Source organism: Pseudoalteromonas sp. L23 (genome assembly GCF_021728455.1).
Classification (GTDB): Bacteria; Pseudomonadota; Gammaproteobacteria; order Enterobacterales; family Alteromonadaceae; genus Pseudoalteromonas.
This window is the reverse complement of the sequence record NZ_JAKKCW010000019.1, coordinates 1-57,671: the sequence shown is the minus strand read 5'-3', so window position 1 is coordinate 57,671 and position 57,671 is coordinate 1. Positions and strand designations below refer to the sequence as shown.

Here is a 57,671-nt window from a genome sequence, read left to right as displayed (position 1 = left end):
TAACTCCGCTAGCGGCGACGTTGGTAATTGAGTCGGCTGGCAAACACTTAGATGCAGTACAATTTCATCTTCAAGCCATTTTGCCGCTGTTAAATTTAGCGTTGTGGCGGTTAAGGCGCTTTTGAGTAATGTTGTTAGACCAGAGGGAATTGTCAGTGCTTGTCCATGCAAAAGCCGCTTGCCCGTTCGAGATACGAGCCAATTGATTGGAAAGTTAAAGCTAACGGCGTGGTATTGTGTCGGAAGGTGAAATACATGTTTTTGATTTGCTTCAAGATAGATTAACTTCGTTAGATCAGCACGCTGTAAAGACTGTTCAGTCAACCACCAACCACTTCCTTCAGTGATAAGGATTAAACTACCATAGTTTTCAGGCATCATCGCCGCAGTTTGCGCAGTGCGATGGTAAATAATGCCATCGAGCTTTACTTGCGAGATGCTACTGGAGATGAGTGGTACTTCGTTGTGTAATTCACCGTCAGATACATGGTCATAAAATCCTTGATGTAATAATTGGCTGTAGAGGTCTAGTACAATACTCATTAAAAACAAAAGTGGCGGCTCAAACGAACCACCACTGTACTTGTTTTTTCAATAAACCCCAAACGAAATGAGATTTATTTGTAATAAAGCCAATTAGTAGCTTGCAACAAGCGTTACGCCAGAGAAGCTAGAGTAGCCACGCAATTTGATGTAATAGGTTGCACCTTGACCTGAACTTAAACTACAAGACTCGTTATTACCATTTAAGAACGGACGACAGTCATAGGTTGATGTCGTAGGTGCTGCACCTTTACGAACATACAAGTCTGCATCGCCAGAGCCGCCAGAGCTCGCAACTGTCAAGGTTACATTTGCTGGAACATCAATGGTGTATAGTAACTCTTGGCCAGATGAACCGGCAAGACCACTTACTGGAATGCCATTTTCTAAGCAGTTGCTACCACAGCCACCAGGATCTGATGAGTAAGTGCCAGTGAGCGTTGCATTTGCATACGCAGAGTACCCATTTAGCATCACATACCAATCACCAGCAGTCGGATTAGTGAAATCGCATGATTCATTGTTACCGTTTTTATAAGGGCGACAAGCGTAACTATTCAGCGTTGGCTGTGTGCCTTGCTGTACATACAGGTCGGCATCACCAGTACCACCAGCAAGTGAGAAGTTCAGCGCGCTAGCGCCTGCTGGAACAACCAACTTATAGAAAGTTTGCTGACCAGATGCACCAGATGCACTGACGCCTTGGCCGTTAACTAGCTCTGTGATTGGATCTGGGTCCGGATCCGGATCAGTGCCATCAGCTAGCGTATAAAGTAGCTCGTTAGGTGAACCGCTTTGTGGGTTAGAGACTTTACCTTTTGATGAGCGTTGGCTCAGCAAGCTATCAATTTGTGATGGGCTTAGACTTGGGTTTTCATCCAAATATAGCGCAACAGCACCCGCAACGTGTGGCGCGGCCATCGAAGTACCACTGATGGTGTTGGTTGATGTATCTGAGTTATACCAAGCTGAGGTGATGCTTGACCCCGGTGCATAAATATCTAGACAGTTCCCATAGTTTGAGAAGCTAGAGCGGGCATCGCTGCTTGTGGTTGAACCCACAGTGATTGCATCGGCTGCACGTGCAGGTGAGTAATTACAAGCATTGCTATTGTCATTACCCGCCGCAACAACAAAGCTAACGCCTGAGGCAACTGCGTTATTTACTGCGTCATCAACCGCTTGAGAAACGCCACCACCCAAACTCATGTTAGCAACGGATGGGCCTGATGCATTGTTTTTAACCCAATCGATACCAGAGATAACGCCTGAATATGAACCCGAGCCGTTACAACCCAATACTCTTACCCCAACAATGTTGACGTTTTTTGCTACCCCATATTCACCGCCACCAATTGTGCCCGCAACATGGGTACCATGGCCATTACAGTCTGTTGCATCATTGTCATTATCAACAAAGTCATAACCATGTGATGCACGGTTACCAAATTCATTGTGACTAATGCGAACACCGGTATCGATAACATAGGCCGTTACGCCAGTACCATCAAAATCATAATGGTAGTTTGAGTTTAGCGGTAGATTACGTTGATCGACACGATCTAGACCCCAAGTAGGGTTAGCTTGGTCGCCGCTTGCTGTGATAGCGGGGGTCACTGTAACCATTTGGTCTTGTTCGATATAGTCAATATTAGGGTTATTAAGAAGCCCTTTTAGTTGTTTTGCAGATGCATTAATGACCACACCATTTAGTACACCACCAAATTCTTTTGTAATGCTTACGTTATGTTTGTTTTCTAACGCTTTTGCCTGCTTATTAGCGAAGGCCGCAATTGCTTTGCTGTTTTGAACGTTAAGGACTGAAGGGGTGCTAAATACAACGATGTATTGATCTTTAATTGCTTTGTTTGATTCTACGCTAAGTATTTTAGCGGCTTGTGCGTTGACTGAAGTCAAACCCGCTAATACTGCAAAACTAATAGCACTTAATTTACGCATTTTGTTGTTCCTTGCATGTTGTTTTGTTTAATTGTGTTTACCAATCTCAAGGTTATGAACTTATCTAGCTGCTGTAGACGCGTTATTCACTAAATTTCAACGCTTGGTTGCGTTTGTTTTGTGATAGTGAACAACGCCAACTAAATTAAAATTGCACATAATTTCGACTGGTTACACTAGGATAGAAGTAAAGCTTAAAAAATAAACAAAAAATACAAAAAAAATTTACAATGCGTATTTTAATGCATAGATTAGCTGACCAGATAAGCGAGAGGTTTTCTCCTGATTTTTATATTTTACCAATAAATACATGTGGTTAATTTTTATTTTAGGGAGAGGTAACACTACAAGGAAAGGGGAATAAATAGGCTGTAAAAATTCCAAATGAGTATAGGGTATGTGATTTTTGTTAATTTATCTTTACATTTAGGTTCGGTTTTTGACTTTTGAATTGTTAACAAGGACAAAACCAACCAAGGTGAAAACCATGCTTATTATTAAACCTGGTTGATACAGCTTTAGCTTCTCTTTGATCCTCATTTTCTATGCCGATTTGTTGAATATCGCAACTTTAAAGCCACTAAACCATCCCAAGTTAAGCCCTTTTTGCAGTAACTGCATCACCATTGCTGTGCCTTGTGCTAAATCATCACTTTGCTCGGCCGCGTATTCACAAACAAAACTAAACGGCAGTGCATTCTTCATGCTTTGTAGACAAGCAAATTCTGCTTCCGTTAACGAGTGATACCCAGTGCGCATATCGCGCTCTCTGGCGAGTATCCAGTAGTTTGGTTTTGTGGATACTTCAGGGACAGGTGTACTGTTCTTTAACGCTTGCCAGCTGTCGACCGCATTATGTGTAAATCCCAATAAGTGAACGCTGGGGTGAAAAGTAAACTGCAAGTTTGGAAATTGTGCTGCTGCAATTTTTTGTAGGTGCACAAGTCCCAATTGAGGCGCATCTTCTGCGTCAAATGCACTGAGTAATGTACGTTCAAATTGTGCGATTTCAGTGAGAATAGGGTAGAGCTTAAATGGCTCAAATTGACTTAAATATTCAGGAAGCGCGTCGCCAAACTGGCGCAATGAGGTCGAACGTGAAGGAAAGTGCTCTAGATAGCCCGAGAACATCTCATCAAACAGGGCATCACCCAAATAAAAGCCAAGCATTTCGTGATCTTGTTCTAACACTTTTTTTAATCTGATGTGGTAAGCGTTAGTGTATATTTGCGCACGTTGTGCGACATTCAGGCCACTTTGATATTCAATTTCAGCCATTAATTGGCTGTCATCGCCTTTTAGCATTGCAATAAAGGCGTGTTGCAGCGCGGCGAGATCAGCCATATGTTCTCCAACTGCTAGGGGCTATTCCTTTGGCCAAGTTCAGCTCTTGTAACAATCCCGCGAGCTCAGGAAAGTTATCATCACGCTCAATCATGGTGTTAATGGGAGATCTGTTCTGAGTATATTGTCGATATAAACTCCATACCTCTTCGCAAATTGGTTGGTCGTGCGTATCAACAATATGGGTCCCAAAATCGCTATGGCCGGCCAAGTGGATTTGCGCGATTGCTTGTGTTGGTATGGCGTTTAGGTAAGTCATTGGGTCGAATTGATGATTGCGCGAGCTTACATATACATTATTGATGTCGAGTAATAACTGGCATCCGGTACGCTGGTGTAATTCGCTCAAAAACGCCCACTCTGTCAGCTCAGATTGTTTGTAGTTTAAATAACTTGAGACATTTTCAAAAATCATTGGACGCTCAAGGTAATCTTGTACTTGATTGATTCTTGCGGTGAGATGTATCAGCGCTTCTTCAGTGTAGGGAAGTGGCAATAAATCATGGCTATTAAATTCGCCTAAGCTGCTAAAGCAGAGGTGATCTGACACCCATTCGGGTTCAACCCGTGCGATGGTGCGTTTAAGTTGCGCAAGGTAATTCATATCTAGGGGCGAAGTACTGCCTATCGACATCGATACTCCGTGCATCACAATGGGGTAGTGCTCTTTAATCTGCGAGAGGTAATACCAAGGCTTGCCGCCGTCGACAAAGTAATTCTCAGAGATAATCTCAAACCAATCTACTTGTGGCTGAGTGTCGATAATAGCGTCAAAATAACACGTGCGTAGGCCAAGACCAAAGCCCAGAAAGGGTACTGACATAATTGCGCTCTTTTAATGCATTGTGCGTGTTTATCTATTGCAATAATAATCTTGATAGATAAACACGCGCCGAGGTTAAAGCTTATTAGCTTTCTGCTTTGCCACCAATGTCAGCACAGGCCTTTGCTGGCATGCTGACAAATCCAGTCCCTTTGCAAGAAGCGTGTCCCGCACAAGCATTACTTGCGGTTTTACAATCGTTATGGCCTCCGCAAACGTTGACATCGTGGCAGTGCACAAGGTCGGCCTTTGCGACACTGCCAACCCAAGTGTCTTTTTGATTGCCACCGACATCACTACACGCTTTGCTCGGCATGGCAACAAAGCCAGTGCCTTTGCAAGAAGCTTGTCCTGAGCAGGCATTACTCGCTGTTTTACAATCGTTATGTCCACCACAAACATTGACATCATAACAATGCACTAAATCTGTTTCAGCTGTCGCAGCTTGTGCGCTTGTAGAATTGTTCTCTGTGCTATTACAACCGACCAAACCCGCTACCATCATCGCCATTGCAGCGCCCGTTAATGCTTTCATGTTTTTAATCCTCTTTGTTATCTATTAACGTGCTTAGCTTCGGCCAAGGGGCTGCTTATCTTTCAAGTTTGTTTTTGCAGCAGTTTGATTGCCATTTATACAAGGCAGAGCCAGCGTAGCATAGTTGTTCTATGTAAGTCTGGCGATAACACAGTAGAAATGCCAATCAAGCGCTGCCCTTCGGGTTCACCTGAGTGTGCTTCGTTCTTTGTTGCTCAACTTTAGCTTAGCCCACTATGCGGCAAGTCGAGCGCCGCGATCAAAACTCACTCAGGAGAACAAAAATCAAACAGCAAAGGTAAGCAGCCCCTGGGATTATCGAAACGCAGTCACGTTATAAAAGACCTAGTAACCGCAAGATCCATTTCAGTGTAGAAGAAAAAATGGGGGATAAAGTTAAATCTTACGAAAATAGGAAGGCGTTAATCCCGTCCATCGCTTAAATGCACGGCGAAAATTAGTGATGTCGCTAAACTGTAAAGCGGTTGCAATTTGTTCATTGGAATAGCCTTGCTCAGTCACATAAAACATGGCTTGTTGACGATGCAGTCTGTCTTTTTCGTTAATAAAAGTAGTCTGATGCAGCTTGAGTTTGCGTTTAAAAGTTGCAGCGCTCATGCCCATCATTTCGGCGATTTGCTCACTATGATATTTAGGATATTTTAACTGTAAGCGGTGCAGCTGGGCGAGAAATCCACGCTGTGGTGAGGGCAAGGCTTTTAACTGCCGAGCCACTAAATAAGGAAAAGTGCCAATTTGTTGCTGAGCTAAAGCTTGGTTACTCATTACAACGGCAAAATCACTGTGATCAAAGCTGTAAGCTAGGTGTATATGGCTCAGGTATTGCGCGACTTGTTTTGGCTTTGTATACGGAAACTGCAATGTTAATGTGGTTTCTGGGCTGCGCCACTTAAGGTAGCCACAACAAAGGCTTGCCATTGTTTCACATAAAAATCGCGTGACCGCAGGCTTACCTTCTGCAATGGCGGGTGAAAACAGTAAATGGCAGCTTGTTTCTGTCTGGAGTTTTCTAATGTGGTAAAAAGGCAGTATATCCAAACCTTTAAGCAGTAGAACTTTGAGCAATTGTTGTATGTTGTGGCAATTAAATAACAGCTCGGCATGGTGACTGATTAGCGTATTAAGTAGGTATTGGCCGTAAATAAAACTGACTTCCTGACAGCTCGCCTGACTGACAAGGTTGCTTACTATTGTTTCAAACTGCTCATAACTAATGAAGGTTGGGTTAGCGTGCAGATCGGTATAAAACAACTTACTGCCTTTCAAAATGACGTCTGCATGTACACCGCGCTGGGAAGCCAACTCCACTAAAGGGAGTGCAAAATAGCGACTCGCAAGCTGTTTTGTTTGGCACTCAAAGTAGGACATTAAGCCGCAGCTACCTTGGCCTGATTCAGCTCGTTCACAAGCGCTGCTATCAGAGATTCAAATTCACAGTGTTTGTCATTAACTTCGATACAGCTCCATCTCACTGCACTATATTGCGGCTGGTTTTCACCATCATCATAGTTGGCATGGCGAGCGATAAATTCGGCCGCACGATTGGCAAAAGCTTGGGCCTGGACATGGTTGCTGTGTGGGTGAACGACCACAAATTTATCCGCTGCAAAGCGACATAGCAGATCACTCTCTCGCATGCTTAAAGAGAGCATATCGGCAATATCGCGTAGTAACTGATTACTTTTTTGCATACCATGCTGGCGAGCGTAAGCGGCAAAATCACATATATCGAATAGCGTTAAGCAAAATGGGCTATTGCCATTGGCAAGGCGAGATTGTTCGTGGCGAACTTGATTTTGCATATACTCTACGCTGTAGAGGCCGGTGACAAAGTCGGTCATGCTGTGGTCACGATAAAAACGCTCTTTTTTCATCAAGGTTTGATTGAATATGCTTTGTTCTTTATACCAGTAATAGGCTGAAATACTCATCAGCACCATGCCAAAGCAAGCAGGGATCGCTTCAAAACTGGTTAAATAATGGGGCGTGAACACCACCATCTCATCTAAAAAATCCCACAGCATAGAAACATACATGGCACTCAACCCTGCAAACAGTAGGTTAGTGACGAGTCCTTTTGGTCGAGTGAGCAAGGTCACCGCTATCCAAATCAGTGTCATCAGCGTGAGGCCACCTTCACCAACGCTATCGAGCCAATTGACGTCCGACAGTGGTCGCAATACAGAGGTATAGGCTGTGATGGTAATGGCAACCAGTGTAAGTACCACCAGTAGCAACCACCGCGATTGATGCAGTAAAAAAGGCTGAAGTTTCATGTTTGTCGTCTAGTCAAAATTTAAAGCGATATAGTAAAAACTTGCGCTTGGTGCTGATAGGGTCAATTTAGCTCAGTAAAGGCGATGTTTTTATGACAAAAACCGCAACATTTTTGCATAACAGCAGCTAGCAAACCGATTGTTATTCAGAGTTCAGGTTAAATATCGTTGCCAAAATTCTAAGGGCTGGGGGGGTCATATCGGCTCAAATTTACGCGTTCGGCTGGCATAAACGCCCTGTTATAGGCTGCAGCGCACTCAAGTGAAATAAAAGCGTCACGTTTTCGCACTAGGGTAGCCGCGACGTTTTAGCGGGGCGCTAAAATTCTACTCAACCTGTGCGAGCAAATAATGAAAAAAAATCTACCGACTAGCTTTACACTTTCTGCCGTTGCGATGATCTGCGCTGGACTGACGTTAAGCTCAGCTGCAAATGCTAACACCCTAACAGGGCAAGTCAGTTCCGTATCGAAAAAGAGCCACTTTCAAGGGGCTAAAGTGGTGATCAAAGAATTAGACAGAACCCTTATCTCTGAGCGAGATGGTCGCTTTACCGCAACGAATGTCCCAGCGGGTAATTATACGCTTGAGATAAGTTATCTTGGCGCTGAAACCGTGACTAAAAGCATCACAATTACTGATAACCAAGTCACCGATGTTCAAGTACAGCTTGGTTCTCAAACGGGCCAAATGGACGATATTATTGTTGTAGGGCAAAGAGCTGGACAAGCAGGTGCATTAAACCGACAAAAAAATGCTCTGTCACTTAAGTCGATCGTCAGCGCGGATTCCATCGGTCAGTTGCCGGATCAAAACGCAGCAGAAGCACTGCAACGTCTGCCTGGACTTTCTATTCAACGAGATCAAGGTGAAGGCCGTTTTGTGGCAATTCGTGGGATCGACCCAAATCTCAACAACGTCACCATCAATGGTGCAAATGTACCTTCTCCTGAAGCCGGCGTGCGCTCGGTGGCGATGGATGTCATCCCAAGTGAGTTAGTGCAAAGCCTAGAGGTGAGCAAAACGGTCACACCGGATATGGACGCATCAGCGGTGGGTGGTAGCATCGAAGTAAAAAGCCTCAGTGCTTTTGACCGAGAAGGGCAGAGCTACAGCGTGACGTTACAAGCGTCACACAATGAACAGGTGAGCGAGACCAGTCCAAAAGCGTCGTTTAGCTTCACCGATATTTATGCCGCAGGCAAAGAGTTGGAAGTTGGGGTTGCAACGGCGGTATCTTGGTTTGAGCGTGAGTTTGGTTCTCATAATATGGAAACCGATGGCGGCTGGATGGAACTAGAAATGGACGATGTGAACTCAGAAGAAGAAGTGAGCTTTTTTGGTGCGGAGGAAATGGAGCTGCGCCACTATCGTATTACGCGAGAGCGTTTAGGGGCGGCACTGAATCTTGATGTGCATCACAAAGGGTTTAACAAATACTACTTACGCACGCTCTACAGCAAGTTTTCTGACGATGAATTTCGTCAACGCAATGAGTACAAGTTTGACAAAGGCGATGTATTTGCCGATGAGCTAAGCCAAAATGCGGCCTATTTCTCAGGTGCAGAAATGGATAGAGATACCAAAGACAGATATGAAGAGCAAAGCATTTTATCTGTGGTTTTGGGCGGCGAAAACTTAGTGCAGGATTGGTTTATTGAATACAGTATTGGCTACTCGAAATCAGATGAAAGCGAGCCAAATCGCTTGGATACCTCATTTGCTGGAGAAGACTTTGCGCTAGGGTATGTACTGGATGGTAAGACACCCACGCTTGCAGCGGATGAAGCTTCTCAGCAACTTAGCAATTTTGAAATCGATGAAATTGTCTGGGAGAACAACCTAAGTGAAGATGAAAATACTAGCTTTAGACTGGATTTAACTAAAGACTTCACTTTACTTGGTCACAATGCGCAAATTAAATTTGGTGGTAAATATGCCGACCGTGAAAAGTTTAACCGCGTTGACGCCAAGCTATATGACGGCGGCTTTGATGATCTAACGGCGAAAGACTTTGCCGCCAATGAGCCTGAGTATGAGCTTGGGGCCTTTGGTCCGGGTTTAAGTCGCGGCCAGATCCGCGACTACTTCTACAGTAATCGCAGTGCCCTTGAGCTAAACCAGCTTGAAACTGACATTGAAACACAAGGTCGCTCATACACCAGTGAAGAAACCGTCACCGCGCTCTACGCCATGCTGACGGTCGACATTGATAAACTCAATGTTATTGCAGGCTTTAGATACGAAGACACAGATTATGCAACGAGTGGTAATCGTGTTGAACTCATTAATGATGAAGTGAATGACGTTGAGCGCGTCGAGATCAACCAATGGCAAGTTGAAGATAGCTACGACCATTTATTACCAAATTTAACATTACGCTATGAAATCAGCGATAAGCTGATCACCCGTTTTGCCTATACACAAACTCTTGCGCGTCCAAGCTTTGAAGATGCAGCAGCATTTCAAATCATAGAAACAGAGACCACCGAAGATGATGGCGAAATTGAAATTGAGCGTAAAGCCGAAGTCGGAAACCCAGACTTAGACCCATACAAGTCAACAAACTATGACTTCTCGGTAGAATATTACCCCGGTGCGATTGGCGTGTTATCTGCGGGCGTTTTTCACAAAAACATCGATAATTTTATTGCCAAAGCCGAGGTGCAAGATAACGGTCAGTGGCAAGGCTATAAAGAAGTTATTCAAAGTGTTAATGGCGGCGCCGCTGAACTAACAGGGGTAGAACTTGCGTACACGAATAACTTTAAAAATGGTTTGATGCTCTCAGCTAATGGTACATTTATTGATGCTGATGACAATCTACCAAACCAATCCGACACCGTGGGCAACCTAATGTTTGGTTATGAAAATAGCCAAATAAGCGCAAGGTTGAGTGCGTCGTACAAGAGCAAAAGCTTTTTGTTTGAAGAGAACAAGCAGCGCGTTTTCCAAGACGACCATCTGCAACTCGATTTCAGCATGAAGTACTTTTATACCGAGCAAACTCAGCTGTATTTCAACGCGATCAATTTAACCGACGAGCCGATGAGTATTTATCAAGGCGACACTCGTTACAACTACCAATACGAAACCTATGGTCGTTCATTTGAGCTTGGAGTAACGGTAACGTCTTTCTAAGAGAGAAGTAGAGGTGGGTGTCCTTGTAAAAGCAAAAGGATTATTAAAAGGACAGCCACCGTATCGATCTAGGGTCTTAGGTATAGGATGTATTAAAAGGATATTAAAAGATATTAAAAGGACACCCACCTTATTTCCACCTTATTTATATGCAGGAGGATGCAGTGGTAACACTGTGTCGGTAACAATGAAAATAACATCAATAGCATTACTATTCACGCTTAGTAGCACAGCGCAAGCCGCAGAAAATATTAACTTTCTGGCCTTTGGAGATGGTGGCTATCACCCAGATTATCCAAAAACAAAGCACATTAAATCGCCTAAAAATAAGGCCGAGTTTATTGCTGCTGAAAAGGCGGATTGGTTAGAAGAGCATCGCCCGCTCGAAGAGTTTAATCATGCGCCTATCTATGTTTATCCGGGAACCGAAACCGCAACGGAGGAAACCGGTGCGTTGGTGGTTGGACAGGCAATGGCCTCTTTGTGTGAGAAAAAGCCATGCGACTTTGCTATTCAGCTTGGTGATAATATCTATCCTGATGGAGCGGCGGCTAACGATGGCAAGGACGACCAAAAGCGTATGGATGACTTGATTTTAGGGCCGCTAAAGCCGCTCCTTATTCAAAACCCAGAGTTGGTCGTGTACTCAGCATTAGGCAACCACGATTGGAAGACGTCTCGTCGCGGCGTGAAATTACAGACCGAGTGGATGGCTAAGCAAGCTAATTTTCACATGGATGGCAAAGGTTATTACAGCTACACCTTTGGTGAGACAGGCAATAATGTCGAGTTTTTTGTACTTGATACCAATATGTTGCTCTCTGGCCAGCATTATTACGAAATTCCACTAAAACCGGACGGTAGTGAACAGGGACTGGCGAGTGCACTGGCAAGCGGACAAGCTGAAGTAGAAGACATTGAGAAGCACGAGCAACCTGTAAATGGGGAAGATCACAGGCAATTGGCTTGGCTTGCAAATGGGCTTAAAAACTCAACCGCAAAATGGAAAATTGTATATGGACACCATGTACTTTGGTCTATTGGTGGCACCAAATATGACGAAGCTCATGTATTACGCCGCTTAATCTTACCCGAACTATGTGAGTATGCAGATGCATATATCGCAGGCCATGAGCATGATTTGGAACTGTTAACGGACGACTGCTCACGTGTACTCCCTGGAAACACAAAGCCTAATTTACCACTTATTATCAGCGGCGCCGCATCAAAAATGCGCGGCACGCATACACCGCTTGCTAACTATCAAGAAAAGCGTTACCCAGAGTACGAGCTAGTCTGGAATAAAGCTTTTACTTGGGGCTTTGCGCATATCGAATTAGACAACCAAAAAGACATGTTAAATGTGTCGTTTTACTCAACGCCAAACGATTTAAGCGGTCAGCTGGTGCCAGAGCAAAGCTTTAGCTTCGCTCACCGCAGTAAGTAACGGATCAGCAGGCGATAAACATGCGGTTTTAAGCATTTAAAAAGGGTGAAATACAGATTAAATGTAATGCTGTGTAATTGATAACTTCCGTTTTGATGAACTAGATTTAACAGGAGTTTTACATCTTAAGGAAAGCATCATGCTACCGTCATCAATTACACGCACTAAACTTCAACTACTTGGAATATCATTATTGCTTGCTACAAGTACATTGGCTGCGCCAAGTGCGCTTGCTTACTCGAATGATACTTCTTGTAAACCGAATAACGATTGGTTTGGCAGCCCTGTGCCAAATCCTCCTGAAGGTGCAAATAGTCCGTTTGCATTTAAAGATGGTAAAGATCTTTCGACAAACTGCGATTTTCATCAGTGGTCGTGGAATAAGTTTCTCTATTTAACGCAGCCTGACAAGCGTGCTCCTGGTGGCTTGTTGATGTTTGGTTCTGGGTTTTGGCAGGTTGATAATGCGCTAAAACCTTATTTTGCCCCTTGGAATGATTTATTAAATCCAACCGGACTTCGCCCCGCAAATGTGTTGATCCTTGAAGATATAAATCAAGCTGGATCAGATGGCGTTATTTACAGCAAGTTTGGTGGGACGCCCGTACATTATTCGATCCACGTTAACGATACTTATATGAAGTCAGCAACCTCCCACCCTAAAGCAGATAGCAAAGCTGAATTTGCTGTGGGGTCGGTTGAGTTAAAGGTTGCTTGGATGGATGTCAAAGCGCTGCAGCAAGTCTATCCAAAGCTTGATTTAGCTGAGCATTTTTATATTCGTAAAGCGGTTTACCAAAAAGACAATAAATATAGCGGTACGGGAGAAGTGGCGCTCGTTGGCATGCATGTTGTCGGTGTGGTTGAAAATCACCCAGAGTTTATTTGGGCGACGTTCGAGCATAAATTGAGTGCACCAGATTACTACAGCTCTGAGGGAAAGTTTAAGAAAAGCACGGCTTACTTACAGCAAGATAAAGTAGTGAGTAATAGTCACGATCTGCTATTTTATCGGGGCGGCACAGAAGTGCAAAATGCACATTTAACGTATCCAGCTTCTGAAACTACGACCAACACGTTTCGGTTATATCAATACGGCGTGCCAAACGGCAATCCATATATAGCGGGTAATAACCCTGAGCTGGTGGGGAGTCAGACACAACAAGCTCAAGATGAAACTAACTTCAATAATATTACTGAACTAAATAGCTTAGTGAATGTAAAACTGGAACAAAAGAATCCCGTTTGGAGTAACTACTTTTACTCCGGATCAATCTGGCTGAGCACGCAAGATTACGATTTTGCAAATGGCATTAGTGGCGATATTGTGGGTAAGGGAGCCAACGAGGCGTTACGCGGCTCATTGGCGGTTGCCAATATCACTATGGAAACTTATACCCAAACTTTCAGCGATGTCACTGGCACCGAGCCACAAATTAAACCAGCTAACTGCTTTAGCTGCCATGGTATTAGTGCAGGTAAATCAACGATGCAAGTAAGCCATATTTACAACAACTATTTAAAGTTAATGCAAAAGAGTCAGTAAATCAGGGTTCCTGAATGCGCACAGGCTCAAAATAATAAGCCACCGATTTTAGCGGTGGCTTATTACTTCAAGGAGTTTAATCAATTTGCTTTGTGGGTTGCTTTATCTTTTGCATTAGAAAGAACAAAAGTCCTATAAAAACGATATTGATGAACGCCATGATAAGGGCTACTTGATCCTCTGAGTGCCCGCGAAAGTCAGACAGCAAATCAGCAAAGATAAATAGGCTATAAAACGTACCTGCTACATTTAAGCCCCATCCTACAAAACGGGATGTCTTTACAAGCTGAGTGTAATCGCTAAGCTTTGCCATAATAAAGTGATACCCATACATCACACCAACGGCTGCCATCATTAAGCCGACTGCTGCATTGTCGCCTCGTTTATTTAAATAATATGCATCGAAACATAAAGCACCAACTGCAAAGATGCCTATCAAAATAACAATGGCTTTAATCAAAAATTCAGCGACTGGGTTGGGCTCTCGCTTTGTTGAAACTTGAGATCTTGTCATCGTAACTTGCTGACCATTCCGTATTACTTGTTGCGGCTGTTGTTGATAAGCTTGACCATATTTGGGTTGTTGATTTTGCACACTCACATCACTGATTGCACGAGTGGGCGTTCCTTCATCTAGAATATGCTCAACGCATTTCTTAATTAACTTATTTATTGTCACAAAAACTCCTTGTCATAGAGATTAATTCGAGTATTACCAAAACTCTTTATCTAGTGGGCGGTTATTTTTTAGGTCATAAAAGGGGGCTTGTTTTACTAAATCTTCGCCTAATATTTGAATATGGTCTTGGTGGTCAAGATAGGGGCTTTCTATCGTTTCTTGCCAACCTTTATAAAACGAACTTGGTATGGGCTGAGTGGTATCCATAAAACGGTGGATTTCACTCCACAGCTGCACGCTGCTGTCCATATCCTTTGGCTCCCAATCGGTTGAATAAAGTGTCTGGCGCTTAAGTGTTTTTGGGTATCGAAGTGGTGCTAAAAACGCCAAGTTATGCCTCACACCTTTCCCCGAGGAGACCTTTACAATATACAGTTCAACTTCATCAAGTGTTAACGAGAAACTCCCTTCGTTATTGCCAATGGGAAATGTGACAAGGCCAGTATTTCGGAAGAAGTCGACCCGTAGTATCTCAGATGTATGGTGTTTAATTCTGTGAACTCGATAAAAAACGAAGCTTGCAAACGCCACTAACCCAATCATAAGGTAAAGGATATGAGGCTCAGACTCTTTCAGATATACGGGGAGACAAACAAGCGCAAATATTGAGGCCATATAAGCAAAAACGATATTCGCAAGTTTCCCTGCTCGCGCAAAGTCAGCTCCGCCTAATGCGATACGTAGGTTCGATGAGAGCACGTTATTATCTTGCAAGACAAAGTCTGCTTTACTATTTACAGCCACTTTTTGCATGCCTTTACTAATGTTAAAGTCTCGTGGTATCGAGTCCTCTATTTTTAGTAGCGGTGTTTCTTCTATTGGCCGATCATGCACTACCTTATTTACAGGCACCGAAGGAGTTAACGTTTGTGTCTCCTTTTTACCCTCAGTTTCCATCACCTTTTCAACAATTGTTTTTACCAAAATAGCTATAAAAGCGAGAACTGATTGATTGGATTTTAACTTGTCTCTCATGGGTAGCCTTTAGTTAATTTAGGAGTCGCTGCAACACACCAGCAGGGCTCATGCCATAATCTTCGATTTCGACGTTAATGACTTGCTCAGCCCAAAGATCTGGCTTATCTATCTTTCCTTCTTCGTCTCTTTCTGACGCAGGTAACTTTAACTCTTGAGATGAACCTGAGTATATTGTTGCTCCTTTACCTCTAGGATATTTTCGACACCGCATTCTAATTTGAATTTTAGAATGATTGAATTTATCAAAATAGGGATAAAGAGCACTTTCTTCAAATTCAATAATTAAACCCGTTAAACTAGAATTAACGAAGATATTGGTATTTTGCCAAAAGTAATCCAACGCCGTTTGAGCTTGTCCTGTGGGTGCGACAGCAATTAATGAGCTCCAAGGTTTTCCAGCTAATAGTGGGCGAATGTCCAGCTGAATGTCTAAGTAACCAAGCTCTGATTCTGGAATATGACCTGGTATTTGCACATTAAACTTTGCAACTTGGAACTTGCCTTTGGAGGTTACCTTGTCATATATCCGAGAAGGTGTGTGTAATTGTACAACAGATACGTCGCTAACTATTTGTGGAGAAAATAACTGATCATAGAGACTATGAAGTGCATATTCAGGGTTTGTCTTCCAGCAGTAATAGGGGTTATCACCAAACCAATCACGCTCGCCACCCCCATATGCGTCACTGCCCCACGGGCAAGCTTTAATCCAGGCTTCCAGCGGTTCATCGCGTAATAGATAATAAATACCATATCCAAGTAATACCAGAATGAGTCCTACATAGCCCAGTTTACTCATGGGGCTTAAAATAACGCCTCTGGTGATCGTGGCAAGTATGGTTGGCGCGGTTTCAACTGCTAGCGCGACAAAGCCTGCTGTTGCAATACTGAGGCCTGCAGCGCCACCAGAGTCACCGCGTTTAAACGCGTAATAGGCATCAAAGCCTGACAATCCGGCACTATATGCAGATGCTAAGAGGTTTAATCTAGCTGTCCATGTAATGATGTTTGCTTTTTTCGCAAACTCAGGACCAAACTTACGAACGGCGCTGAGATTTCCTTTAGCCATTTTGTACTGTTGAAATTTTTGATATTGGCGCAGGCTAGGTAACCCAACTTTCATCTCTGTGACCATTGAGAGAGTAGAGAAATGAATCGCTGCTAGATCAGCAATACTACCCATGAAGTCAACGAGTTTTCTATCTCCACTCATATCCCAATTCAAAAAGGCTTGTCGAAAGTTAGCGACTTCAAAGATATATACAATACCGAGTATACCCGCCATTCCTCCCTTTAATGACTGCCCAGATACAGACTCGGTCACAGCCGCATTTTGCCATTTTTGTAAGTTTGCGAGCCTATCAGATAACTTTTTAAGTGTTGCATGTTGATTATCTAACTCTGTTGCATACTGTTTTGCCTCTTCTACCGCCGTATCATATATTGCTTGGGCTGTTGATTCTACTGACTTGGCTGAGACATCAGCACCAGTAATTTTTATCAAATATGCAATGGATTTGTTTTTGCTTTCAATCGTTGTGATGGTTTCCGCTTGATTGAGAGACTGGGTTAGAAATTCAAGTCGTTTGTTTAAATTAAGTACGTCTTCTAACGATAGTTTGAGCTTAGAGCCTCTATATCCAACGTCTATTTTGCGTTTATTACTGCTGCGAATAATTTGGTTGAGTTCTTTAATTTGCTTTTCTGCAGCCAACTTTCGAGACTGAGGATCAAGTGGCATATACCCTTCAGGAAAGTCCCCGTTGAGGTAATCTTGCACTCTCATTTCCACTTCAACTAAATACCCAGGTGCTGAGATATCGACCAAGCGCATCAAAGGTTGCAGCACATCTGCTTTTGCATCAATGAGTTTTGCAAACGGATATTTCTTCCAAGCATTGTTTACCTTCACAAAAGAGTTGACCTGTTTTCTAGAACGACTGACGGCAACTTTTGCTTTAGCAAATTTAGCCTCTAACTCTCGTAGACGCGCACGTTCCAGTTCTAATTGTTGATCAAGCTGCGCTCTGCTCATTCCATGTTCTTGCTCTGTTAAGTTTTCAAGCACACTCTTCTTATACTCATATTCAGCACGCTTTTCTTGTAACTCTTTAAATGCTTTTGCTTTTTCTCTTTCAGCGTTGATAAGGGCTTGTTCTGACTGCGCTATCTCATGTTGTGTTGCATCCATTGCCTCTCGAGTTTGGGCCTTTTGTTCCCCAAGCGTACCCGGATGTGTAGAGAGGTTATAAGCGGCCTCTGGAATTTCGAATAAACTGCCTGCTAAACCCATAATCACTTGGGAGAGGCGGCGCCCCATTTGCTCACTCTCTTCTTGTGGCAAAATGGCTTCTTGAGCATGGATCTTTTGTATTTTGGCGCTAGTTAAAGGCAATGCAAAGCGATCATATTCCGCCTTTTCGTAGTCGTGTAGTTTGTCGCCTGTGGGCTTTGGAAACAAAAATTGGGTGATTTGCTTAGCTGGTTTTGTCGGGTGTTGACCCAGACATTGCAGGATAAAATCTTGCCCCTGATAGCCTGAACTTAACTCATGCCAAAACTCTTTGTCTGTATTAAGGTGTGCAAGCGGTGCGGCTGGGTGAGGCTTTAACGCGAGAAATACATCGGTGACTAAGTCGTATGCTTCAAAGAACCTCAGATCTGATTGGTAGGCATAGTCTTTAAAGCACTCAGTAAAACCTGCACTAAGAGATTCTTGATTTAAGAACTCGACTAGCTCGTCAGAGATTTCTGCAATGCGACGAGCAAGTTTTTGGAAGGCCTTTTCTTCCAAAAACTTAAAGAACTTATCTTCCTCTAAATGAGAAGTGCGCCAGTCCTTTAATTTATTGGCAAAGTCGACCGCATCTTCATCAGATTCTACAAGAGTCTCTCCACTGCCTTGAATTTCAATGTCTTTATCTAAAATCGAATCGGCTTGATGGTAAAAAACCTGCACCATAAAGCTGGCGAGTTCATACTTAGCTTGTTGTTGCAGATCAATTTCACCGGTTGCACTATCTAACCCTGATAATTTGTTGAGTAAATGCTGAATATCCGTGGTGAGATCTTGAATTTGTGAGATGAAATATCGAGCCACATGGATCCCGTCAAAAATCGGCACTTGGGCGATTTTATCGCGCTCTGGAAGGTGCAGCTTTTGATGAAGTGTCGGGGTGTTAACTACTTTGCCTTGGTCGTTATAGCCTGTGGCAAATTGCCCTAAGTTATCCAGCTTCGTCATGCGCTGTGCTCTGAGCGCTGTTGCATCTCCTGGGGCGGGGCAATGTCTTTCTTCGTCAGCGAGTGGTGTGCCGGTATTTAAGCGTGGATCCTGCTCATTAAAACCGCCAAACAACAAGATTTGTTCCCACGACCACTGCACTTCGGACCACGCGATTTCTACGCTTACTTCGTTACCATTTAGTTTATGCGGAACGAGAATACTGCTGGTTGGCTTACAGGTTGCTGCACGCGTGCCTTGCGGTCGAGTGTTTGGCTTATTGGCCGACTTTTTCCAACTTAAAAAGCCTTTTTGCCAATACAAATTTACATCTGAGAATAGCGCCGGAGCGTCAAAGTCTTCAGGTTCGATAACTTGTAGTTCACGCCATAAATAGCCATCGACATAAATATAGATAAATCCGCTGGTTACCGGAGAGGCCGATTGTAGTTGTTGTTCTGGCGTGTCGTATAAAAATGGATAAATGTGAACCAGCTCAATGTCGGCATCGCTGCTTTGTTGATCTACCGTGTTTGAAGTGTAAAGGGGGACCTTATAATAGCCTTCTTTTGTGCCATCAACCGAGGTGTCTTTGAGCATCAAAGAGACCACTTCTTTGTCGCTTGCATAACCCTCAAAAACAAGTTCTCTAAAATTACCGTTAGCATTGGTTTTGGTTGGTAAAGTGTGGCTCATCCTATCTTCACCTCTTCATCGCTTGGTTTACTACTGCCCGACACTTTTATATTGATCTTATTCGTACCGTCTTGGCTTAGTGGTTCTGCGCCAATTACTACATCAAGGCCTGCAGGAGTGGCACCACCGGGTTGGTTTAATGGTGCGGGGGGCGTATTTTTATTATTAGATACCATTAAATCTCCCTGTCTAACCGCCGGTTTTCCCTCGATGTAAACATCAAAGCTGCCTTGCAGAAACTCTGCTTTTTTACCCAATGTTCGACTAGCGATACCTTTTTTATTACCGGGCTGGTCTCCCGTACTTTTTGAAAAGTTAGACTTGATATTGGCTGCACCGTTACCTTGAATTTTTACTGAGCTGGCAACGCTTGCGGCGTCTGATGAGCGGGCGATGTTGCTATAAGGAATAGGCACAACCACTTTGCCTATCTTAGTCAAACATACGTCTACTGTGCTTAACACACCGCCGCTGCCACTATGCACAGCGGTTCTACCGTTAATGAGAACATTGGTATTTGAAACGATAGCTGCTTGTCTGGCTTCGGCTTCAAAATCTCTGGCAACATCACTCTCAGTTCCTACTTGCCAACCCAGTTTAAGGGTTACCAAGTCTAAGAATGCTTGTGGATCGCTAATAGGCAGATTGACATCCATTCCCGTTATTGGCTCAATATGGGGTAGAACAGCCGTTTGGTTTTGTTCATCCCATTGTGGTGGGTCGATGATGTAGTCAGGAATAAACGCATTGACCATTTGGCCTAAGGTAAAATCGCCGTATTTGGCTCTTTCGATTTCTTCTAAAAAGGCTTGCTCTCCCGCAGCACGGTCGGGAAATATCGCAATACGGTAGGCTTGTCCCAGCGCTTGATTTCGCTTTGCACTAATATTCAATGGCAGTAAGGCTGGATTGTTGTGTCGCCAAGAAGCTGAACCTGAGGTTCGTAATTTGGCAGTTTGCGCGTCGACATTGTATTGCACGCTCTGGGCTTCGCTGCCTGCACCGGCGCCGATAAAGCTCATTGTGTTGTCCTTAAATTATTCCTTTAGTCGCAGTTGTATTGATTTCACCTAATACAAATGGCGTAATTTTTCCGCATTGTCTGCGCTTTGTCAAAGTGTGAATTATTGTGAGCGTTTATTAACGTGAGCTGTATAAAACAGGTGCGAGTGGCAATGAAGGTGGAAGTGAGTGGATAAACCACCTTACTAATGCAAAGTGGTTTGGGTCGACTTGGATTGATAAGTTCTGGGAGTTAGGCAAAGCTTTCGTTGATGAGTTCTGCGTTATAGCCTGCATTACGAATAATAGCGATAACCTCGTCTTCTCCTTTGGTGCTTGAAATTTCAACGATTTTATCGTCTAGGCGGACATTCACTTGCGCTTGGCTATCAGCCGCTTGCATTGCTTCTGTGATTGCTTTTACACAGTGACCACAGACCATTTTTTCTACTCTTAGTCTTAACATCATTATTTCCTTTGTGGATTAAAGTGCTTGCACTGTGAAGCTTCCCTTGATGGTAAGGTCAACTACTATTTAACAATAAGCTTCTGTTAGATGAATGAACAATTTTATTTGACCTTACCATGAGGGTAAGGGTTAGTGTCCAAAAATGAGAGTAAACGCGTTTGCGGAGATAGAAATGGACAAGGTAATAAAATTTAATGTATCGGGCATGACATGCGCCTCGTGCGTTGGCCGAGTTGAGAAAGCCTTAGAGAAAGTGTCTGGCGTTGTCAGCGCCAGTGTTAACTTAGCCTTGGAAGCGGTGTCTGTTGAAGGCAGTGCGGAAGTATCGGCGTTGGTGAGTGCGGTTAAAGATGCTGGCTACAAGGTCAATACCAGTGAAGTGCAATATCAAGTTAAAGGCATGACTTGCGCGTCTTGTGTGAGCCGAGTGGAAAAGGCGGCGCAAGCATTACCGCAGGTAATTAAAGCCGAGGTCAATTTAGCGACTGAAAAGCTAACCTTAACTTTAGTGGCAGAATTACCGTTCGCTGAAATAGAAGCCAAGCTTAACGACGCCGGTTACACTGTGGTACAGCCACAAGCTGACTCGGATGAGTTAAGCGAACAAGTGGCCGCAACTCCCTTTTATCGCGCTGATTGGTTCCCAGCAGTGGCGTCACTGACGCTCACCTTACCTATGGTGCTACCCATGTTTGCCATGTTGTTTAACCAAAACTGGATGCTCCCGGCGTGGATGCAATGGGCACTGGCAACACCTGTTCAGTTTTATTTTGGTGCGCGTTTTTATCGTGCCGGGTGGGGAGCAATAAAAGCGGGGACGGGGAATATGGATTTGCTGGTGGCCATCGGTACCAGTGCAGCGTATGGCCTATCGCTGTATTTGTGGTGGACATTCAGCGGTGAGCATGGCGCTCCACATTTATACTTCGAAAGCAGCAGTGCCGTGTTGAGTTTGGTGCTGTTAGGTAAGTATCTTGAACACCGAGCCAAGCGGCGTACAACCAGCGCCCTTAAAGCGCTTGAAAGCTTAAGGCCAACATCGGCTATGGTCTGGCGTGATAACAGTTGGCAAGAAGTCCCAGCTGCGGCAGTAAAAAGCGGCGAACGACTACTGATCAAACCTGGTGAGCGTATACCGGTTGACGGCGTTGTAGTTGAAGGTCACTCACAGGTAGATGAAGCGCTTATCAGCGGTGAAAGCGTACCTGTTTATAAAGCACAAACAGATAAAGTTACTGGTGGTTCGGTGAATCTTGATGGCGTGCTTGAAGTGGATGCAACCAGTGTTGGCGCGGAATCGACACTAGCCAAAATTATTCGTTTGGTAGAGCAAGCACAAGGCGCGAAAGCACCAGTGCAAGCGTTGGTGGATAAAGTGAGTGCGGTATTTGTACCAGCGGTATTGGTGATTGCGCTCATTACATTTTTTGCATGGGGGCTCAGCACAGGAGATTGGCCAACGGGTATTCTGAATGCGGTGGCTGTTCTTGTTATTGCTTGCCCGTGTGCGCTTGGTTTAGCAACACCTGCCGCGATTATGGCAGGTACTGGCACTGCCGCGCGTTATGGGATCTTAGTAAAGGATGCAGGTGCATTGGAGCAAGCAACTGCCATCGATATGGTAATTTTTGATAAAACGGGCACGCTTACGGTGGGCAAACCAGAGCTTAGCAATATGCACACTTTTACGTATCATCAAGACGATGTGTTACAGCTGGCGGCATCGTTACAGCAATACAGCGAACACCCGCTTGCCAAGGCGGTGGTAAACAAAGCACAAGAAAAGCAATTGTCATTACTCCCTGTAAGCGACTTTAAAGTGGTAGCGGGTAGAGGCGTTAAAGCACAATACCAAGATAAAACAGTCTATTTGGGGAGCGGTTTTTGGATGCAAGAGTTAGGCTTAACTTTGCCTGCGCTACCAGAAGAAATACCCGGTGCTTCCTTATCTTGGTTAGTAAGCCAAAATAGTGAACTGAGCTGCGAGTTTTTGGCGCTATTTTACTTTACTGACGAGCTTAAAGCTCATGCCTTTACAGCGGTCAAACAGCTTAAGCAGCAAGGGATCAAAGTTGCAATGTTGACCGGAGACAGCCAAAGTAGTGCACAGTACAATGCTAAATTGCTAGAACTGGACGATTATAAAGCGCAAGTACTGCCAGAGCACAAAGCTGAGTATATTGCTAATGCCCAACAGCAAGGTTACTGTGTGGCAATGGTCGGCGATGGGATCAATGACGCCCCAGCGCTGGCACAGGCTGATCTTGGTATCGCAATGGCTACCGGTACGGAAGTGGCGGTAAGCGCGTCGGCAATGACGCTGATGCGTGGCGAGCCAAGCTTAGTGGCATCTGCTTTAGCGATGGCAAAATTAACCTATCGCAAAATCAAGCAAAATCTATTTTGGGCATTTATCTTTAATGTCATTGGCATTCCATTGGCAGCACTGGGTTACCTTAACCCTATTTTTGCAGGTGCGGCGATGGCGGCCAGTAGTTTACTAGTCATTAGCAATGCGTTGTTATTGCAACGTTGGCAACCAAAGGAGTAAACGTCATGGAAAAACTGATCACAATCGGCGAAGCCGCGCAGCGTACTGGGCTCTCGGCAAAGATGATCCGCCATTATGAAGCAAGCGGGTTACTAAAGTGCAGCAAACGAAGTGAAGCGGGTTACCGGCTGTACGACTCGCAACAATTACAATTGCTAGGTGTGATAAAGCAAGCACGAAAATTGGGGTTTCCTATTGCGCAGATCCAATCTTTACTCGATTTATTACAAAACCCAGACCGTACTAGCCGTGAAGTCAAATCGATAGCGCAGCATCATTTGAATGAGATTGAGCATAAAATCAATGAACTTCAGCAAATGCGCGAGACCTTGAAACAGCTGTCGGACAACTGTAGTGGTGACGAAAATGCAAACTGTCCAATTTTAGATGGGCTTTGCCAAAATAGCCTAAAGTAGCCGACGGTTAGAATAGCCAAACGTTAAAAAGCCAGTCTTTAATGATGAAGACTGGCTTTTTTGTTGTGTAGAATAGCGCTAAGCTTCGAGTAATAGTTTTGACTCGGTTAGTGCGAGCAGTGCAGTTTGTAACCTTGGCAGCGCCGCTTCAATTTCACTCGGTGAAATCGTACAAACGGCAGCGCGATACCAAAGCTGTGACGCTTTAGAACGACAGCCGAAACTGGCAAATGGCACCAGTGCTAATCCTGCGCTATCAATTAAATACCGACTGACTTGATCTGCATTTTCGAGTACGTTTCCATCGGGGGTTTCCATATTGATGGCGTCGATCTTCAAGGTCATATAAATGCCGGCATTTGGTATAAATGAATCGATTGCTATGCCTGCGCCTTTCATATCCTGAACACCCTGATGCAGTACCGCCATTGAGGTTAGTATTTTTTCTTTAAAGCCGGCTAAATAGCTTTGTAGATAGGCTTCATTTTGAAATAACACCGCGGTGGCAAGTTGCTCTGCCGTTGGAGCCATTGCACCTATATGTTCTTGGATCACCTGCATTTTTGCTATCACTTCGTGTGGGCCTGTCGCCCACCCAACTCGAATGCCTGTTGCGGCAAAAGCTTTGGTGCCAGCATCAACCACAATTAAGTAAGGCTTGATATCTGGGCAAAGCGACGCCGGATGATAATGCTCAACCTCTTGCATTGTCAGCATCCAGTACACTTGGTCGTAGATAACGTAGAGTGGTTTGGCGTTTATCGCTCTGCGGCGCGCGTTTTCTGCCACAACCATGTCGCAGATTTCACTGAGCTGTTGCTTTGAAAACATGGAGCCATTAGGGTTTTGTGGTGAGCATAAGGTGATAAGGCGCGCATCAGATATATGCGCTTGAAGCTGTTCCGCTGTAGGTAAAAACTGATTTGCTTCGCTGGTTTCAATTGGCACGTGCTTGCCACCACACATGGTGGTGTAAAACATGTTATTCCAAGAAGGCACAGGGTAGATCACCTTGTCTTCTGCGCTCACTGTGGCGAGCATCGCAGAATACAGCAAAGGTCTTGCACCGCCAGAGATCAGCATCTCCGTATCTGGGTTGTAGCTGACGTTAAAGCGCTTTTTAGTTTGTTTTGCTACCTCATCGCGAAGTGATAACACCCCCTCAAGCGGGGGATAATCGTTATGCTTGTTCTCGTAGGCTTGCTGGATCTGTGCGGTAAGGTAGTCGGGCATCGGAAATTGTTGCGTGTCAAAATCTCCAATGATCAAATCACAAATTTCTTTCCCCTTTGCAAGCTGCTCCTGCACGTAAAACTCAAGGTGAATAATGTCCGAGTAATCAAGTGCATTGGCTAAATTTGATAGGTTTTCCATTGTTATATTTTTCTCCTTAAGTATTTGTTCTGGAATAATTTAGTACTATTTAAACGAGTAAAGTTAGCGCTGCGACTTCTCTAACTTTGTTGAGTGCGAAGTCAATTTCGGCTTCTGTAGTATGCCTGCCTAGGCTAAAGCGGATGGTTGCCTGTGCCAGTTCATCCGATAGCCCAAGAGCGGTTAATACGTGGCTTGGCGATAGGTTGCTTGACGAACAAGCTGAGCCGGTACTGACTGAAATGCTTTTCTTTAATAGGCTCAGCATTTTTTTACCGTCGGTGTCATGGAAAGAGACGTTACAAACATGGGGGAGTCTTTCTTCGCTCATGCCATTGACTTGCACCTGTTGTAGCTCCAATAAACCATCTTCTAGCTTGTCTCTTAGCTGCTCAACTTTGTCAATTGCGCCATTGCTCAGTTCTCGCTGGGCAAGTTCTACAGCCTTGGCAAAACCAACAATGCCAGGCACATTTAACGTGCCACCGCGTAGTCCTTGCTCGCTTCCACCACCGGTGATCTGCGGTCTAATATCAACCACTCTATTGCCATGCTGATGTCTTAAATACAGGCCGCCAACCCCTTTAGGGCCATAAATTTTGTGTGCCGAGCAAGTTAAAATATCAATAGGGCAAGTGGTCAGATTAATATCGACCTTGCCTAGCGCTTGTGTGGCGTCAGACATAAATAGAATGCCATGTTGCTTTGCAATAAAGGCAATGTCGTCGATTGGATTAATGGTGCCGATTTCGTTATTTGCGTACATCACGGTGATTAAAATCGTTTCAGGCGTGATTGCGGCCTTCATTGCGTCAATATCAAAGCTGCCATCTGGTAGCGGCTCAAGATAAGAAACGCGAGCGCCTTCCTGTTCTAGATCTCTATGTGTTGCAAGCGTTGCTGGGTGCTCAATCGACGAAGTAATAATGTGCTTGCCTTTGTGATTACAAGCACGAAACACGCCGCGGATCCCTAAGTTGTTGCTTTCAGTCGCGCCAGAAGTAAAGATAAAATTTTCAGGTTGTGCACCAAGGGCATCTGCAATTTTTTCACGCGCTTGTTCGACCGCTTTATGGGCGTTCCAGCCATGTAAACCATACATGCTCGCAGCATTACCAAAGTCGTTACAAAAGTAAGGTAGCATGGCTTGTAACACAGCTTCGTCGCACGGTGTTGTGGCGTTATGGTCTAAATAGATAGGAAAGCGTAGCGACGCTTCCGTGGTGGACTTACTCTCTAGTGCTGTAATGAGTGACATAAAAAATCTCCGTATAAAATTGGGGCAACAGTCAAATTGAAGCGGATAAATGCGTGCGTTACGCTTCGCAAGCTTCGGCTAGGGTGCTGGTTTGGGTGTTAATGGAATAATCTTCCATATCAAAGTCAGACAAGAAGATATTGGAGATCTTAACGATATTGTCGCCAAGGCTTTCGTCTTGTAGGAAAAGTCCTAATGCTACTTCAGTACCGTTCACGACTTTGTGAAAGTCATCCATTTCAGAGAAGTCCATAATGTGGAATACCCCTGCTTGAGGGTTCATTTTCAGCGCTTTTTGGTATGTGTCTTTATAGTGCTGCGCCATGATAAGCGGGCATTTTGCAGTCCATATATCCTTATCTTTTGATTCAGCTAAAACGATGTCTACTCCCTTACTGTTTTCGAATAGAATTTTAGTTACACCGTTGCTCGTTGCGAGTGACAATTGTGGGAAACTTGCTAAATCTTGCGAGATGATTTTACGTAAAGATTGGATCCCACGGTTTTTACAATTGCGCTCACCCTGAAGTACTAAGCGGTCGCGTTTTACAATGCTGTAATCACTTAATACGGCTTCTAGCTCGTCAGGTAATGGCGCAAGCCCTTGGCTGTCGGTGGTCATTGCTGGGGATGCAGAAATATCACAAGACTCACTACCGCACTGTAAGCCCAGATCGTCTATCAACACGCCAAGCACCACTTTAAGTTTTTTCTTGTGCTCTAGAATCGCGTTGTTAGCAACATTTAACACCTTTACCATTGAATCTATTGAGAATTCGGTAGCGGAATAACGCGGATCAAAATGCCCACCTTCTAGATAAAAGGCGGAGACAGTCGGGTAGTGTTCAGCGACATCCATACGGATCATCTCTAGGAGTTTTTGCTCTACTTTTCCAACCATTTTTTCTTTTAATTTCATTTCGTTAGTCTCTATCTGTAGTTGTGTTAAAGGTGTTTAATACCTTTGAGTAACGGCCTAATTAGTTTGTTTACCGACAAGCATGTGCCAAAGCGGTAACGCACGAAGTAATTAATTTCCATGCCCTACTAACAAAGTGAGGTTAATAAAAAGTCAACTTCACCTTAAGGATGAATCTGCTAAGTTAAATAACTGTAAAGATTGCCACGGTGGTAAGGTCAATGTTTGTTTGCGTAAAAATTGAGTTTTTTAGAAGTTTTTTTGTGAAACTTTCATTTCAATTGTTTTAATCGAGTCAGCGCTAATTGGTGAAAAAGAAAACCAAAATCATGCTAAGTGACTTGTTTAATTAATAAACATCTTTTAGGCGGAATAAGAAGTAAGTAGGACTATGCGGATTTCTTCACCGAGTTGAGTCATTGCCGTTTGCACGGCATTTGCGTTAATCAAAATAAATGCGATTAGCTAAGCTAAAACATTGGGTTACATATCTATATTGATTTAGTGAAAAGTGGTTTTTGTAGTTGCTGTAATGTCTCTGTAATCTGTTGTAACTCGGTGTAATAGATAAAATCACTACCCTTAAATATGCTTTTAAAGTAATAGCTTAAAGGAGCATATTAAAATGAATAAAGAACTAGATATTGCCATTGTGGGCGGCGGTGTATCAGGTGTCTATAGTGCATGGCGTCTGCAACAAGAGCTTGGTGATACACATCGCATAGGCTTATTTGAATATAGCGATCGTATCGGTGGTCGTTTGTACAGTCGCACGCTTCCGGGGTTGCCCAACGTTGTGGCTGAGCTTGGTGGAATGCGCTTTATTCCTGAGGATCATGTGATGGTGAGTACGCTGGTGGATGAGCTAAAACTCCAAACCAAAGACTTCCCAATGGGCTCAAAGCTGCCGTTATACCCTTCAAATGCAGAAAGCTCCCCTGAAGCAGGTAGTGAAAACAACCTCTTTTACCTGCGAGGGCAATATTTTAGATATCGTGATTTCGCCGAGTGTCCAGATAAAATCCCATACCAGCTTGAAGAAACAGAGCGAGGCTATGGACCGGAAGATCTTCAAGTTAAAGTCATGAACCTCATCTGCCCGGGATTTGCCGACATGTCTCTTGCAGAGCAGATGAAAGTCAAAGTGTTTGGCAAGGAAATTTGGCGCTTTGGCTTTTGGAACTTGCTTGAGCATGTGTTGAGTAACGAAGCATACCTTTTTATGAAAGAAGCGGGGGGCTACGATGCTAATGTGGCGAATGCCAGTGCGGTTACTCAGTTGCCTGCCACTGAATATAGCGATGATACGGTATTTAAGACCCTAAAAGATGGTTTTCAGGCGTTACCGCTGAAGTTATGTGAAGAGTTTGCAGCGGCACCGGGCTGCCTTGACCGCTGTAAGCGCGTTAATATGTTGCATCGACTTGCAAAAATTGAGCTGCATGATTGTGGCGAGTATCGTTATGAACTCACTTTTCAACCTACACAATTGAATAGCAGTGGGAAAGTGGTTGATAAAGATGCTCCAGCGTACAGCGTTAAAGTGAAGCGGCTTATTTTGGCTATGCCAAGGCGCTCGCTTGAGCTGATTGAATCGCCGTTCTTTGATGACCCTTGGTTGAAAGAAAACATTCCGTCTGTACTTATCCAAAAAGCGATTAAGATGTTTATGGCATACGAGCAACCTTGGTGGCGCAGTTTGGGCCTTGTTGCTGGTCGCTCTGTCACTGACTTACCAATCCGTCAAACTTATTACATGGGCACGGAATGCGATCAAAAAGAATGCCTTGAATACGAGACCAACGAAAAAGGCGAACAGGTATGTAAAGTAGAGCACTCCTATGGTGAGCCCAATACCAACTCGCTGCTAATGGCTTCTTACAATGATATTGGCACTATTCCTTACTGGAAAGGTTTAGAAAAGGGTGAGCATTACCAAGGCTATATGCCAGCCTATGGTGCACAAGGTTATACCGAAAATGAGATAGTACCTAAAAACCAGTATCAAATTACCACCGGGATGGTTGAAGCGGCACATCGCCAAATTCAAGCGTTACATAATCAAAAAGCGCTCCCAATGCCATATTCTGCAATCTACCAAGAGTGGGGGGATGACCCCTATGGCGGTGGCTGGCATGAGTGGAAAGCCAATTATCGTCTCGATGAGATCATGTGCAGAATGCGCCACCCTGTTGCGAGTGAAGAAATCTATATTGTTGGCGAAGCGTACTCCTATGAACAAGGCTGGGTTGAAGGAGCGTTAAATACGGCTGAATCAACATTGGCTGAGTTCTTTGCTTTACCAACACCGAAGTGGTTATCTAAAGACAAAGCCCAGTATGAACAGTGGCTTGAGTCACACCACAATTACTTACCAGTAGATTGCCGTAAAGGTGGCTGCTCGTGTCAGCATTCAGCGCAACAGCCAAATGCCAGTTCGGACACGCTGGACGAAGTCACTGAATTCGCTTATCGAGGTATTAATCATGAGTACCGCTAATTTTACGGTTGCCGACCATTTACTGTGGCGGTTAAAGCAGTTGGGCCTAGATAAGGTATTTCAAGTGCCTGGTGACTATGTGCAAGAGTTTATGACCGCACTGGACAACTTTCCAGGTATTGACGCTGTAGGCGATGTAACCGAACTAGGGGCAGGCTACGCGGCGGATGGATATGCAAGATACCGAGGTATTGGCGCGGTGTCTGTGCAATACGGCGTTGGCACGTTCAGCGTATTAAACGCCATCGCCGGCGCTTATGTCGAGCGTAATCCTGTTGTCGTTATATCGGCAAGCCCATCGGCTGAAAACCGTGTAGATATTGAAGAAACAGGCGTGTTATTTCATCACTCTACCGGCGACTATAGCGCTGATAAAAAGGTGTTTGAAAATGTCACTGTCGCCAGTGAAATTCTTTCGGATCCTGCTTCTGCTCCTGAGATTATTGATAATGCGTTACGCCTTGCCATGAGTGAAAAACGGCCTATTTATCTAGAAGCATGGCAAAACGTGTGGGGCGCAGCTTGTGATAAACCAGATGGCCATTTAGTGATCCCAAGACCTGCATCTAATCCTACGATGATGGCAAATTTACTCGATAAAGTAATCAACCGACTCAAAGAAGCTGAGAAGCCATTGGTATTATTAGGCATAGAGATCACGAGGCTCGGCATACAAAGGGAAGTCGAGAACTTGCTCTGTAACCTCAATATTCCGTATACCACGACCACGCTAGCCAAATCAGTATTAAGTGAGGCGCAAGGGCTCGGGAAGGAGCTGTTTGTTGGCACCTATGCGGGTGAAGCGTCATGGCCTGAAACGTTTGACTTTGTTAGCAAACGAGATTGCATTTTAGCGTTGGGGGCAATATTCACTGATGACTACCTGACCATGTTAAAAACGCAAGACAACGAATTGATCCGCGTGAATATGGGCGAAGCAAGAATTGGTAACTGCGAACGTTTTGGTGGTATCGATTTAGCACAGTTTATTGATGATTTAACGGTGTATGTTGAGCATTACCCGATGCAGCATCATGCGCTTTGCTCGTTGCCGGAAAACCCCTACTTGAAAAGTCCCGTACGAGATTGCGATACCATCAGCTACGAAAACTTCTTTTGCACATACCAAAAGCAGTTAGCCCAATGCCAAAAGGTGCGTGACTTCAACCTTATTTTAGGTGAAAGCTCTTCGCTTTATATGGCGGCTCGTTTAACTGGTATTGAAGAAAGTCGCTTTATTAGTGACGCGGCTTGGGGGTCGTTAGGTCATGAAACCGGTTGTTCACTCGGCACAGCCTTGGCTGACAATCGACGTAGTGTTGTGGTTGCCGGCGACGGTGGGTTTATGATGATGTGCCAAACACTGTCTACCATTAGCCATAACAAACTCAATACTGCAGTGTTTGTAATGAGTAACCAAGTGTATGCAATTGAGCAGTCGTTCGTTGATATCTGTGCGTTTACTCCTGCGGGCGCATTTGCACCATTTGATGATCTGCATCGTTGGGACTATAAATCATTAGCGAATGCGTATTCTGTTGAATATTTGCATGTAGAGACCGTCGCAGATCTAAATGGGGTTTTTGCTGCGCTTCATGAAAACTCATGTAAGCCGTACCTCATTAAAGTCAATATTGATAAAAAAGATCTCGCACCGGCGATACAAGATCTCGCCGAAGCCATTACGGGTAACAAAGTGGACGACTGTCCATGTGGAAATAGCACAGCGCAAGGAAACAACAATGCCTAAACAATCCAATAAACCAATCCCTGAATATCAGTTAGAAGAAGCACAAAAGCGTATCGACCGCTATTGGCGCGCGACACAAGGATTTATACTCGCGTTAGAAAGCAAGCATGGCTTTTCTGCAAAGCAGTTGCTTACTTTATTGCCAACGGGGGATACTTCGATGGAGCGCTTTAGAGAATATCAAGCTAAAGCGCTTATCTTTAACACACGATTTCAGTTTTCGCCCTCGGTAATTGTGATGTGTAATAACACTGATGATGTAATGCGCGCCTATCAAGAGGCGATAGCGTTTAACTTACCCATTCGGGTGCGCTCTGGCGGCCATGATCACGAAGGGGAGTGTAGTGGCACAGATGTGGTGCTACTGGATTTAAGCGGTTTAAAAGACTTCTCCATTGAGAAAGAAGGCGATGATTATATTGCCCATATTGGTTCGGGCTATCGCTTTTATCAATTAGTCCCAAAGCTTGCGGAATCTGGTTACAAGGATATTCCACCGTTAACCATTCCACATGGCACTTGCGCCACGGTTGGGTTAGCTGGGTATATTCAAGGCGGTGGTTGGGGCCCGTGGACGCGAGCAAAAGGGATGTGCTGTGAGTCACTCGTTGGTGCGACTGTTATTTTGCAAGATGGTTCGAGAGTTGAGGTATCTGAAACTGAAAATGAAGATCTCTTATGGGCACTACGCGGAGGCGGGGCGTTAAGTTATGGAATAGTGACAGAGTTTAGAGTCAAAGCTTTTGAGCTACCTGACGAAATCCACCGCTTTGAAATTAACTGGAATAATGAGGCGGTTGGCTCTACAGACTTAGCAACTTGGCAGCTGCTCAGCCAGTGGGAAGATGCGATTAACGATACGGGAAAGGATACCGAGAACTTAGTTGGTACTAACCTAAAAATCAACGCGATCCCAGATGTTAGCGAGTGTGAAAAGTCATCTGGCTACGAAAAAACGTTAAAGCACCCAAGCACCATGTATGGTTATTGGCAAGGCTCCGAAAAGGCGCTACTTCAGTTTGCTAAGCAGTATTTTCCCACAGCTAAAGTGCAGGTGACGGGCACGGACACAAAGCAGAATTATAGCGAAGCATTGATGTCTGACTGGTCGCGAAACTCTTTGGCTAATCTCAAAAAACTGGGGTTAAAAGGGACGCTTGCCGCAAGCCTTGATGGCGAACCATTTACACCAGACTTCGACGCCCCAGCGCCACACAAGATCACCTCGAAGCTAGTGCGTGAGTCTGGTCTTACCGAACAAGGCAAGTTGGCGCTATTGCGTTCACTCACATCGCCTTTACTGTTTGCACAAAATGCCCCACTTGGACTATTTAGTTATGTCACTCTAGGTGCCATTGCGGGTAAGTTTTATGCTAATGATACTTGTGATGATGCTAAGGAACGTGTTGCCTTTCCTTATACTACTGCGCAGTATACCATTCAATACCAAACTTGGTGGAATACCGAGTTAAAATATGACGGCAGTTATGACAGCAAACGCCTTGGTCAAGCAAATCCAGTATACCGTTATGTAAACCGTGCACTTGATTGGATTGAAGTTAGCCGCGACACCACCATAGAAGGGGCATACGGCGCGTTTATCAGCTTTAAAGACGCATCCATCCCGACGCAAACCTACTTCCAAGAGAATTATGAAAAACTCATTGAAATCAAAGAGGAGTATTCGGGTTTCACAGTTAAATTAGACTGTGGTAAAGAGGTTTACGTCAACTTTAATCGCCTAAGAACCCGTAAGACAATTATTTAACAGTGTTAAATGTGAAGAGCAAAAAGCCAGTATCGGCTTTTTGCTTGGTTTCACCTTGAGGTAGGAGATGTTTTACACAGCGACTTTGTTGTTTTTATATTGAATTTTTGGGTGGTGAGATGAGGAGGATTTTTCATCAAAAATTCGTTAGAAAACATAAACTGCTCGGCGAGTGAATCGCCTCCTACAAGCCTATTTACGCTACGCAGTAGGAGCTGTTTTACACAGCGATTTTGTCGCTTTTATCATGTGCTTTACGCTGCGGCCTTGAAAGCATTTTAAATATCTAACACCACCACTTCCATTTGGTCTTGCGTATCATAAGGCTGGATCTGCATTTTTATTTGGCTCTCAGAAAGCAACTCCAGCTGACCTTCTGCGGCTTTGTATTTGCTGTGAACGACCTTTACTGCATGAATACCAAATCCGATTTCTCGCTCTAAGCGTAAAACTAAACCATATGAGGTGGTGGCTCCGCGGTCGGTTCGGTAAAGCACATAGTTATCGTCATTGACATTCAGTCGATTAAGTTCGGCAAAGGAGTTGTCAACGCCGCTTTGTTTGATCTCGGAATAATCACCAGCGGCAAAGATGAATACGATGAAACTCGGCACTGCTGCTGCCAAAGCGACTAATAAGCCAGACATTTTGAGCAACTTGGTGCGTCGACATAACGACCACAACAACACTGAAGCGGGCAAGATGATGGCCAGTATCATAACGAAAAGGTAATTATGCTGAGGAGCTGCAAATCTTAACTCCCAAGGCAAATTACTCATATTAAGGATGACCAGTAATACAACAATGACCAACGCAATACTTGAAAATCGTTTCATAAATTAAACCTAAACTACAACCAAAGTAAGTGATACCAAAAATAAACCTCTGGTTATTTAAACAAGCTGAATTTCCCTGTAAATTCTTTAAGCTCCGCGCTATCGCCAAACATGCAAATGCCAAAGTACTCTAATTCTTGCTCTGGTGTTTCAGCGGTGGCGCTTACTTGCTGTTCGGATGTGCCAACAATCATGGTATTTGTAAAGTCGGTAAAGGGGATGTTACGAGCCACAAGCTCTGCTCGCACTTTTCTGATTTTATTACTGTTATCTGCTTTAAGCACAATAAAAGGGTAGTGCGAAATCGAAGGGTGAATGCCGCCATCTTTGTCTTGATACGGTAAAAAGCAGAGCTCATCAGTATTACCAATTTGGTCAATGAGCCCAGCGGTCATATGGCCAAGCGCATTAAAAAGTCGACCAAGTTCAACTTTTTTATTGAGCACAGCAACAAATCGCTTCGAGTTTTCGTCCGGTAAAACGGAAAAATCAGTCATAGACTTCCTTGAATAAGAAAAGAGACGCTTAACCATATCATAATAACACTATCACCGCGCCTAGATTTCGATAATTGATTGTAATTCCTTAAAAATTTCCTAAGGAGATACAGTAAATTTTGTTAGGCCAATCAGTTGTCCTGAACTGGTGACAACGTGCACCTCCCACTTACCTGTTGAGTCGGCGGGAAAGTTGCTCTTATGGCTCCAAGCTCGATAGCCTTCCTCGCGTCCACCGCTAATATTTAAGGGGATTCGGTCAACCACTTGCTTGTTGTGTACCCACACGTGAAAGATCTTTTCGTTTAGTCCCCGTGGTGCTTTTACCGCGCTCCAACTATACAAGCCTTGTTCGTGAAGCGAATGGGTATCGAGGTGTTGGATACTGTTCATTGGCTTTCGTTGCTGCCTATCAACTTCATAAGCCAGCGTAATGTCGGTGAGTCGTAAGGCCGCCGGGGGAACCCAGCTACGTAACTGCCACAAACCGGCGCTAAGTGCACTTAGCAGCAGAGCCAATAAGGGAAAACGCCACCATCTTGCATGTGGCATGACATTACCAAGACTCGGTAGGGTAAGAATAATGGCGGTGACTAGCGCTATTTGTATACTTTGGTCGGTTGTCAGGTGAAGCAAAATAGGTAGCGTAACTGAAATCACAACAAACAAAGCAAAATTGTGGAATACCATAAACAGCACATTGTGCCGGGCTAGCTTTTTGTAATATATCGGGTCCACAACGGAGATAAACGCGCAGAGTGCAATTAAGCAGGTAAACGCGGCCTGTGGATGATTCCATGTTGTGGCAGCCAAGAAAAAAGGCAGTGCGAAGAATAGACTTTCCTGTTGCACCATTTGTAGGGCAAAGCGCATAAAGTTGGGTGACAACACAATACCAAAACGTTGCTCCACTTGGTCGCGAAGCCAGTTATCAATAATAAGCCACAGCCAACTGGTGAGTAAAAGCAGAGCGATGATCTGTGAAAACGACTCTTTACGTTCAACTAAAATAAAGCTCGCTATACCACTGCAAAAAGCCAACAGCGCCATTAGGCCGGGCCACTTCTGCATCATCAAAATAAATTTTGTTATTAGGTTTTTGAAATAACGCATTGAAATAAAAATTGCTTGCTGGTCTTTAAGATTCAAGCACTTCAACCATGAATGCAGTATGAGTTTAGTAATTAACACACATAACTTGCTAACATTGTTTTGGATGACGTTAAATGTGTTCTGATTTTTTCGCGAATGTCACTCGACTGGTTTTGGCTTAACTTAAAAGCGCCATGCATCGTATTGATTTTAATCTTGAAAAAGTTAATGGCGTTAAACAGCGATTGGCGTTGATTAGCAGGCACGCTATCAAGCTGCCAATCACTATTTGAAAACTGCTCAAAATGCGTTATTTGCGCTTGCATTGACGCGTATTTTTCATCGTCAGTAGCAATAAGTGCGAGCTCACCTTCAACGATCACATTTGCGTACAACCACGTGGGGAGCTTAATGGCAGGGATAACCGTGGGTGAGAGGTAATGATCTTCACAGTGGAAAACTGCTTGAATAACACCACCTGTGTGAAAAATCGGGTTGTCTTTTGTAGCGTGTCCGAGCAAATAAGCATGGTCATCACTTAATGTTAGCGGTACAAAAACCGTCTTTATCTTGCCTTCCTGGATCACCGTCAGCGTGGCCAGCGGGTGTTTTGTGATCACAGAGCTGAGTATGTTTGGGTTGCTTTCAATGTAGTAGTTTCTTGGGTAGCTCATAACTTTTCCTCCAACCTCGCTTTCACTTCAGGCCACATCTCGTCAGTGATGGCAAATCGTGCTGTATTACGGTAACTTCCGTCGGGCAGGCGTCTATCTTTTAACGACAAGCCTTCAAAATGGGCACCGAGTCGAGCGATGGCATTACGAGACTTATGATTACATTCATGCGTTTGAAATTGCACACGCACCAGTCCAATCGCTTCAAAGGCATATTTGAGCAACAGGTATTTGGCGTGGGTATTAACATGCGTGCGTTGAAATTCAGTACCAATAAAAGTATGGCCGATTTCGGCACTTAGGTTGAGTTTATCAAGTCTAAACAAGCGGCTATTACCAGCCAGTTTACCTGAGTCTTTATCTATGATTGCAACAACAAGTTGTTCGCTTTCGTCAAACTGCGCAGAGCCGTAAAACCATTGCTCTATGGTTTTTTGATCGCGACAATAATTATTAAATACCCATTTCCAGATCTCAGTTTTTTTGCCTCGAGCCAATAACTCAGGTAAATGCGCGGCTTCAAGCGGAGTGAGCTTAACGCGATTGGATTCTAGCGTTTGTTTTGAAAGCATCAATTTTCCATTCATTCTGTGTTTTTAATGCTTGCATATTGCGCTGATTTTGGTTGATATAAAACAACCAGATTTAATAATTTAATTAGACCAGACTTGATTTCTATTAGCCCAAAAACACAGTCTCAAGATGCTAAACATAAACGCTTAGCAGATGTTTTACGCCGTACCATTACTGAAGGTAAGCTCACACCCGGTGACAAACTTCCTTCTGCCCGAAAGCTGGCTGAGTTACATGGTATGAATCGGCACACGGTGATGAATGCGCTACAAAACTTGGTAGCTGAAGGCTGGCTGGTGGTTAAAGAGCGCAGCGGCTATCGAGTCAATACTGAACTACCTATTTTCAGTAGCCAACAGATAGACACAAAAGTGCCTGCTACACCACAAATCGTACCGCAATTTGCTAAAATACTGACCCCAGTAAGCAGCACTAAGCGTACGGCCTACCGCTATAGTTTTGCAGGGGGCTTACCGGATCTTCATGCTTTTCCCTATGATGAGTTTAAGCGGTTTTTGGTAAAGGCGTGCCGCAAAACCAATGTCAGTCATTTTCACTATTCAGACATTGCGGGGTGCGAGTTACTGAAATCCCAAATTCAGGCGTATTTGCGCAGAGCGAGGGGACTGGTATGTGATGATTTACTGATTTGTAATGGCTCCCAAGAAGCGCTCTCATTGGTGGCAAATGCATTTATTAATCCAGGTGATGGTGTTGCCATCGAAATGCTTGGTTATCCACCTGCGCGACACGCCTTTACCAATGCAGGCGCTGAAGTTTTTGCATTAGCACAAGATGCAGAAGGCATTAAAGTGGAGGCTTTGGCGCGCTGCCTTGAACAAAACAAGGTGAAGCTGTTGTATTTAACTCCTCTACATCAATACCCCACGACAGTGACTTTATCTGTACCGAGGCGCATGGCGATTTATCAGCTGTGCCAGCAGTATGGCGTGTTTATTATTGAAGACGATTACGACCATGAGTTTCATTATCTCTGCCCGCCGTTACAGCCAATGGCGGCAAGTGACCCAAGTGGTATTGTGATTTATATTTCTACCTTCTCAAAAATCATGTTTGCCGGTGCTCGTGTGGGTTATATGAGTGCGCGGGCCGATGTGCTCGCGCAATTGGTGGCACGTAAGCAGCTACTTAATCACAAAAATGATGCCCTTACCCAGTTGGCTGTGGCTTACTGGATGGAAGAGGGCGGGTTTGAGCGCCATTTACGCCGCATGACCAAAGCCTATCAAGTACGCCATCACGTGATGGGGCAGCACCTAAGCGAGCTTAAAGCCAAGTTAGATATTGACTTTGAAGTGCCACAAGGCGGAATGGCGTATTGGGTAAACAGCAAACGCGACGTCTCGAGATTATCTGAAAAAGCACTTGAAAAAGGGATTTACGTACAATGTGAGCCTGAATTTACTCTCGATAAGGCTAGTAGTTTAAGTCATATTCGCTTAGGCTTTGCGGCGCAAGAAATCGAGCAACAGCAAGCTGGGCTGAGTGAGTTATTTGCTTTGATCGCAGAGCTGGAGAAAAATCATGAATAAGCAACAAGCACTGGTCGAATTCGTTACATTCGGTCCACACAAAGCGCAGGCGTTAAATATATTATTGAGCGATAACAGTGCAGTATCGCTCGCTATCAGCAAGGCGATGTTAAGCGTGGTATTAGCAAAATATCTCAGCGGTGAAATTGACGAAGATGACCTCGAAAATTGGGCTGGGTTTGTTGAACTGCGTGACGAGATTGATTGCACCTTGATAGAAGATTACCTCTATGCGTTGAATAATCCAGAGCTGATGGGTGGAATTAACCTCGATTCCATCGGTAATATGTTGAAACTCATTAAAGGTTAAATACAAAAGGAAATATCATGAGATTGATAGCGGCTGCATTGTTTTTATTACATAGCCAAATCACGTTGGCGGGAGGAGATGTGTGTGAAAATCCTATCTCAACGTTAGACATCAACGAGTGTGTAATGAGCGAGCTTAACGCGAGAACTGAAATACTTGAACGTTACTACCAAAAAAGCCTTGAGCATAATGCCTTTGATGAGCAACTGGTAGAAGCGATTAAAGCCTCGCAGTTGGCGTGGCAAAGCTATCTCGATGCCCACTGCGGCGCGGTATATACCCAATGGCGAGAAGGCACTATTCGTGGCGTGATGGCACTCGAATGTCGTAAGGAATTAGTAAAAACCAGAACTCATACACTTTGGGCTAACTTTTTAACTTATATGGATAGCACTCCACCAGTATTACCAGAACCAGAGTAAACGCGTGATTCTGGCAATAATTTTGCAATTGCCCCTTGGAGATATTATCCAGCTGTGGTTATGCGCCTATGCTGGTGTTTCATCTCTCAATAACATCACACCTAATACGATAAACCATAGGATTTGCCCCAACCCGAAGATAGCAGTGGTCACGTCAAAAAATGGGTTTGCTGAGAAAGAAGAAAGACCAGAAAACAATGTAAGGATTCCTGCAATACTGACCAACAACCCCCAATAATGCAACAGTGGACTAAAAACGTTATGTTTAATGCCAACATAGCTAACCGTTAGTACCCATATTGCACCGACCAACTCGATACCACCGCCAAGCGCATCTACCACTATCGAGATGGTGCGATTAACCGTTAGTGCAAGCGCTGGATCGATCTCATAAAATTTTGCAATTGCTGCAATGCTGGTTAAAAAAACCATGGTACTTGCAAGTACAATTGCGGCCCATATATAACCCACTATGCTAGCAAATTTCATCAGCTCAGGAGAGGCTTTACTCAAGCGCTGCTGCATGGCTTGTACCAACACGATAAGCGTGAAGCTGAAAATAATCCCAATGACAATATAGCCGAGGAAAAAGGTGTCGCGATTTTGGATGAAAAAATCTAGGTAAAGCGCTGGGGTATTATGTCCACTGGAGTCCAATACTCCAAAAAATAATACAAAGCCAAACAAATAAGTTGCCGCTTCTGTGAGTGCAGCGACTCCTCCCCATTTTTGTAATGACATGGCTACTCCAAAAACTTGATTATTATTGTTGTGCTCAGTTTAGCAACATATGGAGAGTCAGCGCCAAAACAGGGGGGATTATTTGTAACAATAGTTTATCGATGTGGGTGTTTTAGGAATAATATTGAATATGAACAATGCTATCCGCATTACTATTTCGCATCATAATCACAGTACAGGCTGCAGGTGGAGCCATTGAGATGCCAGACATGGGTTCTCATGCAATCTGGTGAAGGTAAACAGCATAGCGAAGCGTCGCTATGCTGTTGAAATGAGGTTTGCAGGTTATGCAGGTGTTCTGCGTCTAACAAAAGCCAACAGCGTGCTTAGCATCGCTAGTAAAAAGCCGAACGCACCACCGGAACTACCTTTATCTTCCTTATCGGTAGTCGTTGGATTAGAACTCGCTTTATACTGCGCTTTAACAACTAGTTCACTGGTGACGTTGTCAAAAGTCGTATCCCACCCAGTAAATGCGTAGCCATTTCGTTTTGGCTCTAGAGGCGGTGTTGCTGCTTGCCCATGAGAGATTTCCACGGCCTTGATGACTGTACCATTCCAATCTACGAACTTAACTTGATACATATTAATTTCAAATTGTGCAGTAATGATAAGGTCTTGCTCCACTTTGCTAAAATCTCCATTCCATCCAGAGAATGTGAAACCTTCTCTGGGCGGAACTTGAGGAGCATTCGCGGAAGTACTTTCTTCAATAGTTTGAGTAGCAAGCACGCCACCGTCCCAATTCTTAAACACGACATTAAACAGTTTTGGTTCGTAGCTTGTTACTTGAAACGCGGTTTTGTTGTCTGTGTAGTCTAATTCAGGGAATTCTGACGAGAAGCGGACGGTTGGCGTAAATACGCCTACTTCGCTGGGCGTTACATTAAACGAGACTTGAACTGATTTAATGTCAGCGCCATTGCTAAAACTACATATGTGACGGTTACTTAACGCTTCACAGCTAGTAGTATATTCGTTATCTACTGACTCGAAATCAAGCTTTAATGCGGCTTCAGAATCTAGGTAAAGATGAAATTGACTAGGTAAACTGGGTAGTGTGTTTTCAGTTATTTCTAACGTAACTGGGATGCTAGACCCCATTTTTACCTGCTTGGCTCCCGTTATATCCCGAACAGAAATTTTATTGATCTGTTCTTCATCAACAAAGATATAAGGCGTAGCGCCTAACGTTGTTAACTCTCGCGCTTTAGCACCTTGGCTATATATTCCCGCAGAGTCTATTTGAGTACTAGCGTCTAATTGCCAAACACCTTGACCTTGTTGCAAGTCATCGTTGCTGAAACTCAAACCTTTAGTACCAACAAACTCATTTTGACTATTGCCTTGTTGCCATTGCTCTATAGTGAAAAGCTTATCTTCCGCGTCAGAACCTTCTGGTGCTCTGAGAGCATAATAACCTTTGGCCATCCCCGATAGATCCGACGCTGTGACTGTTAACGTTATGTTTTGCTCACCATTCGCTGATGCCAGTTGATTAGATGAAAAAGCGATATGGTTGATTCTGGGTGGTACTAGATCTAGTTCCGTTTCATTTTTTACAGTGATGACAGAAGGTAAGCCTAGTGTATTAAAGTGTCCTCGGTTGTAAACTCCCATATTTCCGTTGCTGTCAGTGAGCATAGCTGTGGCAACAAACCACTCACCAGGTAGGTCTTTATCAGTAAAGGTGAAAGAATAATTCGAACGATAAATTCCTTCGACATCTGTTTCTTGCCAATCAGATGACTCAGCCTGTTTTATAGCAAGTGATTTATACTGGCTAGGTGGTGAAACCCTAATTACGCCTTTAGACATAGTCGACTGGTCGTAAGCTTCTACGGTTACGTTAACCGTCTTATCGCCTGTATTTACATCAACTTCAGTGCCTGAAATCACAATAGATTTGATCTCAGGATTAACTCCTTCAGAGACCTTATCATTTGAGACGACGATGTATGGGTTAAAGCCGGCGGCTTCAATTTCACTCTCGCGAAGCCAAAAACGAACCGCGTTATTTACGTCAGTTACGTGGCCTAAGGTTAAAAACCATTTACCATTGATGTCGGCATCAGTGAAAGTAAAACTGACTTTACTTTCATACACACCAATCTCATCGGTTTTCTGCCAATTAGAAGCTACTGCTGATTTGTTGCCACCCCAACTAAAGCCTGTTGGTGGTGATAAATAAACACGTACGGATTTTACACCGCTTTCATCGTAAAATCTCAAGGTAATATCTACGGTTTTGTCACCGTCGTTGACATTAACTGAGTTTGAGGTCAAGTGGATTGCTCTTAGCTCAGGTGGGGTTCGTTCAGTTTCATTTGTAGTTTGTTGGTGTTGCTGGCAATGGGTATTGAGCACTTCTAACATAGTCTCAGCGGGCAATAAATTGTCACTTACGCCACTGGCAGCATTTGCCATCAGTAATTCAATTTTTGTATCACAACCTATTTGTGGATCGGTGATGGTATCTAAACTGAGCGGTTGGCTTGCTTGTGCATTCATTGCAGCTAGCCCAGAGACTAGTGTTGCCAGTGTGGTTTTCGTGAAGAGATTAAAACTCATTGTTAGTCCTTTAAAGTTATAGTATGTGGCTCTATTTTTAGCGAAATACTCTGTTAGCACGGTTTAGTACTACAAAGTTGAGTAAATATCCTAAATTAGCATGTGGCTCTAAATCTTTAGAGAATTTTTTGTACTTGAATTGTGAACAAATGTGAAAGTCATTCTTCTCTACTCTGTTGCTTTAAGGTGCTTTTTAAGGTGATCAATAAAAAGTTGAGTTTTATAGGGGGTGTAGTTTGCCTTCGGATAATACGCCCACAATTGTTTTGTTTCTGATTTCACTTCAGGTAAAACAGGTGTGAGCAAACCTTGGTCAAGCTCTCTTTTCACATAGCTAGGAGAAATAAACACCAGCCCCAAACCTTGCACGGCCGCAGTCAGCATTGCGTCTAACTGATCAGAGACGAAGTTGTAATTGTCAAATTGGAAGGTGTCTCCATTTTCAAGAATAATCCCACCTAGCTTATGGTAGTAACTGCTTAACAACATTTTATGTTGGCGGAGATCATCCAGAGATTCGATAGGGTTATGCTGTTTGAGATAGTGAGGAGCACCAAAGATTTGCATTTGGTAGTCAATGAGCCGGCTGCCTTTGTGAGAGGCTGAGTCAAACGCTTCATAGTAGCGTGTGATCACTAAATCGTGATTAAGATCTGGGTGTGCGCCAGGGGCGATGACATTAAGATGAATTTTTAGCTTGGGATATTTAGCTAAAAATGAGGCGATATTTGGCATCAAGATGGTGCTGCCTACCGCGAGAGTTGATGCGATTTTCAAGCTACCTGATGGCGCTTGATTCAGCGTTTGTCCGTGATCAGTTAAACATTCAAACTGCGCAAGCCATATTGAAGCTTTCGGCAAAAAGTGCTCCCCAGCCTCAGTGAGATTGACTTGGCGAGTAGTGCGAATAAATAGCGTTAAGCCTAGTTGTTGTTCTAGCCAGTCAATTCGTTTGCTCACTGCAGACGCTGAAACACCTTCTTCATCTGCGGCCCGGGTAAAACTGCCAAACTCTACAACTTTGCTAAAGCTCCGTACTCCGGTTAACCAATCCATTAATTTTTTCCTGATGGGAATAAGTGTTTTTATTATTACCTTGTTTTTTGGATATTAAAAGCTCGGTAAAATTACCCTCTATTAAGTTAAGAGGAGCTGACGTGTTTCAAGTGGTGTTTTTAGCTGTTTTGCTGATGTCTTGCTCTCAGATCGCAAGCCAAATCTACATCCCTGTTTTACCTACTATCACGGATTCCTTACAGCTTACGCCTAGTCAAGGACAAGCAGCAGTAATTAGCTATTTCACTACACTAGGAGCTGCGCAACTGCTGGTTGGGCCGCTACGAGATAAGTTTGGCGATAGGCCTTTATTTTTTAGTGGGCTGGGTATTTTACTGTTAGGTACGGTTTTTTGCTCAATAGCATCTAGCGCCGAGGTATTTTTTATCGGTCGAGTGTTGCAAGGCATTGGTGCTGCATCGCCGGTGTTAATTGGCAGAACGCTTCTTGCTGCAAGATTATCAGGTGCAGAACTTAAAAGCGCGATGGCGACACTGGCAATGTCGGTGAGTGTGACTGCTATTTGTAGTCCATTCTTGGCTGGGGTGTTATCTGGCTGGGTAGGGTGGCAGGGGATGTCATGGTTTGCATTCGCATACTATGTTTTGATTTTGGTGTATGGCTATAGAATTATGCAGCAGAGCAGTAAAACTACTTTGTCGTTACGGCCAAACGCGCTCTTTTATGAATATCAAAGTCTATTGCTAAACCGATCATTTATTTCCCTCGCGTCGCTCAAATGGTTACCTACTTTTTTGTATCTTACCATTCAGTTGTATCTGCCGTTTTTACTGGCAAGGCAGTTTGGCTTGGAATCCAAAGCAATAGGTCAGGCGATGATGATCCCCATGTTTGGCTTACTCATAGGGTCAATATTAACTAAGGTATTGCAACGTAAGCGCTCCTATTTAGATATTGTAATTTGGACTTGGCCTGCATTAGTTGTCAGCGTGTTATTGCTGCTATTTGCAAGTGGTAGTGCGCTTGCTGTTCTGCTCGCTTATGCTGCGATTATGTTTGTATTTGGCGCGTATTTTCCAAGTTATATGCATCTCATTGGGGTTTTACATCCAGAAAAGGCAGGAACAGCGAATGCGCTGGTAGGGGCGGTTGAGCTGCTATTTTTTTCTTGCGTGGCATGGGTAGTCAATAAGTGGTTACTGAGTGGTGTAGAGTCTCTTGCGGTACTCGTTTTTGGCTGTGCATTGTTACTGTTTTTAACCTGGCGGCATTTATGCACTGTTTTTATGCCGGTTTGTAAAGAGTAATAAAATGCAGGGCTGCTTGCTATTACGGGGCGTTTATTTATGAGACTGGTGATTATGTGTGGTCTGCGAGTGAGGAAAAATACCAATGCAGTTTGAAACCGAACGTTTGTCCATGAGACGTATGACAATGGACGACCTTGATGCAGTTTATAGCCATCGGAAAAATCCAAATACGTCAAAATATATTGGTGCGCCTGCCACGTTCGAGTCGGCAAAAGAGCGGCTAGTTCAAGCATGCCAGCCTTGGAAGGGAGAACAAAACGAGCGCTTGATCTTGGCTATAGTGAGCAAACAAAAAAGAAAACTGATTGGCGAGCTAGTTTTTAAATATGTCGACGAAGAGAAAAAGGTTGGTGAAATTGGATTTCGATTAGCGGAGGATGAAATTGGTTGTGGCTACGGCTATGAGGCTGCTGCGGCGCTAATAAAGGCGGCTTTTCAACAGTGTTCTGTCGATACCATTCAGGCAATGTGCGCTGTTGGCAATCAACAGTCGCAGCGGTTGATGCTGAAGTTAGGGATGAAACGCAAATGTCGTTTAAAAGCCTTTTTGGATATAGGCGATGAAAAGCACGATATCTATATCTATCAATTAACGAGACCCCGCTATTTGACCTTGTAATAGGAACGAATTACGGTTAATTTAAGCGCTACGAGTAGACCTGCGTAGGTACTGTTTTTATTTGAGGGATTAAAATGGAATTTAAACTTTTAGCGCATCACAAAGCATTCATCCCAATCATTGCCAAGTGGTATTTTGATGAGTGGGGAAGCATTGTTGAAAAGGCCTCTGTAGAGCGGTTCGAGCAAAAGCTTTTAGACTACCTTAACGACTCTAGTATTCCTTGTGTAATCGTCGCGCTGGATGGCAACACAATCGCAGGAGTCGTGCAGCTTAAATTTCATGAAATGAGTATCTACACAGATAAAGAGCACTGGATTGGTGGCGTTTATGTGGATAAGCCCTATCGTGGAAATAAACTAGCGTCACGCTTAGTCAAAGAAGCAGAGCGATTAGCCTCAATATTTGGTGTTACCACGTTATATTTACAAACAGAGCATCCAGAAGGTGGACTCTATCGAAAACTCGGCTGGCAACCGCTCGAAAACGTCAATTACCGAGGTGTTGATGTCGTGGTGATGAGCAAAGCTTTGCTTTAGCTTTATACTGTAGCATAGATGCAAATTATGGTGGGTGTCGGTGTTAGCCGTACAGATTTCTATGATAATTTAAGAGAGTCAGATAAAGTAGCCTGACTTAAACAAACTAGTCTCCGATGAACTCGGGGCGATTCAATTTAGTAGTGATTCGCATACGTAGCATTTTTACTAAACGTTGGTTTTAGTGATAAAGATGGTGTGCAGATAGCAGACACCCACCATAACATAGATGCAAATTTATGGTGGGTGTCTGTGTTAGCCAGTTCTTTTTGCGACATAACAGAAATAAAATAAGGAATTATTATGAAAAAACACCTGCTACTTCTTTCCTTGATCAGCTCATACAGCTACGCCACACCTCAATATATCGACCTAAAGGAAGATACATTTCTCGATGGACAGCTTGACGCCGGATATACAATGTCTAGCTCTGAACTACTGAGAGTACAAGATGACTTTGTGCTCAAATCTGATAACAGTGTGACAAAGGGTCATTATCTTCACAATGACAATATGATCGAGTTCACCACAACAGACGGTAATATCAAGAAGCACTATCTTGGCAGGTTCATGTCTAATGGGTTATATCAGGGGACCTGGTATAACAATAACCTTGAATCTGGCGACTTCCAGCTAATGTTGCAATCGACAACTGGCGTTGCTGATCAGTCTTGTGACGAAGTAAAAATAAAAGATCCAGCGGCGCAATCAGGGATTTACACTGTTGAGCTTACTCAAAATGGTATCCCAACTTCTGTAGCCGTTTATTGCAATATGGAAGTTGCTCAAGGTGGATGGACTCTAGTTAACACCCGTGAGAAGAATGGTGGAGCATCACACACTCGCACCCAGGAACTGACAGATCCGATAACTCAAAAAAACCACTATATTGATGTGGCTGTGTGGCAAGCACTAAAATCGAATGCCACGCAGATCATGATTACGGATGGAAACAACGACAATTATGTAATGTTTGATTTTGCCCAGTTGGATACTGCAAATTGCCAGGTGCTGGTAGACGATCTGGCAAACACGCCTGTTTTTCACTCGGAACCAGGTTGCACTTATACAGGTTCTGACTATACCTACCTAAGCAATCCAAATAACGGAACTTATTTCACAACCGTTACTATTTACAATCTCGATTTTAAACCTACAGAACGCAGTGGTAAATATGGTACGGCAACGAGCGGTAACATGTTCTATTCACCGGAAAATATTCAAATTTACGTAAGATAAGCTATTCCCAGTTTTAAGTGTGGGCAGTGAAGATTGCCCGCACTTTCACCTTCAGATATTAGCATATGTTTAAGCCGTTCCCAAAAAATAAGTGACATGTATGGACGCTCTGTGTAGTGGTCAACTAGTTCCGGACAGTGAATTAAGTTTTTCTTCTGCTACTGCTGGAGCTTGCATATCGTTATGACTATGAGGCCTTCTCCAGTTGTAATAGTTCATCAAGTAAAAGCTAACGTCTTGTTCAGCTTCTTTAAATGAACTGTAGCCTGTACTTGGAAGCCATTCCGTTTTGAGACTTCTAAATAAACGCTCCATCGGGGCATTGTCCCAACAATTTCCTCTGCGGCTCATACTTTGTGTTATTTGATATCGCCATAGTCTTTGCCTAAATTTGATTGAGCTGTACTGACTGCCTTGGTCTGAATGGAACATAACTCCCCTAGGCTTGCCTCTTTGTTCATATGCTCTATCTAATGCTTTGATAGTTAATGCAGTATTTGGCTTTTCTGACATCGCCCAACCGACTAAAATAAAAAATAAGTGACATCCATCACTATTAACGTCAAAGCTGAGGAATAGGCAAATTAGTGGTGGGTGTCAGCGATTTGCAATAGCTTAAATTTCATGAAATGAGTATCTACACAGATAAAGAGCACTGGATTGGTGGCGTTTATGTGGATAAGCCCTATCGTGGAAATAAACTAGCGTCACGCTTAGTCAAAGAAGCAGAGCGATTAGCCTCAATATTTGGTGTTACCACGTTATATTTACAAACAGAGCATCCAGAAGGTGGACTCTATCGAAAACTCGGCTGGCAACCGCTCGAAAACGTCAATTACCGAGGCGTTGATGTCGTGGTGATGAGTAAAACATTAGTTTAGTTAAACAAGCTAGATTATAAGCTCAGGTATAAGGCTTTGAGGCATTAACGCAAGCACCAAGGCGATAGTTTCTTATAAAATAATGAAGCGATTAGCTTAAAGTGAATAATATTAACCAGAACTGTTAGATTTGAAAGCTGGGGCTTAATCAAACCTGATCGGTTCCAGTGTGAAAGTGTCATTCAGACAGAGTGACTCAAGCATTCTGAGCAAATTAGCACCATTTTAAACAGCCGATATTCGGTGGTGCCCGAGCAAACCTGCAACTGAATTTTCCCATTTTTTAACAGTTTTTTATGTATACAAGTGCCTTACTTGACCAAATAAAGTTAATAAAGTAATTACTACAAACAACAGTTGGTGGGCTAAATAAAAGCGCTTTATGGCATTTAAATCAACACTTGAAAAATACGCCTATTTATAAATTGCCCCGTAAATAAGCACCACTGCAAGCATAGCTAAAACAAGAACCAAAGCCACTAATTTTGTAACAAATGGATTTAGTAATTTAAAAAACTAGAGCCAGCTAACGCAATAAACATAGTGAGAATCGTAGTCTCAAAAAGGGCTTCAAATTTTACTTTTGACTTTTCCATTGGCACTAATTCTCAACGTATAACTGACACCTTGCGAAGGAAGGTATGAGCAGCGCAATACTGAAGCCGTCACATACCACTTTTAAATACCAATCACAACGCATAGTAAAAATGCCACACGTTGCGAATCACTCTTAAATAGTTTGTAGGTTTTAGCCGAAATGTTCCTCTCGATGACAATTTGGACACAGGGCCAGAACATTTTCGATTGTGTCGTCTCCACCTTGTGCTAGGGGTAGAACATGGTGAACCTCTAAATAAGGCGTGTTATCTGATTTTCTGATGAATGGTGCAGGCTTGTTGCAGTTTTCGCAGATTCCGTCAGCACGAATCAATGCTTCTGCGACAACATCTGGATTGCGAATATAGACAGTTGTTTTAACCTGAATTGCTTTTGGTGTAGCTTCCGCTTTTGATAAACGCTCAACTCTCTGAGCTCGAGTTAATGCTCTAGACCACGTTACTTGTTGTTCAAATTCTAATTGCTCGCTTACCTCGCTAAGGTATATTGCCCTACTAAGTTGATACTTTCGCCCTGCTTGCTTTCGGATCTTTTCTAGAGTTGATCCGTCTACAATCGTCGATTCTACTGAGAAAAGTCCTTGGTATACCCATTCATTTGCCTTTCTCTTTACGAATATCGGCACTGGCTCATCCTGTTGAGACAGCCAAAGCCCATGTTTAGCGATATCTATTCCAGTGCCACATAAAATTTCTCTTGGTGCATTTGGGTTCGAATTCAACTCAAGGTAAACACCAATAACTTTTTTGTTCCGAGTTCCCATGTAGCCTTGTATTTGGCCACCGATTAAAGAACTAATTTCTTTACGGCTATATTCTTGACCTTGTTTGAACATGCTTAGTCCTATTCGCAATGGATATTTACAAAGAAACATAACGCAGCATTAAGTGGTTAACCGCGCATGCCGCCGAGCCTAAGCCATTGTGCCGTAAATACTTCAGCTGAATCAATCCAAAAATGCGGAGCATTGGGAGCCAATCTTAAACGCCTTATTAGTTTTCCTTTCGTGCAAATTGCACAAAAGGAAAATAAAAAAATAAGTGACGCCCATCACTATTAACGTCTAAGCTGAGGAATGCGAAAATAAGTGACATCCATCACTATTAGCATCAAAGCCGAGGAAGTGAAGTAAAAAAGTATGGAAACACGTCCATCACTTTGGTCAAAAACGTTCATTCGATTTGCAGTTCTAATAAATATTGGTAATACCATTAACAGTTTTGCTAGTGATATTGCCAGTTTTGTCATACCCAAACTTGCGTGAGCCCCCCAAGCTGAGGAATAGGCAAATTAGTGGTGGGTGTCAGCGATTTGGTTAGCGATTTGCAGTTGCGGATTAGATCCATGCTTTCAGTATGTTTTTAACTGAAATTTTTCTATGATCATCGTAAATTCTTAAGGGAGTTGGGTCATGAATACAACGGTTAAAGATTGGTACATCGTTTCTGTTTTTGATGATGAGGAATTGATCGGCAAAATCCTTTGGGGCACTTGCGAAGAAGATGAGACTTACAGATTTTCACCGGGCAGCTATATCAGTACTTCAAAGGTTGAAAAGATTTTTCCTAACGAAAGATTAATCATTACAGCGAGTGGCAGTTTCTATCATGTGATCGGCAGTGGTGATGTTGCACAAGTACAGCTAAAAGACTTCGAACTCCTTCGCCACGGTTTCAGTCCTGAGCAGATCACCCAATTGAATTTGGCACCAAACGGATTTTTTCATTGAGCCACAAGAGCTAGAAAAAACAAAGCCCCGCTCCATGAGGGCGAGGCTTTGGATTCAAATCAAGAGATGTTTAGAAATTAATTGGGGCCTGTCCCCTATTTACTGCCTTGAATTAAGAAAAATATGAGTTCTCAAACTACTATTTTTTCAGCATAGTAGCTTTTTTATAACTATGACTATCAAAATCAAACTTAGAAAAATACAGTCTTAAATTTTCAAGCTCAACTGAATTATCGCAGACATTAGATTTTTTGTATTTGGGAGCAATGATAGAACCATCTTCAGCATAAGGGTTTAGCATATTCCCACATATTAGTAGGTCATCATTAGAGTCCACTAATGTACCAACATTAGATAATATGTACCTGCCGTTTTCTTTAACCAAAAATAAGTACAATAGCCCTTCGGTTACATAACTCGGAAAACCTCCGGCTCTTTCAAAGTCATAAAATGTGACTTCTTTAGCTTTAAAGCTGCCAAAAATAACTTCGTCAATTTCATACTTCAATTTCAATGCCGAACCAAAATCGACTGTAATTGCATTTGGCTTTATTAAGCCCGTATAGTCAATATCGGTAGTTTCAATTGACATCGGTGATGCAATAATAACTAATCGTTCAGAAGCCGAAGCTATAGTTATACATGTCATTAACCACGCAACTATAATTAACTTTGTATAGAAGATCATTTGTTATGCTTCCTTAATTGTTTCTTGAACGACTTTTTAAGTCGCTTAACTTCTTTTCTTCCTAATCGGCCTTTCACCATTCTTAATTGGAGTGTTCCATTTTCGATTTCGGTAACACCAATTCGATCACCTTGAACAACATAGTTTGGCAATTCTTGCGACAATGTGAACGTAGCATCTCCAACGCTATTTAACCCGTCTTGAGATTTTGTCTCAGGATGACCATGAATAACAGCCTGCGCATCCTTTAATGAGTCCTTTGTAAATTCAGCGCCAAACTCTTTTGGAGTTACACCATCTTGCGACAAACTTCCATCTTGATTAATTACCGATGCTTTTTCAACAGTACCAGTTAAAACTCTGTGACTTTCAGCATTATCAACTGCAATCTGATCACTTTCAGGTGTACCTTTTGCATCCCCACCACCCTTCACGGGGCCAATTTCAACACAATCTCGGCTACTGCTTTCTGCCGGACACATCCCAGTAGGATCTGTATATTTATACGGATTATTGGCAGCATAAGCATATCTATTAAAGCTATGAACATCGCGGAAACCGATAGGGTCATTAGAATAAAAACGACCTATGACTGGATCATAGTATCGTGCCTGCATATAGCTCAATCCAGTTTTTGTATCAAATCTTTTGCCGGTAAACCACTGATCATTCTGAGGATCTGTTGTATTTTTAACCTTCTCCCCAAACGGCGTATATTCTTCAGACGAAAAAGCTCTCCTAGCATCAGACGTACCAATTACTGATCCTAAGATATCAAAGTGCATATATCTGGCTACACTATTCTTTTCACTGGCTACCAATTTAGTGCCAAGGTACACTTTTTTTACAGGAAGGCCATCACCTTCAAGTAACCAAAGCAAGCTCTCGTTGTCGCCATTTATTTCGATACTTGTAACACCATTAGTTGTAACCTTTACTCTACGTCCCAAAGCATCATATTCATAACTACTAGAGTCATTACCATATGATGATGAAAGCATCTGCCCTGCGTCATTAAAGTCGAAACTATGTTTACCATTAGTAGTAACATTGCCGTATACATCGTAACTAAAGTTGTAATAGGTACCTGAAATACTGGAAAGTTGGTTGTTAGTATCGTAGTTATAAATATTAGTAATACCATTAACAGTTTTACTAGTGATATTGCCAGTTTTATCATACCCAAACTTGCGTGAGAGCCCCCCCAAGCTGAGGAATAGGCAAATTAGTGGTGGGTGTCAGCGATTTGGTTAGCGATTTGCAGTTGTGGATTAGATCCATGCTTTCAGTATGTTTTTAACTGAAATTTTTCTATGATCATCTTAAATTCTTATGAGGGTTAGGTCATGAGTACAACGGTTAAAGATTGGTACATCGTTTCTGTTTTTGACGATGAGGAATTGATCGGCAAAATCCTTTGGGGCACTTGCGAAGAAGATGAGACCTACCGATTTTCACCGGGCAGCTATATCAGTACTTCAAAGGTTGAAAAGATTTTTCCAAACAAAAGGTTAATCATTACAGCGAGTGGCAGTTGCTATAAATTGATTGGCGAAGGCCAAAAATCTCAAGTGCAATTAAAAGACTTCGAACTACTTCGGCACGGCTTCAGCCCTGAGCAGATCACCCAATTGAATTTGGCACCAAACGGTGTATTTCATTAAAATCAAGCAGGATATTATCATGACAACCCGAACAATTGATTTTCATAATGCCGAATGCTCAGCTTGTCACAAAAAACATGTCGATATCAGGACTGAGATAGTTGCTCCTTCGCCAGAACGTCCCAATGCAATTAGAAAGAAAATTATCTTTCGATGCGAAGATCACATTGACTGTGATGTTGATGAAATTGAAAAGCTCGCGCTGGTCAAAAAGCGATTTCAAGATCTAGATGAAGGTGACCTTGTTGATGGTGACGATTTTTTGAATCATATTGATCCAGACTGAGTAATTTTTTCCAGCCAGCTATCCCAATTTGGCATCGGCACCAAACGGATTTTTTCATTGAGCCGCTGCATCTTGAAAACAAAATCCAAGCAAGCTACCCCAGAAAAAACAAAGCCCCGCTAGTGCGAGGCTTTGGATTCAAATGTGTATCAAGGAAGCTCAAAATACTTTCTATGACGATGTATTTTACAAAGTTGCTCATCACAAAACTCAAGTTTAAGAGTGTTGAAATATGATGCACCTACATAAAAATTCCACACATTTTCACCTTCAAACATAGGGAAACCTACATCATGAAAAAGTGGCTTAACCATTACGTTAAAATCGCTTTTAGTTGCCAAAAAAGATTCCAATTGAGCATTAGATTTTATCTCGATAAAAACTGTTTCTCCTTTTCCAGCAACTTCCGTTAAAGACGTATTAAGCTTCTGATATGTTTCCTTTTTTGTATCACCAATAGTGAAACCATAAGCCGACCCTGACTTAACAGTGTTATTTATGTATGTCGCCCAAAGATAGGCGGGATAGGCTAAAAGCAAAGCAATTAGCGTAATCACTATTCCCTTCGTGGTCATTTAGCGGTTTTCCTCTTTGAACTCTACTTTATCGTGTTTGCTAGCTCCCGGTTGTCGAACTCCATTATTAACACTTGGAGAGCCACCGTCAGCCTTATGCGCTATAGCTCCTGCTGCTGAATTACTATTTACTCCACCTTGTAATTCTGGCACCGCACTATATTCTTGGCCTCCTTTCACGGAGTCCGCTATACCTGCAACTTTTGCATCACTAGCGTCTATTTTTCTATATGTCACAGTTGAACCTTCACTACTTAGACCTTGCCATGCAGCGGTATCAGACTGCAACGTTCCCTCTGAAAAGCCTTCTGTATTTGCTGTAACTTCTCCCATAGTATCATTTCCTACGTCACCGAAAGAGCGTACCGTTGCATTGGGATCTCCAATAGAAGTAGCGTTGTAAACAATAAAGTTGTGATTAGCTTTACTAGTAAAGCTTAAAGGGCGACTAACTAGATAGGCATCTAACCCATCAGGGTCAGTATATTTATACGGATTATTGTTCGCATATGCATAGCGGTTAAATCCATGGATATCACCTTTACTTAAATGTCCCATCGCATCCAATGGATCATTCGAATAGAAACGACCAATGACTGGATCATAGTATCGTGCCTGCATATAGCTCAATCCAGTTTTTGTATCAAATCTTTTGCCGGTAAACCACTGATCATTCTGAGGATCTGTTGTATTTTTAACCTTCTCCCCAAACGGCGTATATTCTTCAGACGAAAAAGCTCTCCTAGCATCAGACGTACCAATTACTGATCCTAAGATATCAAAGTGCATATATCTGGCTACACTATTCTTTTCACTGGCTACCAATTTAGTGCCAAGGTACACTTTTTTTACAGGAAGGCCATCACCTTCAAGTAACCAAAGCAAGCTCTCGTTGTCGCCATTTATTTCGATACTTGTAACACCATTAGTTGTAACCTTTACTCTACGTCCCAAAGCATCATATTCATAACTACTAGAGTCATTACCATATGATGATGAAAGCATCTGCCCTGCGTCATTAAAGTCGAAACTATGTTTACCATTAGTAGTAACATTGCCGTATACATCGTAACTAAAGTTGTAATAGGTACCTGAAATACTGGAAAGTTGGTTGTTAGTATCGTAGTTATAAATATTAGTAATACCATTAACAGTTTTACTAGTGATATTGCCAGTTTTATCATACCCAAACTTGCGTGAGCCCCCCCAAGCTGAGGAATAGGCACTCAGTATCCGCTCTGCATTATCATATAGGATGTTACTGATACTGTGGGAACTATTAATTCCATCTGTTATAGATGTAATATTGCTCTGTGCGTCATAGGAGTATGATTTCTTTATCAAGAAGTTTGAACCATTTTTGCCCCATATACTTGCCACTCGCATTTTACTGCTGTCTGTATTGAGCACATATTTCAGACCATTTCCATAGCTGAAGCTCTTTAGAGCTCCTGTAGGTTCATACAAAACATCCGTTACGTAATTTGAAGCCTTTGTTGGTTCTTTAAATGCGTTTGGTGCGTAATAAACGACTGAATTGTCTGGGTACGTTATGTTGCTTAAGCCACCATTTCCAGAGTATGCATAAGTAAAATCATAGTCGGTGCCATCCACTAACGTTGAGCGCGCGATGACTCGCCCAAGTTTGTCATAGCGATACGAGACATCTCCAACCCCATTTACAGCTCTGAGTAATTCACCCGTTGGTTTATAGGAATAGCTAATATCTTTTGTCGAGCCAGGGTAATTAGCTAATGTTCTACGATTAAGTGCATCATAGGTATAATACGTTGTGCCGCTGCCGTCTGTCCGTGAACTGGTGATATTACCTAAAGCATCTCTTCCGTAGTAATGACCGAATGCTGGATATACTTCTGAAGTGATGTAATCTTTATAAGTCGGATGGTAACCATATAAAATGCTATACCCTCCTTGTGTTACTGAAAGCAACTTACCAACACTATTTTTACTAAATGAAGTGATAATTGTCCCACTGGATGAAGGGGTATTAATCTGATAGACATATCCATCGTCAGCACTACCGTAACCTGCATAATGGTTAGTTGTGCTTGCCCCTCGACCGTCTGTAATTTTTGTTATATTGTTGCTTAAGTATTTATATATGCTGCTGGAGATTGGAGAGGTTAATGTCGTAAGCCGACCAATAGCATCGTATTCAAGTGATACACGACGTGGCTCAGTGCTCTGCAAGGACATAATAGATTCAAACTTTAGTTTGTTATCACTATTAAATGCTCTATTTTGATATCGTGTTATATTCAGGTGAGTATCTTGGTAAGATGTCAAATAGCTACGATTAAGTCCATCCAACTTATCTACTTGTTTGTAGTTGCCTTGTATTTTAGTAACACTATTCGTTCCATAGGTATAACTGATGTCATCGCCAGTAGGCAAATTAATAAAGGTTACGCGATTATTAGTGTCATAAGTATAACGAAAAGAGTCACCGTTTTGATTGGTAAAGCTAGAGAGCTTACCAAAGTAATTCACTGTGGCTTTCATAGAACCGATTGGGTAGGTTATAGCTCTAGGAATGCCTCTATAGTAATTGCTATAAGTTGTTGTATATCCTCTAGCATCTTTGACCGACGTCAATAACGCACCGGTATATCCAAAGGTTTTACTCACACCATTTTTGGTTTCACTTATTAGCTGGCCATTAGCATTATGAGTGCGGGTTATCGACAAATCATTACCAATGGTTCTATTCGCCAAAATATCCAATAACCACTTTGAACTATTGCTATAGTAACTTAGGGTTTGAGTTCTGCTGCCAACATTTCCTGTTTCAGTTACCGTTTTTGGAGAGCCGTACTTTGTAAAGTTACTATAGTTAGTTGTATACGTATCAGTTCCACCTACTCGATACTCACTATATACGGATTTGGTTTTCTGTGTTTTATGGGTATACCCCTCTAATAAATAAGTCATTCCATTTATCGATTTGCCTATTACACCACCTTTGGTCCAAGTATTTTCAGTTTTAGAAACTAAACCGCCATCATACACTTCTTCACTTAAAATCAGTCCTTCCCGCCATCCGAAACGTCGCGAATATGTTATTTTGGTTGCTACCCCTTCAGGGTTTGTAATTTTAATATATTTACTGTCAGAAACGTTTTCACCAACTCTTCCACCGCCGTTTTCTGAATAGTTGTAAGTCCAAATCATTGAAGGAAGACCTGGGCCCGATATCGATTTTCTAACAAGAGACATATGACTGCTATCTATATCTAAAAAATATCGTCCGGTACTCATATTCTTTTCTTTAGGAACATTTGAGCGGGCATGCAGAGTTTCTCTTACATTAAAGGTACCAATAGTACCGTTAGGATGTTGTATTGTTCCCGTTCCAGTTTCTATTACTTGATCATATTTCGAGGGAGGGCGTTCCGGTATGAGAGCTGCAAGAGCAAATTTCCAATATCGAGAGTCTGGTAAAGTGACTTTAGTTAAATCTCCATCGGTGTATGAGTATAACCAACTTCGTCCGTTTGAGGTGATTTTTGAAACCATTCCATCAGCGTTATACGTTAAGAGAATGCTTGCTCCATTGGTTTCATTACTTTGGATTTTGGTTAACTTTGCATCACTGTAGGTATAAGATATCGAGTTACCGTGCACGTCTTGCTCTTTGGAGAGAAGTAACGTCACCATTGAGCGTCCAGCAGGTTTAGTTGCACTAAGTCCCTGATATATGTTGTCAAATCGAGAGTAAGCAATTTGGCCAAAAGTATAAGTAGTACCATCCGGAGATTTAGCGCTATAAATACCGTTTGAACAACTGATTACCCAGTTTTCTTTATTCAAGAAGTATGCATTAGCTGGTAAGGAGTAAGTTACATTTTTTCCATAAAGCTGCATGGGTGTGTGTAACTCCCCCAAAAAATGAAACAGTTCATAAGTAGAATTTTCCATTAACTAAAATAGGAAAATTTACGATGAGAAAAAGCAAGTTCACCGAAACCCAAATTGTCAGCATGATCAAGGAAGCTGAA

Annotated in this window: 47 protein-coding genes and 2 pseudogenes (1 of these 49 running past the window's edge); 20 read left to right on the top strand and 29 right to left on the bottom strand. The window is 43.0% G+C overall.

Features of this window, described 5'->3' with window-relative positions; genetic code table 11:
• From L3V43_RS21315 to L3V43_RS21295, 5 genes are all read right to left on the bottom strand, one after another.
• Window positions 1-543 carry the 5' portion of a response regulator transcription factor gene (locus L3V43_RS21315; RefSeq protein WP_237117347.1) on the bottom strand. Its footprint begins 300 nt before the window's first position, so 543 of the gene's 843 nt are visible here — the first part of the coding sequence; it begins with the start codon at window positions 541-543; its stop codon lies off the left edge, out of view.
• Window positions 544-636: 93 nt separating this feature from the next.
• Entirely contained in the window at window positions 637-2,502 is a 1,866-nt protein-coding gene (locus L3V43_RS21310; RefSeq protein ID WP_010603659.1) for a S8 family serine peptidase, read from the bottom strand.
• A 543-nt stretch (window positions 2,503-3,045) separates the two neighbouring features.
• Window positions 3,046-3,846, bottom strand: coding sequence for a DNA-binding domain-containing protein (locus tag L3V43_RS21305; protein ID WP_237117348.1), 801 nt, complete (start codon window positions 3,844-3,846; stop codon window positions 3,046-3,048).
• Complete coding sequence (locus tag L3V43_RS21300; protein ID WP_102058449.1) at window positions 3,839-4,669, bottom strand: DUF692 domain-containing protein; 831 nt, start codon at window positions 4,667-4,669, stop codon at window positions 3,839-3,841. Before L3V43_RS21300 ends, L3V43_RS21305 begins: the two co-directional genes overlap by 8 nt.
• 85 nt (window positions 4,670-4,754) lie before the next feature.
• On the bottom strand, window positions 4,755-5,204 hold the full coding sequence (locus L3V43_RS21295) for a hypothetical protein (protein ID WP_010603656.1): 450 nt from the start codon (window positions 5,202-5,204) through the stop codon (window positions 4,755-4,757).
• 159 nt (window positions 5,205-5,363) lie between these two features.
• On the opposite strand from L3V43_RS21295, the pseudogene L3V43_RS21290 reads away from it, so the two are divergent.
• Window positions 5,364-5,579: pseudogene (locus tag L3V43_RS21290) on the top strand (hypothetical protein).
• Between the two features lie 21 nt (window positions 5,580-5,600).
• On the opposite strand, the gene L3V43_RS21285 reads toward L3V43_RS21290, so the two are convergent.
• A complete protein-coding gene (locus L3V43_RS21285; RefSeq protein WP_237117349.1) occupies window positions 5,601-6,593 on the bottom strand; it encodes a helix-turn-helix domain-containing protein in 993 nt (330 codons plus the stop codon).
• A complete protein-coding gene (locus L3V43_RS21280; RefSeq protein ID WP_010603654.1) occupies window positions 6,593-7,501 on the bottom strand; it encodes a diguanylate cyclase in 909 nt (302 codons plus the stop codon). Before L3V43_RS21280 ends, L3V43_RS21285 begins: the two co-directional genes overlap by 1 nt.
• Window positions 7,502-7,852: 351 nt before the next feature.
• Here L3V43_RS21280 and L3V43_RS21275 point away from each other — a divergent pair, with 351 nt between their 5' ends.
• The 3 genes from L3V43_RS21275 to L3V43_RS21265 all read left to right on the top strand — a co-directional run bounded on the left by L3V43_RS21275 (window position 7,853) and on the right by L3V43_RS21265 (window position 13,635).
• The gene (locus tag L3V43_RS21275; RefSeq protein WP_237117350.1) at window positions 7,853-10,642 is read left to right on the top strand and encodes a TonB-dependent receptor; all 2,790 of its coding nucleotides are present in this window, start codon (window positions 7,853-7,855) and stop codon (window positions 10,640-10,642) included.
• A 187-nt stretch (window positions 10,643-10,829) separates the two neighbouring features.
• Entirely contained in the window at window positions 10,830-12,089 is a 1,260-nt protein-coding gene (locus L3V43_RS21270; protein ID WP_237117351.1) for a metallophosphoesterase, read from the top strand.
• 139 nt (window positions 12,090-12,228) lie between these two features.
• On the top strand, window positions 12,229-13,635 hold the full coding sequence (locus tag L3V43_RS21265) for a hypothetical protein (protein WP_235368190.1): 1,407 nt from the start codon (window positions 12,229-12,231) through the stop codon (window positions 13,633-13,635).
• A 76-nt stretch (window positions 13,636-13,711) separates the two neighbouring features.
• Here the strand turns inward: L3V43_RS21265 and L3V43_RS21260 are convergent, their stop codons facing one another.
• From L3V43_RS21260 to L3V43_RS21240, 5 genes are all read right to left on the bottom strand, one after another.
• On the bottom strand, window positions 13,712-14,314 hold the full coding sequence (locus tag L3V43_RS21260; protein WP_130165878.1) for a hypothetical protein: 603 nt from the start codon (window positions 14,312-14,314) through the stop codon (window positions 13,712-13,714).
• 33 nt (window positions 14,315-14,347) lie between these two features.
• Entirely contained in the window at window positions 14,348-15,289 is a 942-nt protein-coding gene (locus tag L3V43_RS21255; protein WP_237117352.1) for a hypothetical protein, read from the bottom strand.
• Window positions 15,290-15,302: 13 nt separating this feature from the next.
• Window positions 15,303-19,211 (bottom strand): hypothetical protein, encoded by a 3,909-nt coding sequence (locus tag L3V43_RS21250; RefSeq protein WP_237117353.1) that lies wholly within the window; start codon window positions 19,209-19,211, stop codon window positions 15,303-15,305.
• Window positions 19,208-20,233 carry a DUF4150 domain-containing protein gene (locus L3V43_RS21245; RefSeq protein WP_102058456.1) on the bottom strand — a complete coding sequence of 342 codons (1,026 nt, stop codon included), beginning with the start codon at window positions 20,231-20,233 and terminating at the stop codon, window positions 19,208-19,210. Before L3V43_RS21245 ends, L3V43_RS21250 begins: the two co-directional genes overlap by 4 nt.
• 233 nt (window positions 20,234-20,466) lie before the next feature.
• On the bottom strand, window positions 20,467-20,682 hold the full coding sequence (locus L3V43_RS21240) for a heavy-metal-associated domain-containing protein (RefSeq protein ID WP_233525271.1): 216 nt from the start codon (window positions 20,680-20,682) through the stop codon (window positions 20,467-20,469).
• Between the two features lie 172 nt (window positions 20,683-20,854).
• On the opposite strand from L3V43_RS21240, the gene L3V43_RS21235 reads away from it, so the two are divergent.
• Both L3V43_RS21235 and cueR read left to right on the top strand, forming a co-directional pair.
• A complete protein-coding gene (locus tag L3V43_RS21235) occupies window positions 20,855-23,233 on the top strand; it encodes a heavy metal translocating P-type ATPase (RefSeq protein ID WP_235368186.1) in 2,379 nt (792 codons plus the stop codon).
• A gap of 5 nt (window positions 23,234-23,238) precedes the next feature.
• Window positions 23,239-23,649: a Cu(I)-responsive transcriptional regulator gene (cueR, locus tag L3V43_RS21230; RefSeq protein WP_010369762.1), complete on the top strand. Its 411-nt coding sequence runs from the start codon at window positions 23,239-23,241 to the stop codon at window positions 23,647-23,649.
• Between the two features lie 78 nt (window positions 23,650-23,727).
• Here the strand turns inward: cueR and L3V43_RS21225 are convergent, their stop codons facing one another.
• From L3V43_RS21225 to L3V43_RS21215, 3 genes are read right to left on the bottom strand one after another with little or no spacing between them, the layout of a single operon-like run.
• Window positions 23,728-25,023 carry a pyridoxal phosphate-dependent aminotransferase gene (locus tag L3V43_RS21225; protein WP_102058459.1) on the bottom strand — a complete coding sequence of 432 codons (1,296 nt, stop codon included), beginning with the start codon at window positions 25,021-25,023 and terminating at the stop codon, window positions 23,728-23,730.
• 49 nt (window positions 25,024-25,072) lie between these two features.
• Window positions 25,073-26,281, bottom strand: a complete 1,209-nt coding sequence (locus L3V43_RS21220; protein WP_235368185.1) for a cysteine desulfurase family protein — start codon at window positions 26,279-26,281, stop codon at window positions 25,073-25,075.
• Between the two features lie 58 nt (window positions 26,282-26,339).
• Window positions 26,340-27,200: a hypothetical protein gene (locus L3V43_RS21215; RefSeq protein WP_010369754.1), complete on the bottom strand. Its 861-nt coding sequence runs from the start codon at window positions 27,198-27,200 to the stop codon at window positions 26,340-26,342.
• A gap of 625 nt (window positions 27,201-27,825) precedes the next feature.
• Between L3V43_RS21215 and L3V43_RS21210 the strand changes: the two genes are divergently transcribed.
• The 3 genes from L3V43_RS21210 to L3V43_RS21200 are packed head-to-tail and all read left to right on the top strand — an operon-like array spanning window position 27,826 to window position 33,218.
• A complete protein-coding gene (locus L3V43_RS21210) occupies window positions 27,826-29,700 on the top strand; it encodes an FAD-dependent oxidoreductase (RefSeq protein ID WP_102058461.1) in 1,875 nt (624 codons plus the stop codon).
• Entirely contained in the window at window positions 29,687-31,450 is a 1,764-nt protein-coding gene (locus L3V43_RS21205; RefSeq protein ID WP_237117354.1) for a thiamine pyrophosphate-binding protein, read from the top strand. The genes L3V43_RS21210 and L3V43_RS21205 overlap by 14 nt, the downstream gene beginning before the upstream one ends.
• Window positions 31,443-33,218 (top strand): FAD-dependent oxidoreductase, encoded by a 1,776-nt coding sequence (locus L3V43_RS21200; RefSeq protein WP_235368183.1) that lies wholly within the window; start codon window positions 31,443-31,445, stop codon window positions 33,216-33,218. Before L3V43_RS21205 ends, L3V43_RS21200 begins: the two co-directional genes overlap by 8 nt.
• A gap of 278 nt (window positions 33,219-33,496) precedes the next feature.
• On the opposite strand, the gene L3V43_RS21195 is transcribed toward L3V43_RS21200, so the two are convergent.
• The 5 genes from L3V43_RS21195 to L3V43_RS21175 all read right to left on the bottom strand — a co-directional run bounded on the left by L3V43_RS21195 (window position 33,497) and on the right by L3V43_RS21175 (window position 36,889).
• On the bottom strand, window positions 33,497-34,054 hold the full coding sequence (locus L3V43_RS21195) for a hypothetical protein (protein WP_102058464.1): 558 nt from the start codon (window positions 34,052-34,054) through the stop codon (window positions 33,497-33,499).
• A 53-nt stretch (window positions 34,055-34,107) separates the two neighbouring features.
• Window positions 34,108-34,551, bottom strand: a complete 444-nt coding sequence (locus L3V43_RS21190; protein ID WP_237117355.1) for a DUF2000 domain-containing protein — start codon at window positions 34,549-34,551, stop codon at window positions 34,108-34,110.
• 99 nt (window positions 34,552-34,650) lie between these two features.
• Complete coding sequence (locus tag L3V43_RS21185; protein ID WP_010603640.1) at window positions 34,651-35,664, bottom strand: DUF5924 family protein; 1,014 nt, start codon at window positions 35,662-35,664, stop codon at window positions 34,651-34,653.
• Between the two features lie 71 nt (window positions 35,665-35,735).
• A complete protein-coding gene (locus L3V43_RS21180; RefSeq protein ID WP_235368182.1) occupies window positions 35,736-36,317 on the bottom strand; it encodes an FMN-binding negative transcriptional regulator in 582 nt (193 codons plus the stop codon).
• Window positions 36,314-36,889: a GNAT family protein gene (locus L3V43_RS21175; RefSeq protein WP_010603638.1), complete on the bottom strand. Its 576-nt coding sequence runs from the start codon at window positions 36,887-36,889 to the stop codon at window positions 36,314-36,316. The genes L3V43_RS21180 and L3V43_RS21175 overlap by 4 nt, the downstream gene beginning before the upstream one ends.
• 96 nt (window positions 36,890-36,985) lie before the next feature.
• Between L3V43_RS21175 and L3V43_RS21170 the strand changes: the two genes are divergently transcribed.
• The 3 genes from L3V43_RS21170 to L3V43_RS21160 are packed head-to-tail and all read left to right on the top strand — an operon-like array spanning window position 36,986 to window position 39,175.
• The gene (locus L3V43_RS21170; protein WP_237117356.1) at window positions 36,986-38,443 is read left to right on the top strand and encodes a PLP-dependent aminotransferase family protein; all 1,458 of its coding nucleotides are present in this window, start codon (window positions 36,986-36,988) and stop codon (window positions 38,441-38,443) included.
• The gene (locus L3V43_RS21165) at window positions 38,436-38,753 is read left to right on the top strand and encodes a hypothetical protein (protein ID WP_102058468.1); all 318 of its coding nucleotides are present in this window, start codon (window positions 38,436-38,438) and stop codon (window positions 38,751-38,753) included. Before L3V43_RS21170 ends, L3V43_RS21165 begins: the two co-directional genes overlap by 8 nt.
• 17 nt (window positions 38,754-38,770) lie before the next feature.
• On the top strand, window positions 38,771-39,175 hold the full coding sequence (locus L3V43_RS21160) for a lysozyme inhibitor LprI family protein (protein WP_237117357.1): 405 nt from the start codon (window positions 38,771-38,773) through the stop codon (window positions 39,173-39,175).
• 66 nt (window positions 39,176-39,241) lie between these two features.
• Here the strand turns inward: L3V43_RS21160 and L3V43_RS21155 are convergent, their stop codons facing one another.
• The 3 genes from L3V43_RS21155 to L3V43_RS21145 form a co-directional block, all read right to left on the bottom strand.
• Complete coding sequence (locus tag L3V43_RS21155) at window positions 39,242-39,916, bottom strand: DUF4386 family protein (protein ID WP_102058470.1); 675 nt, start codon at window positions 39,914-39,916, stop codon at window positions 39,242-39,244.
• Between the two features lie 285 nt (window positions 39,917-40,201).
• Complete coding sequence (locus tag L3V43_RS21150; protein WP_237117358.1) at window positions 40,202-42,487, bottom strand: InlB B-repeat-containing protein; 2,286 nt, start codon at window positions 42,485-42,487, stop codon at window positions 40,202-40,204.
• Window positions 42,488-42,655: 168 nt separating this feature from the next.
• Entirely contained in the window at window positions 42,656-43,543 is an 888-nt protein-coding gene (locus L3V43_RS21145; protein ID WP_174169455.1) for a LysR family transcriptional regulator, read from the bottom strand.
• Between the two features lie 101 nt (window positions 43,544-43,644).
• On the opposite strand from L3V43_RS21145, the gene L3V43_RS21140 reads away from it, so the two are divergent.
• The 4 genes from L3V43_RS21140 to L3V43_RS21125 all read left to right on the top strand — a co-directional run bounded on the left by L3V43_RS21140 (window position 43,645) and on the right by L3V43_RS21125 (window position 47,211).
• Entirely contained in the window at window positions 43,645-44,811 is a 1,167-nt protein-coding gene (locus L3V43_RS21140) for an MFS transporter (protein WP_029215701.1), read from the top strand.
• Window positions 44,812-44,896: 85 nt separating this feature from the next.
• Window positions 44,897-45,433 carry a GNAT family protein gene (locus L3V43_RS21135; protein ID WP_237117359.1) on the top strand — a complete coding sequence of 179 codons (537 nt, stop codon included), beginning with the start codon at window positions 44,897-44,899 and terminating at the stop codon, window positions 45,431-45,433.
• A gap of 74 nt (window positions 45,434-45,507) precedes the next feature.
• Complete coding sequence (locus L3V43_RS21130) at window positions 45,508-45,972, top strand: GNAT family N-acetyltransferase (RefSeq protein ID WP_237117360.1); 465 nt, start codon at window positions 45,508-45,510, stop codon at window positions 45,970-45,972.
• A gap of 303 nt (window positions 45,973-46,275) precedes the next feature.
• Entirely contained in the window at window positions 46,276-47,211 is a 936-nt protein-coding gene (locus tag L3V43_RS21125) for a fibrinogen-like YCDxxxxGGGW domain-containing protein (protein WP_211865033.1), read from the top strand.
• 120 nt (window positions 47,212-47,331) lie between these two features.
• On the opposite strand, the pseudogene L3V43_RS21120 reads toward L3V43_RS21125, so the two are convergent.
• Window positions 47,332-47,736, bottom strand: a pseudogene (locus L3V43_RS21120) (DDE-type integrase/transposase/recombinase); the annotation flags it as partial.
• A gap of 104 nt (window positions 47,737-47,840) precedes the next feature.
• On the opposite strand from L3V43_RS21120, the gene L3V43_RS21115 reads away from it, so the two are divergent.
• The gene (locus L3V43_RS21115) at window positions 47,841-48,092 is read left to right on the top strand and encodes a GNAT family N-acetyltransferase (RefSeq protein ID WP_235368175.1); all 252 of its coding nucleotides are present in this window, start codon (window positions 47,841-47,843) and stop codon (window positions 48,090-48,092) included.
• A gap of 748 nt (window positions 48,093-48,840) precedes the next feature.
• On the opposite strand, the gene L3V43_RS21110 is transcribed toward L3V43_RS21115, so the two are convergent.
• Complete coding sequence (locus tag L3V43_RS21110) at window positions 48,841-49,545, bottom strand: HNH endonuclease signature motif containing protein (RefSeq protein ID WP_174169451.1); 705 nt, start codon at window positions 49,543-49,545, stop codon at window positions 48,841-48,843.
• Window positions 49,546-50,121: 576 nt separating this feature from the next.
• Here L3V43_RS21110 and L3V43_RS21105 point away from each other — a divergent pair.
• A complete protein-coding gene (locus tag L3V43_RS21105) occupies window positions 50,122-50,439 on the top strand; it encodes a hypothetical protein (RefSeq protein WP_235367924.1) in 318 nt (105 codons plus the stop codon).
• Between the two features lie 139 nt (window positions 50,440-50,578).
• Here the strand turns inward: L3V43_RS21105 and L3V43_RS21100 are convergent, their stop codons facing one another.
• Entirely contained in the window at window positions 50,579-51,127 is a 549-nt protein-coding gene (locus tag L3V43_RS21100; protein WP_235367923.1) for a hypothetical protein, read from the bottom strand.
• The gene (locus tag L3V43_RS21095) at window positions 51,124-52,128 is read right to left on the bottom strand and encodes an RHS repeat-associated core domain-containing protein (RefSeq protein ID WP_237117361.1); all 1,005 of its coding nucleotides are present in this window, start codon (window positions 52,126-52,128) and stop codon (window positions 51,124-51,126) included. Before L3V43_RS21095 ends, L3V43_RS21100 begins: the two co-directional genes overlap by 4 nt.
• Window positions 52,129-52,473: 345 nt before the next feature.
• Here L3V43_RS21095 and L3V43_RS21090 point away from each other — a divergent pair, with 345 nt between their 5' ends.
• Together L3V43_RS21090 and L3V43_RS21085 are read left to right on the top strand one after the other, a co-directional pair.
• Window positions 52,474-52,791 (top strand): hypothetical protein, encoded by a 318-nt coding sequence (locus tag L3V43_RS21090; RefSeq protein WP_235367921.1) that lies wholly within the window; start codon window positions 52,474-52,476, stop codon window positions 52,789-52,791.
• Between the two features lie 19 nt (window positions 52,792-52,810).
• Window positions 52,811-53,077, top strand: coding sequence for a hypothetical protein (locus L3V43_RS21085; protein WP_237117362.1), 267 nt, complete (start codon window positions 52,811-52,813; stop codon window positions 53,075-53,077).
• A gap of 149 nt (window positions 53,078-53,226) precedes the next feature.
• Here the strand turns inward: L3V43_RS21085 and L3V43_RS21080 are convergent, their stop codons facing one another.
• A complete protein-coding gene (locus L3V43_RS21080; RefSeq protein WP_237117363.1) occupies window positions 53,227-53,652 on the bottom strand; it encodes a hypothetical protein in 426 nt (141 codons plus the stop codon).
• Entirely contained in the window at window positions 53,653-57,537 is a 3,885-nt protein-coding gene (locus L3V43_RS21075; protein ID WP_237123944.1) for an RHS repeat-associated core domain-containing protein, read from the bottom strand.
• Window positions 57,538-57,671: the final 134 nt, after the last annotated feature.

Coding starts and splice junctions, on each gene's coding strand:
- L3V43_RS21135 (WP_237117359.1), top strand. CDS start 44,897: ATGCAGTTTGAAACCGAACGTTTGTCCATGAGACGTATGACAATGGAC.
- L3V43_RS21115 (WP_235368175.1), top strand. CDS start 47,841: ATGAGTATCTACACAGATAAAGAGCACTGGATTGGTGGCGTTTATGTG.
- L3V43_RS21130 (WP_237117360.1), top strand. CDS start 45,508: ATGGAATTTAAACTTTTAGCGCATCACAAAGCATTCATCCCAATCATT.
- L3V43_RS21280 (WP_010603654.1), bottom strand. CDS start 7,501: ATGAAACTTCAGCCTTTTTTACTGCATCAATCGCGGTGGTTGCTACTG.
- L3V43_RS21165 (WP_102058468.1), top strand. CDS start 38,436: ATGAATAAGCAACAAGCACTGGTCGAATTCGTTACATTCGGTCCACAC.
- L3V43_RS21090 (WP_235367921.1), top strand. CDS start 52,474: ATGAGTACAACGGTTAAAGATTGGTACATCGTTTCTGTTTTTGACGAT.
- L3V43_RS21225 (WP_102058459.1), bottom strand. CDS start 25,023: ATGGAAAACCTATCAAATTTAGCCAATGCACTTGATTACTCGGACATT.
- L3V43_RS21295 (WP_010603656.1), bottom strand. CDS start 5,204: ATGAAAGCATTAACGGGCGCTGCAATGGCGATGATGGTAGCGGGTTTG.
- L3V43_RS21195 (WP_102058464.1), bottom strand. CDS start 34,054: ATGAAACGATTTTCAAGTATTGCGTTGGTCATTGTTGTATTACTGGTC.
- L3V43_RS21205 (WP_237117354.1), top strand. CDS start 29,687: ATGAGTACCGCTAATTTTACGGTTGCCGACCATTTACTGTGGCGGTTA.
- L3V43_RS21150 (WP_237117358.1), bottom strand. CDS start 42,487: ATGAGTTTTAATCTCTTCACGAAAACCACACTGGCAACACTAGTCTCT.
- L3V43_RS21240 (WP_233525271.1), bottom strand. CDS start 20,682: ATGATGTTAAGACTAAGAGTAGAAAAAATGGTCTGTGGTCACTGTGTA.
- L3V43_RS21285 (WP_237117349.1), bottom strand. CDS start 6,593: ATGTCCTACTTTGAGTGCCAAACAAAACAGCTTGCGAGTCGCTATTTT.
- L3V43_RS21125 (WP_211865033.1), top strand. CDS start 46,276: ATGAAAAAACACCTGCTACTTCTTTCCTTGATCAGCTCATACAGCTAC.
- L3V43_RS21105 (WP_235367924.1), top strand. CDS start 50,122: ATGAATACAACGGTTAAAGATTGGTACATCGTTTCTGTTTTTGATGAT.
- L3V43_RS21220 (WP_235368185.1), bottom strand. CDS start 26,281: ATGTCACTCATTACAGCACTAGAGAGTAAGTCCACCACGGAAGCGTCG.
- L3V43_RS21145 (WP_174169455.1), bottom strand. CDS start 43,543: ATGGATTGGTTAACCGGAGTACGGAGCTTTAGCAAAGTTGTAGAGTTT.
- L3V43_RS21185 (WP_010603640.1), bottom strand. CDS start 35,664: ATGCGTTATTTCAAAAACCTAATAACAAAATTTATTTTGATGATGCAG.
- L3V43_RS21210 (WP_102058461.1), top strand. CDS start 27,826: ATGAATAAAGAACTAGATATTGCCATTGTGGGCGGCGGTGTATCAGGT.
- L3V43_RS21085 (WP_237117362.1), top strand. CDS start 52,811: ATGACAACCCGAACAATTGATTTTCATAATGCCGAATGCTCAGCTTGT.
- L3V43_RS21270 (WP_237117351.1), top strand. CDS start 10,830: ATGAAAATAACATCAATAGCATTACTATTCACGCTTAGTAGCACAGCG.
- L3V43_RS21155 (WP_102058470.1), bottom strand. CDS start 39,916: ATGTCATTACAAAAATGGGGAGGAGTCGCTGCACTCACAGAAGCGGCA.
- L3V43_RS21275 (WP_237117350.1), top strand. CDS start 7,853: ATGAAAAAAAATCTACCGACTAGCTTTACACTTTCTGCCGTTGCGATG.
- L3V43_RS21180 (WP_235368182.1), bottom strand. CDS start 36,317: ATGAGCTACCCAAGAAACTACTACATTGAAAGCAACCCAAACATACTC.
- L3V43_RS21250 (WP_237117353.1), bottom strand. CDS start 19,211: ATGAGCCACACTTTACCAACCAAAACCAATGCTAACGGTAATTTTAGA.
- L3V43_RS21255 (WP_237117352.1), bottom strand. CDS start 15,289: ATGAGAGACAAGTTAAAATCCAATCAATCAGTTCTCGCTTTTATAGCT.
- L3V43_RS21095 (WP_237117361.1), bottom strand. CDS start 52,128: ATGCTTTCATCATCATATGGTAATGACTCTAGTAGTTATGAATATGAT.
- L3V43_RS21100 (WP_235367923.1), bottom strand. CDS start 51,127: ATGATCTTCTATACAAAGTTAATTATAGTTGCGTGGTTAATGACATGT.
- L3V43_RS21305 (WP_237117348.1), bottom strand. CDS start 3,846: ATGGCTGATCTCGCCGCGCTGCAACACGCCTTTATTGCAATGCTAAAA.
- L3V43_RS21300 (WP_102058449.1), bottom strand. CDS start 4,669: ATGTCAGTACCCTTTCTGGGCTTTGGTCTTGGCCTACGCACGTGTTAT.
- L3V43_RS21160 (WP_237117357.1), top strand. CDS start 38,771: ATGAGATTGATAGCGGCTGCATTGTTTTTATTACATAGCCAAATCACG.
- cueR (WP_010369762.1), top strand. CDS start 23,239: ATGGAAAAACTGATCACAATCGGCGAAGCCGCGCAGCGTACTGGGCTC.
- L3V43_RS21175 (WP_010603638.1), bottom strand. CDS start 36,889: ATGCTTTCAAAACAAACGCTAGAATCCAATCGCGTTAAGCTCACTCCG.
- L3V43_RS21075 (WP_237123944.1), bottom strand. CDS start 57,537: ATGCAGCTTTATGGAAAAAATGTAACTTACTCCTTACCAGCTAATGCA.
- L3V43_RS21245 (WP_102058456.1), bottom strand. CDS start 20,233: ATGAGCTTTATCGGCGCCGGTGCAGGCAGCGAAGCCCAGAGCGTGCAA.
- L3V43_RS21080 (WP_237117363.1), bottom strand. CDS start 53,652: ATGACCACGAAGGGAATAGTGATTACGCTAATTGCTTTGCTTTTAGCC.
- L3V43_RS21265 (WP_235368190.1), top strand. CDS start 12,229: ATGCTACCGTCATCAATTACACGCACTAAACTTCAACTACTTGGAATA.
- L3V43_RS21190 (WP_237117355.1), bottom strand. CDS start 34,551: ATGACTGATTTTTCCGTTTTACCGGACGAAAACTCGAAGCGATTTGTT.
- L3V43_RS21200 (WP_235368183.1), top strand. CDS start 31,443: ATGCCTAAACAATCCAATAAACCAATCCCTGAATATCAGTTAGAAGAA.
- L3V43_RS21310 (WP_010603659.1), bottom strand. CDS start 2,502: ATGCGTAAATTAAGTGCTATTAGTTTTGCAGTATTAGCGGGTTTGACT.
- L3V43_RS21110 (WP_174169451.1), bottom strand. CDS start 49,545: ATGTTCAAACAAGGTCAAGAATATAGCCGTAAAGAAATTAGTTCTTTA.
- L3V43_RS21215 (WP_010369754.1), bottom strand. CDS start 27,200: ATGAAATTAAAAGAAAAAATGGTTGGAAAAGTAGAGCAAAAACTCCTA.
- L3V43_RS21235 (WP_235368186.1), top strand. CDS start 20,855: ATGGACAAGGTAATAAAATTTAATGTATCGGGCATGACATGCGCCTCG.